The organism is Paenibacillus sp. FSL R5-0519 (assembly GCF_037974275.1).
GTDB lineage: Bacteria > Bacillota > Bacilli > Paenibacillales > Paenibacillaceae > Paenibacillus.
This window is the reverse complement of sequence record NZ_CP150234.1, coordinates 5994779-6052449: the sequence shown is the minus strand read 5'-3', so window position 1 is coordinate 6052449 and position 57671 is coordinate 5994779. Positions and strand designations below refer to the sequence as shown.

The window sequence follows — 57671 nt, the reverse complement described above, 5'->3', positions numbered from 1 at the left end:
GAACAACGGAGAAATCGGTGTAGATGTATTGAATATGACTGGAGATCAACAGATCGTTTTGCAGCAGTTGTTATTGGAAAGGCTCGCTCAAGGTCCAGTAGAGCAGGAGATTCTGCGAATTCGCCTATTATCCTGGCAAGTCTTCGGAAGTTCATACCGGTCCGTTCTGAAGACGGGAAAGTGGAGTGAACGGGTCAACACGTTGTTATATATTGAACAGTTTCATATGGTGGAGCTTCTGCCGAGGTTAGAGGATATGCTCCGTGTTACCTCCTGCACACCGCTTGAACGTTTCATCATTTTGCGCATATATGCCAGAACCGGTTATTTCCGAATTGTGAAGGAATTGATGCGTGAGCAATGTGTATGGTCCAATTCGCAGGTTCTGCAGATTCTGCTGCTGCTTACCGATTCGTCCTGGACTCGTCTGAAGGATCATTTCAAGAATGTACCTTATCAGGTCCAGTCCAATATCGTCCATGCCATTCGTATTCGGGATGACCAGACGGAGAGTGCTTTTATTTTGCTGGAGAAGCTCATTCTTGAAGAGGATGCACTGCTGCGTACCCATGCTTATCAGGCATTGGCTCAAGTGGGCAGATGCCGTGAAGATATGCTGAAGGGTCTATTGCTGGTATGGAACGAAGCTGGCGAGGAAAGACAACGTTCTGAAAGACTAACAGTGACCCGGCTTATGGGCGATATTCATGCGGATGCTTTTATTCCTCGCCTGAAGGTGATGATGGGTGATCCTTCTTTTCAGATCAGACAGGAGGCGGCGAATTCCCTCGCCCGTTACGACCAGGGACTTGAAGAACTCCGGGATACAGCTGTAAACCATCCGGATAGGTATGCAAGGCAGATAGCGGAAGAAACGCTGGAAAGGATGCAGTATGGACGAAAGATGGATTGAGATGCTGCAGAGTTTTGTTTTGGCATGTTACGAGGGGATATTTGTCTATCTGGTGCTAGCGATTGTGATGTGCAGTGTTCTGGTAGTTGCTGCCGCTCGCACAATGATCCTGAGAAGGGATCTGGACCCGCTGCAATATCATGAGATGTTGGACGAAGAATTGGCTCCGGCGGTATCTCTGCTTGTTCCGATGCGTAATAGCGAGAATACGATCGTGCAGCGAATTAACGGTCTATTGGAGATTCAATATGCACGCTATGAAGTTATTATCATTAATGACGGATCAGAGGATGGAACAATGCCGCGGTTAATGGAAACCTATGATCTGATGCCCATTCGGAGTAAAGTTCATTACTCGGGACTCGGTCAGGAGACGGCTCAGATTAAAGGTGTCTACCAATCCAGGCTGCATCATCGTCTGATTGTGATCGACAAGGCGTATGGAGGACGAATGGACTCCTTGAATGCAGGTCTGAATATCTCGCAATATCCTTATATCGCCACTGTTGGACCCCGGACATTTCTGGAACGGGATGCACTGGTGAAGATCATGAAACCCGTTATGGATGCTCTACCAGGAGAAGAGGTCGTTGCTTGTAGTGGACGAGTAGATCTTATGGTTCCTAGAAATACGGCTCATGCGGAATTGACAGATAATAGCACAACACCGACGGGCAGTACGTTGTATGTGATGCAAAGCATTGAATACGTGCGTGCTTTTTTAATTGGCGGTGTGGGACTCGTTCGTTACAATATTAATGTGCTTTTATTTACGGCTCAAGTATTCGGTGTATTCAAAAAGAACCGGGTGATGGAAGTCGGTGGTTATAGGCGCGGTGATCAGGCCGCTCACATGGAACTTGTGATGCGGTTGCAAAAACATATGAAGCGAATTCGTGAACGGGGTCGTATTATATACATTCCCGATCCGATCTGCAGGGTAGAAGTACCGGGTACATGGCGTCAGCTGTGCAGACAGCGAACCCGCTGGTATATGCAGCTTGCGAGCAGTCTATGGGCCCAGCGGAGCATGATTTTGAATCCAGCCTATGGCTGGATGGGGATGGTATCCATCCCGTATTTTATTCTGATCGAATTGCTGGGACCTGTGATGGAACTGGGAGCGTTATTGCTGTTCATCTCAGGCATAGGACTTCAGTTGGTAGATATCAACCTGTGCATCATTATTGCTCTACTGCTGATGCTCTACGGTTCACTGTTTTCCGCAGGTATGGTCATGTTCGAAATATGGTGTTCACGCAAAGCGTAGACGTCCAGAGAGGTGACGCGTCTGCTAGTATACGCTTGTTCGGAGACGTTCTGGTTCAGACCGCTGAACAATATATTTCGTATGATTGGCATCGTGCATGCTATGGGATTGAGGAAGGCAGAGGAGAAGGAGATCAGGAATGGATTGGGGTAATCTAACGGTAACTTGGGCCATACCTTGGAACAAAGCAAGGAGGAAGATGCTTCATGAAAAAAAGTTACAGGCCAGCCACGATGTGGACGCTGGCTTGTTTTACAGTGGTATCGGTGGTGCTGGTTGTCCCCTGGATTATGTGGCAATCTCAGGCCCCTGTCCCGCTGAACATCATGATTATTGACAAAAGCAGACCAGACTCGTCCTATCAGGGGCATAAGGGATTAGTCTGGCTTCTGAATCAGCAGAAGATTGTACAGCACACAGGGGAATACTACTCATACGAAGAGGATTATTACGGCTATGATATTCAGAACGGGCTTCCCCGGATGAAGCAACTGCTGCCAGATGAGGTCACTGATACGGATCTGATCTATCTGACGGCGAACCGGAGTAGTCTGTCTGCACAGAAGAAGGGACGGAAACAAGACGGAATCTATGAAGGACTAACGATATATGATACGCAGAAGATTCGCGAGGCTGCGTATAAAGGGGTAACGATTGTTGCCGAATACAGTGCAATGGCGAATACGGCTTCGAAGATGACGAGAGAGCAGCTGTATCCTATCTTGGGGGTGAACAGCAGTGGATGGCAAGGGAAATCGGTATCTAATCTGCAAAGCAAGGAAGAAGTACCTCGGTGGGTTCGTACGAACTATGAACAGCGGGAGCACAAAAAATGGCCTTATCACGGGGCAGGTATTCTGCTGGTGCATATGGATGGGCAAGTCATAGTGCTGGAGAAAGGCCCGGATGTAAAGACAGGGAATGTACAGATTGCCTTCACACAGGAAGGCAGGGATTGGTGCGGTATAACCCAGGATATTCATTACAGTGGCTGGTTTGATATCATTCTGCCGCAACAGCAAAATTCCATATTAGCCTGGTATAAGACGGATGTGACGGAGACAGGCGAGCAGAAGTTGGGGAATGCAGGAATACCTGCGGAATTTGCTGCAATTGTCCGCTATGACGACTATAATCGGTCGTATTATATGGCAGGGTCATTCGGAGAGATGAAGCATTATTCCTTCTGGCGCCGAATTCGGGGATGGGAGGTCGTCCGGTCCAAGCTTACGCCAGATCAGAAAGATATTCCTGACATGTTCTACTGGAAGGTGTATGTGCCCGTGATGAAGCATATTTTAGAGGAAGTGCAGGATGGACGGCAGCAATGGCAATAGGATGGTTGTAAAGAAAAACGTTCGGATGGGGAACAGACGGCGAAAGGCCGTTCTACCCGACTGAGGAACGGGAGATGTACATATTAGAGAAAGTGCGTATATGTAAGGCGTAAAAGTGTAGTTAGGGCGAGATGTAGATCAGGCAGAATCTTGATTGCTATGTCCGATGCGATTGGTTAGTTTGAGTACGGTTGGGACCCTTATCACCATGAAGAAGGGGAGTCGTAACAGGATTGATAAGAAGAATCATCCCACTGCAGGCGGCGTGAGCTATAGCAGAAATGGATTAAAAAAGTGGTACCACTGTGTGCATTGTGATCAGAGTAAGCTACGTATCTGGATTTGTACCAGCATAATCAATGCGAATTTCATTGCAACACATCGCGCTCGCCGCGTATGTAGAGTCCATAACACAAAGTGTGTCTCGACGTATGCCGATGTTGCATTATGATCAGCAGTACCTTACGAATACGTAGCACATTCCTAACGAACCCAGCACATCTTATTCGGCCCAATTTGGTACGTTGGTAAATGTAACGAATCACAGACACGTTAAATGGCTGAATATGCTCAATTTTTCTGTCCAACTACCAGTTTTCTGCAAAATAAGACGTGTGGAGTTCGTTAGTTTTTGTTAATTACTCTAATCGTCGTTATAGAGTGTCCTCAGTTCGTTAGATTTCAGTTACAGGGCTAGTCAGAGGCACCAATCAAGGTATCTCGCAACCGCAACGCTCTTTTTCTTTGGTATCAACAGAAATGGTAAATAACGCAATGCGATGAAAGTCGAGTCAAAGTGGGTGTTCCTGTGTTGAAAGTACTTAGCGTAATTGGCGTAACTATAACATTATGATTGTCGAATTCTATGGGGGATACCCGTAGTACACGGCAATGCAAAAAGGACTGCAGCGGATCTGCAGTCCTTTTTCATGATAAAATGCTTGCCTTGTTAGTCCTGATGAAGATGCCGGAGTCCGTGGAGGAAGGCGGATACGGTCAGACGCAGGCTTTCGTCCGGGTCAAAATTCATGCCGAAGCCGCCTTGTGCCTCAATGGAGGCAAATCCATGGCAGAGGCTGCGCAAACCACGAACGGCGTGCAATGCTTCCGCTTCGGTTAGCGGGTAGGGCTGCAAGCTGTGCAGCAGCAGCTCCAGTGTGGCTGTGCTGGCCGCGGCGAGCTGTGGCTCCTCGCGGTCCGGAGCATGAAATGAAGCTTCGTAGAGCCCGGGATGCTCGCGAACGAAGCCAATATATGCCGCAGCGATGGCCTGGATGGCATCGTCGCCTGTGCGGTCAGCCGTAGCCGTGGTTAATGCTTGGCTGAGCTGTTGTACAGACATCAGCGCCATTTCCTGGCGAAGCCCGGGAAGTCCGCTGATGTGGTTGTAGAGCGACGGCGAGCGCACATCCAAACGCTGGGCGAGTGCGGCCAGTGTCAGCGCCTGGAAGCCGTCGCTGTCAGCAAGCTGGGCGGCGGCGCTGAGCAGAGCGCCGCGATCCAGCCCTTGCCGGGGGCTCATAATTGCCCCCCGGCAAGGCCGAACCGCTGCTGAGCATCAGCGGTTGCCGCGCGCATGGCGGCCGCGGGCTGGCGCAGCATCCGTCCGTGGCCTACAGCCAGTACGGACGGTTCCAGCTCCGCCAGGCGCTTCGCGCTGGCCAGAGCCGCTTCGCGGTTCCACGTCGCCAGCGCGGGGAACGGGAAGAGCGGGCGCATGCGGCCGGATACGGCAAGGCCGCCTTGCAGCTGGTACGCGTCGCCAGCAATAAGCACACGGCTGCGCGTATCCATGAAGGACATATGCCCCGGCGTATGTCCTGGTGAGGCAATGGCCGCCAGCGAACCAATCTGGTCACCATCATCCAGCAAGTGGTCTGGCTGGGTGCGTACTGCTTTGGGCTTGGGCACGCCGCCGCGTACCGGGGTTTGAGACTCACCGGGAAGAAGGGAAGTATCTCCCTCCAATAGCCGGGCATCCCGCCTGGAGATGTAGACCTCGGCTTGGGGTAGTGCTTCTTTGAGAAGATCCAATGCACCAATATGATCGCTATGAGCATGAGTCAGAATGATCCTGGTAATGGGCTTACCAATGGACTGGGCAGTTGCCAAGATGCCCTTAAGACTGAATGGTATTCCGGCATCAATCAGGGTTAATCCATCTTCTTCTTCAACCAGGTATACGTTCACAGGGAAGAGTCTCGGAAAAAAGGTAATCTGAACGACATCAAATTCTCGGGTAATGCGCATCGAGGAATCCTCCTTAAAACTAATGATATTAGTATAATAACTAATGACATTAGTTTTGGCAATAGCCGGAGTTTACTTTGTTCAATAAAATATTTTTTAAAATAATGAGCCACTTTACAAAAAAAGCGTTTTCAAAATGAAGATTACCGATTATAATAATCACGTAAGCCCTTTCATATGTCTATCTTATTGGAGCCCTTCGCCTAGCGAAAGGCTCACTTTTTTTGTTCTTTTTGGATTAAAACGCAGATGAGAACTTGATCCTAGCTTAATGGTGTGAATGAGCTGTAAGTATTGGTATAACAGGAAAAATCATATGTGATCCCCATCCTGGGTGAAAGTTGACAAACATAACTGTTATTCATATAATGACAGTTATACTTACCTTGGGTGAAGTTCATCGGTGTTGTAAGCCGGGAAGGGAGTAAGTAATGAACAGCGAATTTACCATAGCGGTGCATTGTCTTGTTTTTCTGTCGATGAGAGATGAGTGTATGGCCAATAGTGAAGATTTGTCCCAGAGTGTGGGTACACACCCGGCCAGAGTCCGTAAGGTACTAAGTGTTCTGCGCAAGCATGGTTACCTGACGACCAAGGAAGGTGCTCATGGTGGGTACTTGCTTAGCCGTGCAAGTGAAGAGATTAAGCTTGGCGAATTGTACAGACTGGTAGCCGGCGGTTCACTCGGTCCAAGCTGGTGTTCAGGAGAGTCCGGTTCATCGTGCGTGGTATCTTCCAATATGCAGGATGTGATGGGGAACATATATAACGGGGGCGAAGAGGCGCTAAGCGCTTATTTTGACCGTATATCCATTCAGGACGTAAAAGAACGTATAGGTCGTGGCGATGCATGTGACTTATCACTAGACGGATTGTCTGTAAAAGAGAAGTCCTGACAGATTCCATAATCAAAGGTCTTTCGAGATATGGCATTGGTTTAGTCAGGCATGGTGGTAAGATTCATGTGGTCGACTGGTTATGGTATGGGCTTATGCTCCGGTGAAAGAGCCATCGATGGTTTTAAAGCGATTCCGGGCATAACGTGAACACAGATGAGGAGAGATCGTCTGCGCTGATGTTATTTTCGGAAGGCAAATACTCGGTAGAGTAGACTTCAAGATCCTTTGCGAAAGTAGAAGAAAAACACAAAAAAATAGATTCTGGGGAGTGGAACACATGTCAGGCATTGAAAAAAATGAAACACTTCGCGTCATTAGCGAACGCCATGCTGTCAAAAAGTACGAAAAAGGGTTTGTATTGCCTGAAGCTGATCTTAATGCAATTTTGACAGCAGCTGCGGAAGCACCATCTTCATGGAACCTGCAACACTGGAGATTCCTCGTCATTGAATCCGAAGCAGACAAAGCGAAATTGCTGCCAGTTGCTTACGGTCAAAGTCAAATCGTGGAAAGCTCAGTTACCATTGCTGTTCTCGGAGATTTGGAAGCGAACCGTAACACCGTAATCTACGATCAAGCTGTTGAAGCAGGCGCACTGACTGCTGAGGTTCGTGACGCATTGGTTGGACAGATCAACGGTGCTTACCAAAGCCCGCAAATCGCTCGCGATGAAGCGATCCGCAATGCATCCTTTGCTTCCCAAAATATTATGCTTGCTGCACGCTCCCTGGGTTACGATACTTGTCCAATCGGTGGATATAATCCACAAAAACTGATCGAGACCTTCAACATTCCTGCACGTTTTGTGCCAACGTTGCTGATCACTGTAGGTAAAGCAGCGCAGCCAGCTCGCCCGTCAGGACGTTTACCGTTGTCTGAGGTTGTTGTTAAAGGTTCTTTCTAAGTTAGAACTTTCTAAGTTATAAAGCTACAATCTGATGATCGCATCAGTGATATAGGTATAATACAAACAGCCGCGCTTTCCTCCTGAGGGAAGGTGCGGCTGTTTGGCATATGGAGGGTTGTGGGATGGATGCCACTCACCGGAGCTCCAATCGTGCGGATGGATTCACTACTCAAGTGAATTCGTGGTTTCCACCATGAAATGATTACTTTTCCGGTATTTCCGGGATTTGCGGTGCATGGAACGATTCCATGTATTCAATTGCGTTATACATCATCACTGCTGCTTCGGCACGAGTAATCGTTTGTTTCGGTTTGAAGTTGCCGTCGGCATCCAGTTCATTAATTTTGAGAACGAGTGAACGCTGAATGGCGCCTTGATACGCAGGGGTAAGTTCCTTTTCATCGGTAATGTCCACAGGTTTGATATTAATCATCGGCAGACCGCCTTTGGCCTCGATGCCTTGCATCAGGAACAGGGTGAATTGTTCACGAGTGAGTGGTTTGGACGGATCGATATCCTGTGACATCTGAATGCCATTATATTGGGCGCGGATAAATGCGTCACTATACCACACGCCATCTTTTACAGCAGAGAAGTAGTCACTTGGTACCGGCATTTTGATAAACCGAATCGTATCCAGATTCAGATTCAGTCCGTCCGCAATCAGTTGAATGCCCTGGGCGTTATTTAACTCCAGTTCAGGTTTGAACAAGCTGTCGCTCACACCTTTGATGAATCCATCCTGATGGAGAGATTCGATTTTGTCTGCTCCTGTGATACCTTGAATATCCGTGAATTGGGCCTGCGCAGCGTTGATCGGGCCTGCACTTAGAGACAGCGTGAGCAGAGCTCCCGCAGTTAATGTAGCCAGTATATTTTTTTTCATAATAGGTTCGCCTCACTTTTCCAGGGATGATCCCTTTATATAAAAGTTATTTGCCCCTATAGACGACCCTACTGTTCAAAAGGTTGCTGAAATTTTCCAATGGAGTAGATAAGCATTCCGAAAGATTTTAGTTGAAAGCACTTGTGAGGCATACGGCATCTATCCTTTTGATTTATTTCGATAATCCGTGGGTGAACGTCCCATCATTTTGCTGAACAGACGGGAGAAGTAGTAAGGGTCCTTGAATCCAAGCTCGGAACTGATCTGCTTCACGGTCCAATCGGTAAAATCCAGATAGCGGCAGGAATGCTGGATCTTGAGCCGCAGGAAATAATCAATGGGTGAATGCCCGGTCGCTTGCTTGAACAACTGTGAGTAATGAGGGACAGACAGCCGGGCATGTGCCGCCAGTTCCTTGAGGGTGATTCCGTTCTCCAGGTGCTCCAGCATGTATTGAACGGATTGTTCTGCCGCACGTTTGCTGCTCACAATCCCACCATCTGTTCCTGTCGTCTCCGGTCCATAAGCGAGCATACCAAGCATATAACCGATAATCTGGGAGGCATATGTCATCGTCTGCATGGAGTAACCCGTCTCTAGCGCGCCGTAACATTCATGGAACAACTCGAGCCATTTTTGGGCCTTGGCCGGTGGCATCGTAGAAATATGATGGGTTAGCAATGGTTCTATGTAGGTTAAAGCGTGTTCCCCGCGCAGATGAATCCAGAAGATACTCCATGGTTCAGCTACGTTGGCACCGTACACATGAGGAATATGTGCAGGCAATATGACAAGGTTTCCCGGACGGACATCATATGTCTTGCTGCCCTCCATCGTATACCAGCCTGTGCCTTGGGCACAGTACATCAGAATGTGTGATTCACAACCATCGGGACGGTCACGGTAATGATGTTCCGCTTCGTGAAAGTAACCGATATCGGTAACGTATAATCCGGACGTGGCCGGATAAGCTGCGGTTTCTTGCAGAAGTGAGTCTGGAAGCACCATGAGTTTTTGCATACGAAATCCGTCAGATTTACGCCGTAGGGGTGGTCTGTTGTTAGGTCTCATACTTTGTATTATGGTGAGCGGGGGTAAGGGAGTCAATGACAGATATAAGAGCGCTGAGCGGAGTTATTCTGAATATAGAAAGCCACGTTACATGAAGTGAAGCAGTTGCCCGTGAATTGGGTAAGTACATCATAGTGGGAAGAATAAGACCAGAGAATATATAGGATAAGGGAGAGATTGAGATATGGAACCAGTCACAACTCAGGAAACACTTTTCTATACAGGTACGTATGCGTCAGCGGAAGAACCAGGAATATTTTTATGTGCGTTGAATGCGGATACAGGAGAGATGCGAATCGTCAATCACATGGATGGCTTGAATAATCCGTCTTATCTGGCGCTATGCCCGGATGGCAACTGTCTGTATGTGGCGAGTGAGACGGATGAGGGAGAGGTGTTGGTGTATCGCAGAGATGCGGCTACGAGTGAACTGCACCTGATGGATCGAAAGCAGACCCGTGGAGCTTCTCCATGTTATGTGTCTGTCTCGAAGGATGGTCAGTGGGTGTTCTCATCCAACTATAGCAGCGGCAGTGTCAATGTATTTCCGGTAGGTGATCAGGGGACGCTTGGTGAGATGAGTGCATGGGTGGAGCACACGGGAAGTGGAATCAACGAGGAACGCCAGGAAGGGCCGCATGCTCACTCCATTCAGCCAGATCCGTCCGGACAGTATGCTGTCGTATGTGACCTCGGTCTGGATCAGATCATTGTGTATCGGTTGGAGGAAGGACGTCTGGTTACCCATCGTGAGATGGATCAGCCACCAGGCGCAGGGCCAAGGCATCTTGTGTTCCATCCCAACTCGAAGTGGGCATATGTCATCAATGAATTAAACAACACGGTTACGGCATTCCTATACGATGAGCGCAGAGGGGAATTCACTACGGTGCAGCACATATCCACACTTCCGGAAGGGCATAAAGGCGAGGGTACCGCTGCGGACATCCGTATATCTCCATGTGGACGTTTCCTGTATGCATCCAATCGGGGAGATGACAGCATCGTACTCTACCATATTGACCAAGAGAGCGGTGAGCTGGAAGCCGTAGAGTGGACGTCCACGATTGGGCAGACACCGCGTAACTTTAATATTTTGCCAGGTGGAATTCTGGTCGTAGCGAATCAGGACAGCAATAACCTCGTAGGTTTCCAAATCAGCGAAGAAGACGGACGTCTGACGCATAACGGGTTCAAGCTGGAACTGCCTCGTCCGGTATGTATTGCACCTGTGGTATAAGTTGTAATCCGGTGAAGTGAGAAGTGTAAGTACAATATTACATTCGGAAAGTGTTCGAGAAGCTGTGAAATCATGGAGAAACGCATGGTTTTACAGCTTTTTTTATTTTTTATGTAATATAGATGAAACTGCCATCCTTTTTAGGCAGTTGACATGAGGGAAAGTGGACGCTATTATAATAACTGATCGAACAATCAAAATAAAAAACAACCAATCAGTTCCGTGAAGGTAGATGAAAAGATGAAAAACAAGCAGTATTTAATAGCCGATGCCCGCAAGGAACAAATCATTCATGCTGCAATTGAGGTTCTCACAGAGATTGGATATTTTAGTACCAGCCTATCTAAAATAGCAAAAAGGGCTAATACGAGTACGGGACTCATCTCGTATCATTTTTCGGGCAAGGAAGATCTGATGAACAATACGTTGCTCTATTTAGTTGAACAAGAGAAAGCTTTTATGATGGAGAGAATAGAAAAACAATCATCCAATCTGGGAAAATTGATGGCTTATATAGAAGCGGGAATCACCTATCGCGCTATAAAACGTGAGAACACTACGGCATTATTGGAGATTGTTTTTAATGTCCGCACAGCAGATAATGTTCCTTATTTTCGATTAGAAATCAATCCTGAAGATGAATTAAACGTCCTTCTAGAAGAGATTCTTCATGCAGGTCAACAATCGAAAGAATTTCAAGATTTTGATCCCAAAGTTATTGCCATGATGATCAGAGGAACTGTTTCACTATCGATGTCTCTGCCTCAAAACGAGAGTATAATGAGCTTCAAAGATTATACAGAAAAGGTGACCAAGAGCGTTTTAAAAATGATTCAATAACACCAAGAGAATAGATAATTTTTTTTATTATAAATTTGATTGGTCGATCAGTATTTAAAATGAGTATTCAGTTTAAGTGTAAAGGAGGACGTTCATCCTATGTTTCATTTCATTCGTCAACGTAAACGTCGTAAGAGATTGGCACAAGTGAAAGCAGGCGATGGTCATCTTCTGAAAAAGTACCGGTTTTGGAGTATATTTACGCATTCCTTATTTCACATCGAAGTAACCAATCATAGTAGTGGGAAAACCACTTCATATACCATAAAATCTAAATATTTTTTGGAAAAACCCCGTGTTGATTTATATCGCGAAAATAGACATATTGCCTATTCTAAGCTTCCAGCAGCTTTTCCAGTCGAGAATGGCGTGATCGAAATTACAAACAATTCAACCGGGATTAATGGTATTCATTATATTGGAGCTGGCGAAGACACCTTTATCGTATCCCCGGATAGACGTTCGATAAGGGGGGTTCGAATGAGGGTGCATCGAAGATTTCCTACCCTCAGCGCATTCATTGGTATGACCGCAATCATAATCTTGTTTATCTCCATCGTTTTAAGCATCTCCCAATTCGTTGACTCCATCTCTGCTATTCCATGGGTTTCAGAAAATATTGGTGCATTTGAATCGCCCATTCAACTGTCCGTATGGACATATTTTGCGATTGGTATTGCCGCGGCAATTGCAGGAGCAGAGCGGGTCCTAATGCTTAAAAACCATTGGTTAATTGATATGGAAAGCAGACATTAGGATAATCATTGAAAATGAAGAAAGGATGGACGTTACGATGATAAAACGACTCATGGCGATATACTTGTTAATCGTAGTACTTGTAGTAGCAGGTTGTTCAAGCCCCAATCATGAACTGATCGAGAGTGAAGGGGCTAAGGGACAAGATAACGAACAGCAAATAAGTGAACCGATTCTTGATTATGAGGGAAATGGAGGATTTCTGTGGAAGGTGCTTCACGGCAAAACTACTATGTATGTGTATGGAACGATTCATTTGGGTCATCCAGACTTTTATCCGCTTGCTTCGGAAATTGAAGAAGCATATAAGGACGCAGATGTTATTCTTCCAGAGATCAATATGTTTAAAGTGGATATGAATGAAGAAAAAATAAAGGAGATGGCATTATTTGAGGATGATACCACGCTGGATGACGTGTTATCGGAGGTATCTTATGCCAAACTTTCAGAAATATTTGAAGCGAATGAAATGAACTTAACCGATTATAATCACTTCCAGCCTTGGTTTTTAGGAACCGTATTAAACCAAATCAGTAATGAAGAAAGTGAACTAGCGCCGGAGTATGGGGTTGATTTATACTTTCTTCAACGTGCGTTAGAAGACAATAAGCATATTGTTGAGTTAGAGACCGTTGAGATGCAATATGAGATGCAATCTGGTTTTAGTATGGAAACCCAAGTACAAATGTTAGAGGGTTCTATAGCCGATCATGAGGAGGCAGCGAGTTTTTTAAATCAGCTAGGATATAACTGGGTTCATGGGAATGAAGTTGCTTTTAAGAATCAGTTGACTGAAGGTTTTGAAGATATTGATGCAAAGTATCAACAGGCAATCAATGATACTCGGAATATTCATATGGCTAATAAGCTCGATGAAATTTTACAAACGGATAATGGGCAGACTTATTTTGTTTTCATCGGTGCGGCTCATGTTTTGATTAAACCCAGTGTACCAGGTGAGCTCGAGAAAAAGGGTTATGAAATTGAGCGGATTTATTAATCAGCAGAAAGAAATTAATCTATGAATCGGAAGTATAGACCTATGATTTTATGATTACACAAGAAGAAGTATGTATCATTCAGTCGAAGGAGAAATCCTTCGGCTTTTTTATATGCCATCCATTTAATTACTAAATTAGACCTATAGATGGAAGTATATGTTTAATTTAAAATAGATATATTAAAGCGCTTACACAGAAGATGGCGCTACAAGGGCAGCGGGCTTACCACTACAATTGGGGAGGCAATTGTTTATGGGAAAAGGATCATCGTTGTGGAAGCGCACATTACGTACAGCCGGAGTATCCCTGCTGAGTTCCGCGTTACTGGTCACTTCGCTAGGCATTGGCAATACGCCAGTAACACATGCAGCGGGTGCAAGACAGATGGAATATCTCGATCGCGGCGTGGTGGCTGTGAAGACCGGGACAGGTGTTTTTGTCAGTTGGCGGCTTCTGGGTACGGAAGGTTCGAATGTATCGTTTAACGTCTATCGGGACGGAACCAAGGTGAACGCTACACCCATAACGAACAGCACGAACCTTCAGGATGCAAGCGGGACAAGCAGTTCCAAATACACAGTTCGCGCTGTAGTCAGTGGAACAGAGCAGGCTGCTTCAGCGGCAGCAAACGTATGGGGCAACAACTATCTATCTGTACCGCTCAGTGTACCCGCTGGTGGGACAACACCTGATGGAGTAGCCTACACTTACAGTGCCAACGATGCCAGTGCAGGTGATCTGGATGGTGATGGTGAGTATGAATTGATCGTGAAGTGGGACCCCTCCAACTCCAAGGATAACTCCCAGAGCGGTTATACCGGGGAAGTGTTTATCGATGCCTACAAATTGAATGGAACACGCCTCTGGCGAATTGGTTTGGGAAAAAATATCCGTGCCGGCGCTCACTACACTCAGTTCATGGTGTACGATCTCGACGGTGATGGCAAAGCTGAAGTTGCGATGAAAACAGCCGATGGCACCAAGGATGGCACTGGCGTGGTCATCGGTGATGCCAGCAAGGATTACCGCAATTCCAGCGGTTATGTATTATCTGGCCCCGAATTCCTGACGGTTTTCAATGGGCAGACTGGTAAAGCACTATCCACGGTGAATTACGAACCGGCGCGTGGCAATGTATCCGACTGGGGAGACAACTACGGCAACCGGGTGGATCGATTCCTTGCTGCCATTGCTTATCTGGATGGGGAGCGGCCAAGTCTGGTCATGGCGCGTGGATATTACACCCGCACAGTACTAGTGGCCTATAATTGGCGGAATGGGCAGCTAACCAAGCAATGGACATTTGATTCCAACACATCGGGCAACTCAGGTTATGCCGGGCAGGGCAATCACAATCTGAGTGTGGCGGACGTAGACGGAGACGGGAAAGACGAGATTGTCTATGGTGCCATGGCGGTGGATGATAACGGCAAAGGATTGTATACGACAGGTCTTCATCATGGCGATGCCATGCATCTGAGTGACTTGGACCCTGACCGCCCTGGACTTGAGGTGTTTCAGGTCCATGAGACACCATCCAATGCCGGAGTGGAATTCCGTGATGCGGGTACAGGTCAGCTAATCTGGGGAGTCAAAACAACGAAGGATATTGGACGCGGCATGGCAGCAGATATTGATCCAAGATATAAAGGTGCCGAAGTGTGGGCAGACGGCAGCCTGTACACAGCCAAAGGGCAGAAACTCGGGACAACCCTGCCTTCCTCCACGAATTTTGGGATCTGGTGGGATGGCGACCTGCTCCGTGAACTGTTGGACAGCAACCGAATCGACAAGTGGAATTATACCAACAGCACAACGATGAACCTGCTCACTGCATCCGGCGTTTCTTCCAACAATGGAACCAAGTCTACACCGAATCTGCAGGCCGATCTCTTCGGGGACTGGAGAGAGGAAGTCGTGTGGAGGACCAATGACAGCTCAGCACTGCGGATCTATACCACAACAGCAGTTACCGACAAACGCATCTATACGCTGATGCATGATCCGGTATACCGTCTTGGCGTCGCTTGGCAAAATGTAGCCTACAATCAACCGCCGCATACCGGATTTTATCTGGGAGAAGGCATGAGCACACCACCGGTACCGAATATCCGGTATGCGGGCAGATGAGGAATGGACCAGGCATGGCAGTCCAATTCCATTCCTATTTACAATAGACAGCGAAGTATGGGATTCGCTGAAGGGAACAACGGACGGTGGTTCGTTGTTCCTCTTTTTTTTGCCAATGGTGCAGAAATCCGGTAAAAATCGGAAAAAACGTTTGACAGGTATATAGACTGCCTTTATTATACGTATATAACTTACTAAACAGGTAGGAATAATAAAAAATGCAACCTGAACAGAATAACGTTCTCACCGTATAGACGGAGGAACACCGCAGCGCATCCTTTCCGGATGAAAGCATACACGGCCTAGGGCCGGCATGACTTTATGGGGAGAAGTGCGCGGGGGTTCCTCCGTCTTCTTTTTTTTTTACGGGACGTTTGATCCTGTTCAGCCGGCCTGGGGTAGTCATGCAGATTGATATCGGGGGGAGTGTTTTTGATGAAAAAGAGAATTCACAAGGGTATTCTGGTTGGTCTGGCACTGGTGTTAACAGGGGTACTGGCAGCATGCGGGTCGGATAGCGGCGGGTCCAGTGAAGCAGGAACATCGGGGGGAGCGGAAGGTGGCAAGGAAGGGACTAAGGCTATCGAACTGCTGAATGTTTCCTACGATCCAACACGGGAACTCTATGAACAATATAACAAAGCGTTTGCGGCGCATTGGTTGAAAGAGAAAGGCCAGGAAGTGACCATCAAGCAATCCCACGGGGGATCGGGCAAACAGAGCCGTTCGGTTATTGACGGACTGGATGCGGATGTGGTGACACTGGCATTGGGATACGATATTGATGCGATTGAAGATAAAGGTCTGATTAATGAAGGTTGGCAGGACAAATACGAGCATAACAGCTCTCCGTATACCTCCACGATTGTATTCCTTGTACGTAAAGGCAATCCCAAAGGCATCAAGGACTGGGATGATCTGATCAAAGGGGATACCCAAGTCATCACCCCGAATCCCAAAACGTCCGGCGGAGCGCGCTGGAACTACTTGGCAGCATGGGGATATGCCCTCAAGCACAATAACAATGATGAAGAGAAAGCGAAGGAATTTGTTGGCGAATTGTTCAAACATGCGCCTGTACTGGATTCGGGTGCCCGTGGGTCTACGACGACATTTGTTGAACGTGGCATTGGGGATGTGCTGCTTGCCTGGGAGAATGAAGCTTTCTTATCGGTAAAAGAACTGGGTCCGGACAAATTCGATATTGTCGTGCCTTCGGTTAGTATCTTGGCTGAACCACCCGTTGCGATTGTGGACAAAAATGCAGACAAAAAAGGAAGTCGCGATGTGGCGGATGCCTACCTGAAATATTTGTACAGTGAAGAGGGGCAGACGATTGCCGCCGAAAATTATTACCGCCCAACGCTGGACAGCGTGGAGGAAAAATTCAAGGATCAGTTCCCAGCGCTTGAACTGTTCACGTTGAAAGATGTATTCGGTACATGGCGGGATACTCAGGCCAAACATTTCAATGACGGTGGTATCTTCGACCAGATCTATGTTCCGGGCAGCTAAGGTTGCTCTGTTCAATGAACACTCGATCAATCGCGCTGTGAGCGGCCAACCAGCCTTACCGGCTGAAGGCAGAGAGGATGAACGTGCATGAGCAAGGTGATGGTGACGCAAAGACGCACATTGCCGGGATTCGGATTAACGATGGGTTACAGTGTGCTCTACCTGAGCCTGGTTGTACTTATTCCACTGGCGGCGCTGTTATTTAACTCAACAGGGCTGACGTGGGCAACCATGATTGAGGTTGCGACCAATCCCAGGGTGCTGGCTTCCTTCCAGGTCAGCTTTCTGACCGCAGGTGCAGCGGCCCTGATTGATCTCGTGCTGGGGTTACTCCTGGCATGGGTGCTTGTTCGGTATGAGTTTCCTGGTAAAAGGCTGTTTGATGCAGTCATTGATCTGCCTTTTGCCTTGCCAACAGCGGTAGCAGGGGTTGCCCTTACGGCGATCTATGCCGGCAATGGCTGGATTGGGCAGTTTGTAGAGCCTTTGGGCATTAAGCTTGCTTATTCACAGGCCGGGATTACGCTGGCACTGATGTTTATCGGCATTCCATTCGTGGTTCGTACGGTGCAACCGGTGTTGGAGGAGCTGGAGGCTGAGGTGGAAGAAGCGGCTGCCACACTGGGCGCAGGAAGATGGCGAATATTCCGTACCATTTTGCTGCCGGATCTGATTCCGCCACTGCTGACCGGATTCGCTCTGGCCTTTGCCCGGGGGATTGGCGAATATGGCTCCGTTGTATTTATCTCAGGTAATATGCCGATGAAAACGGAGATTGCCCCCTTGCTAATCATGGCCAAGCTGGAGCAGTTCGATTATGCAGGCGCTACAGCTGTAGCTTTGCTGCTGCTTTTAGTCTCTTTCATCCTGCTGCTGATTATTAATTCCTTGCAACGTTGGAGTCGGAAGGCGGGCAGGGCATGACAATGAAGCATGATGGAATAAGGTTATTAAAAAAAGTCACTCACCCAAACCAAAGGAGGTGCAGCATATGGCGGGTTCTGTCCCACTGAGCCCTGTTCCACCCGTACGATCTGGCCGCGGAACCAACCGTGCAACAACGGAAGCTCCATGGGTCAAATGGTTGTTGATTGGACTGGCGAGCCTGGTACTTCTATGGCTGCTTATATTGCCACTGGCCATTGTGCTCATGGAGGCGTTGAAGCAGGGCTGGGGTGTATACATCGCGGCTCTTACCGAGCCGGATGCCATGTCTGCACTGAAACTCACGTTATTGGTTGCCGCGATTACCGTGCCGCTGAATACGATATTTGGTGTGGCCGCTGCCTGGGTCATTACCAAATTCCAGTTCAAGGGCAAGGGACTTATGATCACCCTGATTGATCTTCCCTTTTCGATTTCGCCAGTGGTGGGCGGCTTGATCTTTGTATTGGTCTTTGGTTCGAATGGGTGGTTTGGGCCATGGCTGTCCGAACATGATATCAAAATCATTTTTGCGCTGCCAGGCATCGTCATTGCGACGCTGTTTATTACGTTCCCCTTTGTAGCCAGGGAGTTGATTCCACTCATGGAGGACCAGGGAACCAGGGAAGAGGAAGCGGCGGTTACGCTGGGTGCTTCGGGATGGCGAATCTTCTGGAGTGTAACCTTGCCCAACATCAAATGGGGACTGTTATACGGTATCATTCTGTGTAATGCCCGTGCTATGGGCGAGTTCGGAGCGGTATCTGTGGTGTCCGGACATATCCGCGGGGAGACGAATACGCTGCCGCTGCATGTGGAGATTTTGTACAACGAGTATCAATTCTCGGCTTCATTTGCCGTGGCTTCCCTGCTCCTGATTCTGGCTCTCGCCACGTTGTTACTCAAGAGCTGGCTTGGACACAAAGCGGTTTCGGAAAAGTGATACAAAGTGGATCAATTTCATATTATGGGAAGAAGAAAATACAGATTGACAGCTACTGGAAGCCCTGCTAATGTATAAACCAAGTATATAGGTTGGATAAGAATGATTTATAAATCCGTTGGATGACAATGCATTTAGGAATATGGCGGGCAGTAGCCCGAGAAGAGGAGGCGGCTCTAATGGCTAAGCCGTTAAAAGTGGATGAGGTATGGTTGGACCGAATTGCCGGACAGCTGAATGACATGGAGTTTGGTTCTTTGCATATCGTCGTGCACGAAGGTCAGATTGTGCAGATGGAGCGGACCGAACGCAAGCGTTTTGAGAACACGCCCTCTGGCAGCGCCTCCAAAACTGGAAGCACGGCACGAAGCAATTCAGCCCGTCCACTCCGCGGATCGAATGCGAGTGCGAAGGGATAGAGAGTGCGTTGCGTCAGGGAAGCAAGGATGGTAGTGTAGTGGCTTTTTGATGTGACGCTTCCCGTACGTCCTGCCTATTGCGTGCGACTTGTTTCCTTACGCGCCTTATACCAATGATTCGCTTCAAGCAGCACCTGTTGCCCACCTGCATCCTTAAATTCTTCCACAAAAGTATCGAAATACCCCACAGGCTGATCGCCGGTAATGATGGAGATATATGCTCTGTCTCTCATGCGAATCAACTCCGATGAATATTGAATCAGGGCAGGGGTTGCAGCCTCCAGGCGATTATAGATACCATTCTTCGTCAACCCTGCAGATGCAGCCCATAGTTCACGTTTGTCCGAGGCTGCACCTGGAACCATCATGCCAATACTTGAGCCGATCATATTCGTGTAATTCTCCATTCGGTTGTATGGGCGAAGCAAGTGGAACGATTTTGAATCTGCAGCACTCCAATCCCAGTGCTTTCCTGGGAGGCCATACTCCATTTTGATCTGTTCGACCGGATCGGGGTTGGCACTTACATAATCAAGTATCTCCAAGATTTTCTCCAGTTTTCCCGGCTCGTTTGCAGCCTCAGCACCTATAGCAATAAAATTCATGAGCAGATTATTCCCTTTGGAACCGCTATGTCCATCAGGACCCTTAACCGGTGAACCGAATACAATCTTGGCGGCTGCATTCTTCTGTAGTAGCTCACTGACGTTGAACGAGGGCTCGACTGGGATTTCCTCACCATTTTCATTGAGGACACTGTAATCCCCCGCTTGATTCCAATGATAGTAATTTCCCATCGACGTCATCCCGATTTTGCCATTAATAAAAGTGTGGGACAGATGTTTATAGCCACCTTTATTCTCTCCCGTGATAAACTCAGGATCAATAATCCCATCCCGATACCATTTCTGCATATACTCCAAGGCTTGTTTCATCTCAGGCTCCAAAGCGCCGATCACGAGTTGGTTTTTTTTTTCATTAAAATAAAGCTGCTCGGTAAAAACAGATTGTCCAAAGGCACCAAATACGACATTTAAGCCTTCTCTGGATAGCCCATACGTATCCTGTTTACCATTACCGTCCGGATCATCTTTGGCAAAAGCATACATAACCGTTTCAAATTCATCTAATGTTTGCGGAACGTCCAGACCCAGCTTCTTAAGCCAGTCCTCTCGGTATACGACAGGAGTCCGATAGATGTTGGTCTGATTGATGACCGGAATTCCATAGATGCTGCCATTTATTTTTCCGTACTCCAAATAACGTGAGTCATAATCACGAATTCGCTGTACAATATTTGGGGCATATTGTTCAAGTGCTTCAGGGGAAATCTCCGCTAACACGCCTTGCATTTGATACTTAAGCAGATCATGTGGTTGCCTGATTCGGAACAGATCGGGTATTTTTCCCTGAGCCAGCTCTAGGTCCAGCAGTTCCTCGTATCGCTTGTTCTCAAGGTTCCACACCTCCAGATCGACATCAAACCGATCCTCAATATAGGCAATCATCTCTGCGTCCTCAGGAACTGGGATATTCTGATGCATGGTCCAGGATATCGTATACTCTGGAGCCGTATCCTTCTCAAGGTTTGCCAGATGGTCCTGCTGTTGCTGCCCTTGTGCTGTTTCTGTGTTTAGAATGGTACACCCACCTGTGAAGGCGAGAAGGAGAAGCAGTGCGGAGTATAGGTATAGCCTTCTTGAGAGGTTAAGGTTCATAGCAGCTCCTTTATTAATTTTAAATTCTATATAGCGATCGGAAGGTTGTTCTGTCATCGGAGTGTCCGTGTAAATATTCTTTGATTGAACCTATATAGATCCCTGTTCCATTAGACTGCGCATGAAGTTTTTTGGCGTACAGCCGTGAATTTCCTTGAACTTCTTGATGAAATAGGCAGGGGTACGATAACCGACTGTATTTGCGACCTGCTCAACCGTAATTTCACGCTGTGTCATAAGTTCCCGGGCGCGTTCCATTCGCTGATTCGTAACATATTCGGAATAGACAATCCCGGTTTCTTCTTTGAAGAGTTTACTGAGATATTTAGGGCTGATGAATACTTGCTCTGAGACATGATCCAGCGTGAGATCGCCCGACAAGTGCTCGTGAATATAGGCTTTGACCGCCGATATGGTATCCACACTCCGTACCTCGCTTCGTTTCTCCATGTGCATCACAAATTCAGTCACGAGATGGATCATCCATTCCGAATAGCGATTGATATTGTAGAACAATGAAAACTGCTTGTACAAATTCAATGAACTCGCCTCGGCAGGTTGCAGGCGCATCTGTTGAATACATTCAGCGTATATAGATACCGTTTTTAATAAGATGATACGACTGTATTCGGCTGAATAGGGGCCTTCCTTTATTGCCACTACCAATTCCTGAATGGCCTGAACCGAACCTTGCACATCCCGAGTCTGCAATTTTTTCTCGAAGTTAATGAGATATGATTCCGGAATCTCCAGACCGCTGGCTTCCCTGTTCAGCAGATCAAGATCCTGAATGGCAGACTGATCGGGAAAGAAGTAGCTGTATCGAATCAAGGCATTCGCCTGATGATAGCTTGTGTGAATCTTCGTGAAGTGCTCTACCCAGCCGCCTAACGAAAGTACAAATTCAAGACCAAATCTGCTTCTTGCCTCCGTGTGAATAAAGTTAATAATGTGATCAGAGAGAGGTTCCTCGGATTGATTGGTACAGATGATTACACCGATTTTGTGATCCTGCAATTCCTCTGCGAGCAGCTTTGTTTCTTCCATGTCTGCCATCTCAAGTTGCTGAATCATCGTGTACAACGTATGCTGCAACTGTCGTGGCTGTAGATCTTTCCACTTCTCATTGACGGGGTCAATGACGATGCAGCGGAAGCGGGAGTAATCCATTGAAATATGCACAGATTGCAGTTGCTCTGTCAGCTCTTCCGGTGTAAATCGGTTATTCAACATGTTCAGCATGATACTATGCTTAATCATCTTATGATTGGCCTGCAAGGTTTCTTCAAGGCTATCAACTTTATTGGACAGACTGTTAAACGTTGTATCGATGAACCGGTATTCGTCCTGCTTGAGGCTGGTTGGGCTATCCATCCGGCTCCTGATGTTATTCAGGATTTGTTTTAGTGGACTATAGTTGGCCCTGGTGAAGATGGACGACATCGCGATCCCAACCGCTACAGCCAATAAGCCTAGAAGAACTGAAATTTCCTTCAAGCTATCCAGCTTATAGTAGAAGCTCTCATTAGGCGTGGTCGTATAGATTCGCCATGCATTTCCTTTAAATTGATCTTGCGTAACGACAGAAGAGTCATGGTTAAATACAGGCGCGAAGTTCTCATCTGAAGAATGAAGAGAGAGCAGTGACTGAGTCAGATTCTCTTCCGTAGCACTGCCTATTAACGTTTTGTCTGCGGCAGAGATGACAGTTCCATCCTGATCGATGATTAATGTATTCGCATAGTCAGCAGGGAGCATATTTTTAATGATCAGACTGATTGCTGACTCTTTGATATCAATCGCAATCATGACCTTGCTGTCTTTTCCAGAAGATTGAAACGGGTAACTGTGGACATAGGAAATGATAGGGCTCATGTTGCTCTGTCCCCGCGATTCGATATATGCATCCTGAGGCACCATGCGAGTCTGCATCCATAAGGAGCTTTCTTCGGTTTCTTTCATCGCAGCAATCCATTCCGTCGTATGATCCGCACTTGAAGGCGTGTCCTCATAGAGCATCAGCCCATATATAGATGAGACAACGAAGTGGTTCTTAGCATCGTACACATGAATAGCTTCAATGAGATCGGAATAATTTTGCACCATATTTATGAGGGACTGTTCGATGTCCAAAATTTTGCTGTGGTTTCCTTTTAAGCTATCCAAATTGATATTTGCAGCGTTACCGAGTGCCAGGGACAGGTAGACCTGATTTACCTTCTGGATTACGGAGCTCTCAATAGTATTAACCGTGCTTTTCAGCGACAATTGATTATTGATTCGGATCTCTTTGCTGTATTGATGGGAGAAGAAGAGATAGAAAATGGAGCCGAAAAGAAGCGCAATGACAAGAACGACAGCGAGGTAGGAAAGAACCATCTTGGATCTCACAGACTGAAATGGCGTACGCATCCTTTTTCCCCCTTCAATTCCTCATTTCTAGACAACTTCATCATTATATAGCAGGCTGAGGACGAGAAATCATGTTGACCGAAATTTAACAAACGTCTTGCTCATATTTTACACCAATTTAATAAAGCGTTTACATAAAAAGATATCATAATTAACGAAAGTAGTATTTCCTCTGTTTTTTTGGGGGTGGAAATCATCGGAACGTACGATTTTGATATAAAACGGAATATGTTCTATAGATGCGAAATGCTCCCTAATGCTACATTAACGGCAGATCAGACATCTGGATAGAGACTTTCGTCCTCATATGCTGATGCAAAAGTAAAAAATGAATTTACGATTAGGGGAGCGTGTATTAGTAAGCCATGAGAAAACCACTTAAAAAGTCACTGGCACTACTTCTAATGTTGTCTATGGTAGGTCCGACGTTTGCAGAGAAGAGTTTTGCAGCCGATCAGAAGATTCAGTTCTCCGATATTAAGGGACACTGGGCAGAAGCAAATATTCAAGCATGGGGCGATGAAGGATTAATTCGGGGCTACCTGGATCGTTCATTCAAACCGAACACGTATATTACCAGAGCAGAATTTATGAATTTGGTAAATGGAGCGTTTGGATATTCCGGACAAGCTGAAATTACCTATAACGATGTGTCGGAGAGTGCGTGGTATTACGAAGCAGTTTCGATCGCAAATGCGAATGGATATATAGATGGATATGCGGATGGCACCATGAAGCCGCAAGATCCGATTACACGTCAGGAAGCAGCTAAAGTCATTGCTGGTATTCTAAATTTGGAGTCGAATGAAACAGCAGCAAATGTCTTTAGCGATTCATCTTCTATTGCGGCGTGGAGCAAGGGGGCTGTAGGTGGAACTGCTGCAGCGAAAATTATTGCCGGATATGCAGATGGAAGCTTCAAACCGCTTGATTCCATTACTCGTGCCGAAGCCGTGTCAGCACTCGTTAAGGCGGTAGAAGCAGATGCGACTACGGCTGCCAAACCAGCTAAGCCAAAAGGAACGGCAGCCGTACTGAATGTTAATCCTCCAGCAGATGAAGCCCGGTTGTCCGCCGTGAAGGACGGGGCCAATGCTGGAGACGATACCTTGAAAAATATTGCGGAAACCAATCCGTTTATTGATATTTTGGACGGATTTGATCAAGTATGGTCCATGAATCAAGCAGATTGGAGAGACGGAACAGCGGCAACCAAAATTGGGGCTGACGGGAAGAATGCAAAGTATGGAGATGGACCGTCCCCCTATTATGACGGCTTTAAGAATGATCCAACCGTAGCCGTCGCTGATCAGAAAACATATGCAAATGAAGAGATCCGAAACAAAGCGACTTGGGAAGCCAATATCAGATATGTAGAAAAGGTCACGCAAAACCGCACGGGTGAAGAGGCTTTGGCAGCCTATTATGATGACCAAAGAGATAAGATCTATAGCGTGATGGAGGGCTTGGGTCCGTTGGCTAACACGTATGTAGATATCATCAAGCCAAAGACAAACGTTGAACGAACGGTGGACGATATGAATAAGGTGTTGACCGAAGAAACCGTGGAAGATGAAAGCCAAGGTATTGGAGATTGGGATGCAAAAACGGAGCTTTCAGACCTGGTTAATTTGGTTGATCTGGTTCGATTCAAAATTCCTGCCTCATCTAATCCATCTAAATATTTTTACTCTTCCCCAAGACCGTGGAGAATGAATTCCAATGGAGAAGTGAAAGAAGTTGTGGATAGCAAAGGACTGCCTGTATGGGAAACCATGGGCGAAGGTGAGAAAAAAGAAGTATCTCTGGCTTCAGGCGGCACCAAATCAACCGGAGAAAAACATTACCAGCAATACGAAACGAACGTTAAGCTTATTCCTGCCTTAACTTATGTCAAACGAATTGCTGAGGATGGAAGAGGAAAAGATGGCGGATTCCCGAGCGGACATACCAGTGCAGCTTACTTATCCGTATTTCCTTTGGCATACGCTACGCCAGAACGATTCGCTGAATTGTTAACGAGAGCAGCTCAGTTGGGAGAGAATCGAGTCGTAACGGGGATGCACTCACCGCTTGATGTTATAGGCGGAAGAATACAATCCACAGCCATGGCTGCATATGCACTTAATCAGGCTGAGAACAAAGATGTGTTAGAGAAAGGCTATGAGAATGCAGGTGAAGTATTTGGAGCTGCAGCCAAGGAAAAAAATATGAGTCTGTATGAATATGCACACACCGTAACAGAGGATTACACGTTTAAGAGTGCTTATGATGTACACAAATGGGAAGATCATGATGCCAATAAAGCCTTCTATAGAGAGAAGATGACTTACGGTCTGCCACAAACAGGAACCAAAGGTTTGGCTCCCGTTGTACCGCAAGGAGCAGAAGCGCTGTTGGAAACACGTCAACCGTATTTAACAGATGAGCAGCGCAGACAAGTATTGTATACAACATCCATTGACTCTGGATATCCTGTACTGGATGAATCCAAGGGCTGGGGTAGAATTGATCTGGTCACGGCTGCGGATGGATACGGTGCATTCTTGAACAATGTAACTGTGGATATGGATGCTTCCAAAGGACGGTTTAATGCAGAAGACTGGTGGAGAAATGATATCACCGGCAGTGGAATGCTCACGAAAAAGGGAACAGGAACACTTACACTAACAGGAAAAAATAGCTACACAGGCGGAACCTTACTGCAAGCAGGAACACTGGTAGCTGAATCTGCAACGGCTTTTGGTACAGGTGATCTGTATGTAGAGAATGGAACAGTTGTTGTGAATGTGGATGGAGCATTAAACTTGAATCGAAACTTCACCATGGATAAGGGCACGCTGGAATTGGTTGTAGATGGTGACAACAGTCAACTGAATGTCGGCAGAAAGCTCTATATTGATGGAGGAAACTTGAAGCTGGACTTGTCCAACTATAAGATTGAAGGTTCCAAGGATATTACGTTAATCACGGCGAATGGAATTACAGGTGAATTCGACAGTGTAACGGCAGATGGTTATAACGTGAGTGTCACGTACGAAAAGGGCCGTGTCATTGCACATGTTGCAGCCAAATAAGCAAAGTAATTAGTGCTAGCGTTCAATTCTTCGCAAGACAAAATTAGTAATATAGAAAAGGGCTGAAACTACAACGTAGTTTCGGCCCTTTTTGCGTACAGACTTGCAGAATGAAGATCGTGTCTTCAAACCTACTGAAAGCCAAGGCGTACATGATCGGCTTGTTATATCGTTTTTGTCGATCGATTTTGGGAAATAACGTGTCTGATGTTCCTTACAATGTTGAAAGAGGACGCAGAGGTCAACTAAGACTTCCTGAGTTCCTTAGAAAATCGGCTGAATGCGTTAGTTATTCGTCGGTATTGGGAACTGATTTACGACGTGTATTCACTTCCATCTCCGTAGAGGTTTGCTTCGTTGGTTCCAGCTCCGTATGCCCTGCATAAGGGCGATCACTGCGAGAGCGTGTTCCGGTCAGACTGAAGCCTGAAGTGAACAAGATTAACTGTAATGCAAGAGCGTAGGGCGCAGCAACAATTCCAATCAGGTGGAGTAAGGAGCACAGCGCGATCACCAAGGAGAGTAATTTGAATACTGTACGTGCCTTATCCCGACGGGGGCTGGCCCAGAGCAGGTAACCATATATGATGGTGATCATTAGGGAAACCGCGCGAATCCATGGCAAGATGCTCTCCCATGAGTCTACAGGCACGTCCAACATCCGTTGACCTAATACCAGATCTGTAACCAGAAACCCTGTAGCCGCCAATGCGGCTGGTTCGGCTACCGGCCGAAGGAGGGTCCAGACTGCTGTGCCCCAATGATCTGCATGTGTATCCCGGCTGAGTTCATCGGATAATACGGTGCATTCTCGTTCCAGTGCTCTGTGCATGAGGCCGAGTTTGGCAGGGTCATGTTCCTTGATACAGTCACGAATCTGATCCTGTAGTTGAGGGGATAGGTAAGATGCGGCTTTGCAGGCTAACATTGCTGTGATCAGATCATTATGTTCGGGTTCCGACGGTTCATAATTCCGATTTTCCTGGATGGTAAGTTGTCCCAAGAGGGCTGTACTTATGTATAATGTATCTCGTATCCTTCGCATTCGCCTTTCGTGGCTGCGGCGAACTTCAGTGGCAGACCATATGTATATCCCCAGAAGCACAGCCATGACGCCAAGCAGCACAGCCAAAGCACCTGGGCGCGATGTTAGATCTTCAATCCAACGTTGAAACACACTTGTTCCTCCTTTGCAGCAACTTCACGTATCATGAAACACGCTTCACGTAAGCTTTCTCTCACTATTACACAGGAAGTAGATGAATTCAAGCAGAAAGGGGCACAATTCATGGATCATTTGAATATTGAACACACACCACCCGCAGCTGGGGAGTATCTTTCCCTGCGGCAGATTGCCGGCCTTAGTCCGATGAGCAGGGAAGGGGCGGAGATTGGACTACCGAATAGCCTGTTTGCCGTATGTCTGCGTGAAGAGGATATGCTGGTAGGTATGGGGCGAGTGATTGGAGATGGAGGTTGCTTTTTTCAGGTCGTCGATATTGCTGTACACCCGGATGTTCAGGGAATGGGTTATGGAAAACTGATCATGAGCGAGATCATGAATTATCTGCGTGACGTTGTGCCTGCTCGAGGTTTGGTCAGTTTGCTGGCGGATGTTCCTGCGGATCGCCTGTATGCCCAGTTTGGATTTGAGTATACTAGTCCGAAATCGGAGGGTATGTGGTGGAGACAGGGAGAATAGCGAACTAATTAAATAACCTATTCAGCGAACCTTTGGATATCCAAAGGTTTTTGCTTTACAACCATTTATTTACAGGTATAATGTAAATTATAACCAATTTACGATTTACAAATTACAAATTACAATATACAGATTCCTTGTTAAGAATGGAGGAAATGAATATGTACAATGATCAGAAAGCTCAGTTTAACCAGATGGTGGAACGATCTGTGGAGCAGGCGAACAAAAACCTTTCGGGAGCCAAGGGGGTGGTTTCCGTTCGATTAAGTCAGGAAGAGATTGATATTATTGATCAGCTTGTATTTCTTGAGTTAGCCAAAAACCGTTCTGATGCAACTGCGATGCTGATTAGGGAAGGCATACGAACACATCAGACCTTATTGAACGAGATACGCGAGTATACGGCTGAACTGGAACGGGTAAAAGCCAAGATACAACAGACCATTCGAGATTCAGGTTTAGTTACACGTCTGCATCGTAATAGTGATGATGAATCTGTTACGTACGATGGAGAGGTGCGTGAAAAAGATGAAAAGTGAGATTCGCGGCGACAGCTATCGAGCGGTTTTACGCCTTCCTTCTTTTGTAGTGCTTCTTGTCGGCAGATTGATTTCCGGCGCAGGACAGATTTTATTTTCTATGGCGACGATGTGGTATATCCTGCAATTAACGGAGTCGGCACTCGCTGCTGCGCTTATTCCGATGCTGCCTTATCTGATCTATGCATTTCTAGGTATCCCCCTGGCTACGATCAGCGATCGCCTGCCGAAGAAACAACTTTTGATCTGGACAGATATACTGCGCGCAGGGATAGCCTGTCTTCTGGCGCTTTTGTTCATGACAGGTTCCATGCTCCCTTGGCATATTTACGCAGCCAATCTGCTCATTGCGATCCTTGGATTTTTGTTTAATCCCGCTACCCAGACAGTCATCCCCGCAATTTTGCCAGAACCTACAAAACAATTAGCTCCAGCCAATGCATTGCTGAACTCTTCCTCCAAAACGATTGAATTGCTTGGATACGCCATGGGGGGGATATTGATTGCGCTCATCTCCGTTCAGTCCATCTTGTTTATCTATGCAGTTACGTTTCTGTTATCCGCCATATCCATTTTCTTTATCCGCATCCCTGTAACCAAAGTCGTGAAACAAAAAGGAGTCTCAGGTTTTGTCAAAGATAGCATGCAGGGAATTACCTTCCTGTTTTCCCGTAAAATTTTGGCCTGCTGCATTATCTTTGGAGCCATTATCAATTTTGCGGGTGCACCACTGCACATTTTCACGCCGATTTTTGCCAATATGGTGCTGCAAGCCGGACCACAAGGCTACGGTCTTCTTCAGTCAGCCTTTGCCGCTGGCAGTATTGTAGGCTCTCTGCTCAGTGGTAAATATGCCAAAAGACTCTCGCTCGCTCACTGGTTTTTGATTAGTTATCTCATCTCAGGTACAAGTTTGCTGCTCATGCCGATGTTTCCTAACCTGTATATCGCTATTGCGTGTTCTTTTTTGTTGATGTTGGGACTTGCTCTTGTGAACGTACCTTTGGTTACATCGATTCTTTTATCCACACCGGAAGAAAAAAGAGGACGTGTCATGAACAGCATGGGTGTCTTGATGAGTGGTGTTAGTAATCCGCTTGGTTTGTTACTGGGAGGATGGTTCATTGAAACGTACAACCCTTCATGGGTGTACATGGGGATTGGTACATTTGTTATTTGTATGGGCATGGCAAGCCTGTTTGTTCGACCTTTCCGTGAAGAACGGAGCAAGCGCACGAGGCAACAAACGACCTCTATGTAGTACGGAATCTGATGTCATACTGCACCTCTTTTTAGTCCGAGGAAACAAGTAATTTGACATAGTCAGGAAAAATAAATGGATTAAATGAATAATTTATGTAAAATAATTCAATTAAAAAGAAGGAAATTCAAAATTTATGTAGAATTTGGTTTATTAAGAGGGGGAGACAAATGGGAGGTAATTTATCATGGAAAACAAGGAAATTTTATCTGTACAGGATTTGATGGCACTAGAGGTTGAAGAGGATAACAACATGTTTGAGGAAACAAGCTTGTGTACAGTGTGCAGCTGGACTAGCTCACAAACAATCGTTGTTGAGAGCTAGGAACTTCTTTACACGCTCTATTCACTGAATCATTTGAAAGATAAGTCTTTGGTTTTCGCGCATTACTAAAATAATTGTACCTCCCCCTCTTACTTTATCCAAAAAGGAGTGATTCTCATTGAAATTCGCAAGTGTAACCCCCAAGAAGGACGCCTTTGAGAACGCTTTGGAACATATAATCCGGGAACTTCCCCAATCCATCCAATGGTCGAATGACGGCCATTGGATTTGTTTTAGACCGAAGGAATTAAGGCTTCCCGCGCAGGGATGGAAAATCCATATATCGGTTATTCCTGTGGAAGGAGCTGAATTGCTGCGCCGTATTGCACCTGTTCTCACAGAAAATAAAGTGCAATGGAAAGTAGTGAGCAGTGGGCTGAAACTGATTGAAACATCTAACGGTTCTATACCTCTCCCTCAGACTGGGAAGTGTGTCACCATCTACGCACGAGACGAAGAGCAGTTCTTGAAGTTACTTGAGCTCATGCATTCATGTACAGGTGATCTGGAAGGACCAGCTATTCCGACAGATCGGGCATACCTCGGCAGCCAGTGTGTATTTTACCGTTATGGTGCATTCACGGATCGTTTCTACTATGACCGTTACTCGGGTGCAAAAGTGTATGCCATCCAGAATCCTGAAGGTAAGCTGGAGGAGGATCGAAGAACACCTGGCAGGTACAAACCGGATTGGGTGAATGAACCTGAAGAGTTACTGCGCATCCAAGCCATGGAGACAAATCAGGTGACTTCTCGTCATGCCGATTCCAATAACAATGAGTTTGGTATACGAAACATTCGTGTAAGGCGTGTACTCAAGAAATCCGGCAAGGGCGGAGTATTTCTTATCTCTGGCACATCGTATGAACAGGCTGTCATGAAAGAAGCAGTCTACCGTATGCGTGTAGACGGTGGTGGGCGGTCTGCTCATGACTATCTGGATAATGAATATCGGGTGCTTGATCTGATGAAGGATACGGGGGTTACCCCACGACCGTTTGATCTGTTTAGTACTGAAAATAACCGCTACCTGATCCTGGAGTATTTTGAAAGTATCAGCTTGCGTGAATATATCCATCGCAGACATGTAGCTGTAGATTACAATCGGGCGGATATGCATCGGATGGGTGTACATATTCTGGATATGGTACAGCAATGTCACGATAAAGGGATTGTGATCAATGATCTGACGCCCAACAACATTGTTGTGCTGACGGACGGAAGTGTACGCCTGATTGATCTTGAACTGGCTTATGTTGGAAGTGATGAGAACCAGGCCGATCCATTGACCGGGCATACTCCGGGTTATGTGCCACGAGGGCGTGAGCACAGCAGGCGCTCCAGTTATGCGGATGATCTGTATGCACTGGGAGCCGTCTTTTATTACATGGCTTCATCCATCGACCCCTATCTGAAATATCGGCAATCTCATCTGGAAGCTGCACAAGCTTATCTGGATCATCAAAGTAATACACAACTTCGTGGCTTGGGAAGTCTGGGTATTGAGATCATGTCTGGCGGATATGTGAAGTTATCAGAAATTCGTGAAACGTTGGTTGCATTACTGGAGCAGCAAGAGGTCCATTCAGGAGGAAGCAGGGATGTAATAGAGAAGGATGAATGCAATATGGAGCCAGAAGAAGTGCTCCGTCAGGCGGAGCGTATGGTAAACACACTGTATACTTCTCTTGATTTCAATAGTCCCCATCAACTGTTCCCCGAAAACAGCATGAGCAAGATGTTTCACCCGGCGAACTTTAACTTTGGCTGGACAGGGATGATTTTTGGTTTTAATCAGCTTGGTCAGATTACAGAGAACAGACAATACCATCAATATGCGTATGAAGTGTTGGAATGGATTTTGACGAATCACCCCTACGTTCCAGATGAGACACCTGTAGCATTATACTTTGGATATGGCGCTGTCCCCTGGGCAATGGCAGAGACGGCTGAACAGATAAATGATCCATCGCTGCTTCAACGTGCAGAGGATCTGGCATTGGAAATCACCTTACATGATCCGGTGCAGACCAATATTAGTCATGGAGCTGCGGGTTTGGGACTGATGCTGCTTGAAATATACCGTATTGGAGGCCGCCCTGAACTTCTGACCAGAGCAGAGGAACTGGGTGTCTATATTTTGGAACAAGAAGAGCAGACAGACGAATCATTGAGTTTGTGGAAAGTAAAAGATAAATCGGACCAAAAAGGTCATCATTCCCTTGGATTCTCTCATGGTATTGCAGGCATCGGGTATTATCTACTCGCCTTGGCAAAGCGTACAGGGAAGGAAGCGTACTATTCTGCTGTGAAGCGAATTGTACATACACTTGATCGTACAAGTCATGGAGGGCAGAATGGCGTGAGTCTGTGGCCCGCATCGCCGGAAAAACCGGATACACTCTGGGTGCACTGGTGTAATGGATCGGCGGGTATTGGTCGATTTCTAATGGCAGCGGCTGATATTTTGCAAGATCCCCTCTGTACCAGACTGGGACTTCAAGCAGCAGATGCAGTGGCACAGGCGACGGTATTTGCTTCTTTTGGGCAGTGTCACGGAATTGCAGGTAACGGAGATTTTCTGCTCTTGGCCAATCGTAGGTTCCCAGGAAGGTATGAAACCAAACTAGCGGAATACACACAGAGCTTACATGTATTGCGCAGTGATCAACGGGAGGACATATGGATGTGGCCTCTGGAGGACATGGAGTCCTTCTCCCCGGATTATATGACAGGTTATATGGGGATCTATACATTCCTGCTACGCCGGTTTTATCCGTCTGTTGCATCCGAACCACTGGTTTACTCAGGTTTTGATTATGGCAGGGAGGGAAAAGTGTATGATGCTAACATCCATGTCTGAACTTCTGCCGCAATGTCAGCATGAATCGGGAAAGACGGGTGATCGCTATTATGCCGTTGAACCTGAAAATGAGGATATCCTGTCTTCGCTCATGGTAATTGATCAGGGAGAAGGGCAGTATACACTGGATTTATGGAGTGAAGCGCATTCCAATTCTTATTGGGAAGATCGAATGTCATCTATTTTGGACAAAATGACATGGTCTTCTCTCTATGCAACCACTCCTGCTTCATTTCCGTGGGAGAAGATTGGATACCGGGCAGATGTTCTGGCCCATCGATACCGGTTTTTCGGCAAGCTGAAGGACGTTCCTGTGCCGGCGGCTATGCCTAATGAAGACGCGGTTTGGATGTCTGCGGAGGGGCAGGCGGATTCTCTGGCACACTTGCTCCAGGACAGTGATCCTACCTGTCCAAGTTGGGAAGCAGCTCGTCAAGCTATCCGAGATATTGATGAGGGTGTGTATGGCAGGTTGCTGAAGGGTTCCGGCCTTGTGGAACTGGAGGGAAGGAAGATCGGGGGCTGCCTGTTAAGCGATGAGTTCGGCAGTATGCTCCTTGCTCATATCTTCACGATACCTGAAGCGAAACGTCAAGGTTGGGCCTGTTGGCTTGCTGCCTATGGCTTCCATCGGTGCAGTTCAGATCCGGATCAGCGGATTAAAGCCTCACTGGATGCAAACAACCGGGGCAGTTATCAATTGATGAAGGCACTGAATTTACAACAGGTACCTGAACTTATACACGTATGCCGGATCACGAAAGTGAGTGAGCTTTCATGATGCCTGTCCCCCTGGAAAGTACGGATTATCACGATCTGAGAAGTAAATGGTTTCGTGTGAGTCATGAACCCGGGTTGTTTGTCGTTGAAGGGGCATCGGATGCAGTGAAAGATGAAATTAAAAAATTGAGAATGCATTGGCAAGATAAAGCTATTCAAATTGCGGTAGATGATCCGTATGCTACTCTACCGCTGATCTATCAATTAAATCCGGTTAAACCCATAGATGACCTTGTAGCATGTAAAAATGCATTATTGAGATTCCAAAGATCAGGGTGGACACCTGGCAATAGGAAATGGGTTCTGGTTGAAGTATCTTCCTACCTCCACCCTGCGGATCTGGGAGCCATCCACTATATCCTGTATCGACAGAAATTAAGGGGAGTAAGTGTCGTACTTTTTTTTCATCGATATCCAACCATAGCGAGCAATCCTGAGGACATAGCCAAACTTCCGGTATCCCTTGTCAGGGATACACCTGATCAGACCCGACGTTTGTTAGAGGAACATTTACAGATGGTAAGCAATGATAAAGGGAAGGAGAAAGAGGCCGCATTGGCACTCTATAACAGGCTGGCCTGGATTTTGTTGTCCAAATCGGATAATCCGGCCCGTTACAGGTCCTGTTTTCATTTCTTTGAACATAATTCGTTATTTCAACGGTTGTCAGTGACACAGCAGGCAGTGCTCTGGTTTGAGCTGGGGCAGCTGTTGACCAAAAACGGAAAGCGTTATGCCGAAGCACGACACTGTTATTCGAAAGCTCGGGAGATCCTTGCCCATGAAGAACTAACTGAAACGTATCGTGCCGGGAAATGGGCTGCGCTTGATAATGGTGAAGCATTAATTGAGATGCAGGAGGGCAATGTAGAACGTGCAATTATGTTGGAGCGCCAGGCCGGACAGCGTATACGACAACTTCCTGAGGGACCCGATCAGCGAGTTTTTCAGATTCAGACACTACTCAATATTGCGGGGTTGCAGCTCCGGGCGGGGCACTATGCAGAGGCAGGTAAGACGTTGCTGGCTGCGGAGAAGCGATGTGTTGATACGTACGCAGATTGGCTGGGGCATGTGCTGCAATTAAAAATGGTATTACATCAACAGCTTGGTGAGCAGGAGCAGGAATATGAACTGTTGATTCAAGTGTTACGTATGAAGACAAACACGGTTCATTCCAAACTGCTTGGTCGTGCGGTGGAAATCGCCGGGGCGCTCATTACTCAGGGGTTAGAGGAACAGGCATCCCGGGTGTACCGCCTGTTGATGAAGGGGCTACCGGTTGCCAGTCTGCCACAGATCAGGTTGATTCGGGAAACGTTAGGCAGATTGGGGACAGTTACACCTATAGATGCATACACGCAAGATCAGTATATCAATCAACTGGAATTACAGTTGGAGGGATGGGGGCAGTTAAAGCACTGGAATGAGAGGAGGAAATCGGGTTGGGCGATCCATTCCTGACACGGATGAGTGTGAATAAGGAACGCACTAGTATGCTTTTGGGCTATGATGACAATACATGCGAATGGTGCAGTATTGATGATACAGGCCGCATTGATGGCAGGCAGAGCCTTACTGAACACGGGACAGCATCAGAGCAGCACACGCAGCATATGCAGTTCATTGGCAAGAATCAGGTTCTGGTGATTACACAGGACAAGGCGGGGAAATGGCTTCATATATACGAGAATGAGGAGCATGCAATTCTGGTTCAGAGCCGATATGTGAAGTTTCCATTTCCTGTGATGCAAGCTGCTCGGCAAGAGGACCAATTACTCCTGCTGTTTTCCATTAGACATCGGTCAGGCTCTGTTCGTATAGGTCTTTATGATCCGGACAAGGATGAAGCGAGATGGGTTACTCCTGATCTGGATCAGCCGCAATTTGTATTCTGGTCTGCAACCACACGAGAGGTTGGCGTAAACGTTGGTGGATTCGGAAGAGTGTATTCGTATTCTGAAGACATCCTTCCATCGTCCGAAATCCCCTATACGGAGTATGCCTACCCTGTGATGGATAAGCAGGGTGACCTCGTAGCGGTATCCATTCCTGTGGAAGATGGCTTCCAGCCCGGATGGATCAGGCAGGGAGAGGATCTGGTACATGAATGTTCAAGGGATAGCCAACCCTTTTCTGAACTGATCAGAATGCAACTCGATCCAGATCAACCGCTCGTGCTCTGTGAAGGGATAACCTCTGGCAGATGGCAATATGTTCAATATACATTGGACAGAGAGAAGAGATTTGAGCTGTGTGATTATCCGGGAATCCTGACACAGGCTGTGCTCAGCAGGGACAGGCAGGGATTGATCGGAAAATATGAATCTATCGTCCGCCCTCCAGCGCCGGGATTATACCGATTTTTAGAGCAAATCAGTACGATTACCTCTTTTCCTGTTGAGAGCGATGAGAGAATTGACAACCATCTTGACGAGGAACCAGATGTAATCTATGGAAGGATTCGTTATGGACAGGATGTGATTCCGTATATGGACATGCACCCGGAGGGTGCTGAACAGGTGGCTATCTATCTCCATGGGGGGCCTCATAATTGCCTGTTTGACAGCTTTAGTCCGGTCATCAGAGGATTATATCAGGCAGGAGTGCGTGTCATTGGGCTGAACTATCCCGGCAGTTCAGGGTTTGGCACGGATTACAAGATGCGCATTCAGAACGACTGGGGCGGCGTGGATGCAGATGTCATCCAGTTCATGCGGGAGCAGATGTTATCTTCCTATTCAAACGTCTCTCTATATGGCGTGAGCTATGGGGCTTATCTGGCATTGCTGGTAGCAGGTAAAAGTCCGGCGCTATGGAGTAATGTGGTTGCCTGTGCACCGTTCACGGATCTGGAAGGACTATACAACGGTGGCGGAGCGAAGCTGAGATCATTCTTGCAAACGGAAATTGGTGAGCTGTTGCATGATCCATCTGCTCTGCGGGATCGAAGTCCAACAGCTTATATATCCGGGCTCAGTAAGGTGGATATTCAATTTATTCATGGGCAAGAGGATCAATTGTGCCCTGTAGAGCAGACGGAAAGATTGCATCGGGACATTATGGAAAACAAGCGGTTGTCTGGAGCTGTAGGCAGGATTGAGCTTCATATTGTACAGGATATGGCACATGAGGCTTATTCGGAGCGAATCTGGGCGCAGAAGGCTGTTGATTTTCTAACCTACAGTAGAGTCTCCACGTAAGATAAATACGTGATGTTGAAGCCGCAAATGCGGCTTTTTTGGCGATGGTTAAGGTAATGATAGGGAACGGAAAAGTGGTGGGTGAAGTGTTATCCGTGGCCTGGTGCATAGTATCAGAGGTTAAATGAATAACATTAACGTTTACAAGATGTCACATCCGGTTTAAGATGGCGTGAGCCGTTTAAGGTATATAACAATGGGATTAAGTATTAAAATAACGGTAAGTTGTTGAGATAATATCTATAGAAAAGAGGGAATTGATATGAAAGTAGCCATTTTTGGAGCAACTGGCGCGATTGGCAAGACGATACTGTGGGAGCTGATGGATCGTGGACATGAAGTGACAGCGGTGGTACGTGATCCATCCAAAATTGAGATGGTGCATGAGCGTTTGCGTATAGAACAGGGAGATCTGCTTAACCCGGATCAGGTGGCTGATTTTGCAGCGGGTCAGGAAGCGGTTGTGAGTGCATATGGGCCGAAATTCGGTGGAGAAGAAGAGATGCTGGAAGTGACACGTTCGTTGATCGAGGGTGTGCGCCGGGGAAAAGCAGGACGTCTGGTTGTAGTGGGTGGAGCGGGAAGTTTGCTCACTGATTCCGGTGATATGCTGATGGATACGCCGGGATTCCCGGAAGAAGTCAAACCGCTGGCGAAAGCACATGCAGATGCATATGAACTGATTGAAGCATCGGGTATTCATTGGACTTACATGAGCCCTGCTGCGACAATCACAACAGGACGTCGGACAGGTCAGTTCCGAGTAGGGATGAACCGTGTGATCACGGATGATATCGGGGAAAGCTCAATTTCCGTTGGTGATTTTGCAGCGGCTTTGGTGGACGAACTGGACGATCCGCAGTTTATTCAGGCGCGGTTTACGGTGGGGTATTAAGCGTAGACAAACAGTCTGGGGCTGAATATTCTATGGCTCGTATACACGATCATTAGAGTTTCGGTTGATGCATGAAATGCATGGTGGCAACTGGATGAGATAAAGGGAATGTTAGCGATACACATATAGGATGCGGGTTTCAGGTGCGAAATTGTTGCTTTTAAGTATGAGATGAGCTTGCACGGGAGGGATGACCGTTGTTTATCGTAACTGCTGAACAGATGAGAGCTGTGGACGAGCATACGATTCATCAGCTTGGTATTCCAGCAGCCAGTCTGATGGAGAATGCGGGCCGCGCCATAGCCGAGGAAGTAATCAAGCTGTGCCGGGAAGGGCAGGAAGCAGGCTGGCTTGCGAATTCAGGGCAGCTTGGTTATAGCAGCAAGGAGGCAGGTGCGAGGCGGGCACACACCGGACCAGGCGATCGGGAAGGTTATGGTGGCGACATCATCGCCGATCCGGCGCTGGTGATGGAGCGCCCGGGAGATCAGCAGTGGTACCTGCTGATCGGCAAGGGCAATAATGGCGGCGATGGGCTGGTGGCCGCGCGCCATTTGGTTGAAGCAGGGCTTGGCGTGACATTGGTCTACGCCGATGCCCCTGAGGCACTGCAGGGCGAAGCCGCAGTGCAACGGGATGCCGCCGCGAAGCTCGGCATCCCTGCTCTTGTCCACGGGCGCGAAGCCGTGGACTTCAGCCGGTGCACAGGCATCGTGGATGCGCTGCTGGGCACCGGCTCGCGGGGGGCGCCGCGGGGAGCTTACGCGGCGCTGGTTAAGGCGGCGAACGACAGCGGCAAGCCGATCGTGTCCGCCGATGTGCCAAGCGGGCTGGATGCCGACACTGGAGAGGTGTACGAACCCTGCATTCAAGCCCGGGTGACGGTATGCCTCGCGCTGCTCAAGCGCGGGCTGGTGCAGTACCCGGGCGCTTCTGCCGCGGGGCGCATTGTGGTGCGCGCCATCGGCATTCCCGCGCGGCTTGCGCCAGAGCATGGCCCCTCGGTCCGTCTGCTGACGGACGAGGTGCTGCGCGGTGCGCTGCGCGTGGATACAGGCCGCCTCCGGGCACCGGACGGCCATAAGGGCACCTACGGCCACGTATTGCTGGCCGCAGGAAGTCTGCCGATGAGCGGCGCAGGCCTGCTCTCGGCCAAGGCCGCGCTGCGCGTGGGTTGCGGGCTCGCCACATGGGCGCTGCCCGCGGCACTGCTGCCGCATGTCATCGGCACTGTGCCCGAGCTCATGCTCGCTGCCGCCGCCGATGGCGACAGCGGCGAATGGAACGCGGCTTCCGCCTCCGCCGTGCTGCGTCTCGCGGAGAGCCGCGACGTGCTTGCGACCGGCCCGGGCCTTGGTCGCTTCAAGGGCGACACAGACTGGCTGCGCCGTCTGTGGCAACATACGGATCGTCCGCTCGTCATTGACGCGGACGCCCTCAACATGCTGGCAGACGCGGGCCCACATGGGCCTCGCGACTGGGGCCAGCGAAGTGCGGCGACAATCCTGACGCCGCACCCTGGCGAGATGGGTCGACTGCTGGGCATGTCGACCCAAGAGGTGCAGCGTGACCGCATTGGACACGCTGCCCAGTACGCCCGCGAGCAGGGCGTGACCCTTGTGCTCAAGGGAGCACGAACGGTCATCGCAACGCCATCTGGCGAGGCGTACATCAACACCACCGGGCACGCCGGCATGGCGACTGGCGGTGCCGGAGACGTATTGACCGGCATCATCGCCGGTCTGCTTGCCCAAGGTCTCAGCGCGGAGCAAGCCGCCGCGTTCGGCGTATATCTCCACGGACAGGCCGCCGAACGAGCAGCACTGCTGCGCGGTGATCCATCGTCCCTGCTGGCGGGAGACATCATCGACGCACTCTGAGGATGGGGGAGGTGAAGGGCAGGTTCGCTGTTTTGGATAACTAACTGTCTATGACGCTTCATTTCCAAACCGCAAGTGACCCGACGAGCCAGTGTTCCAGCACACTAAAAGTAGGCGAGTGCATATTGCTCACTGTCCATTGTTGAGTACCAGGTACTCAGTATTCAATGCTCAATCTCGAGGGTCACTTCTCCATGCCCAATGCTCATGCATCAATTCTCAAATGCTCAACATCCAACAACCAATACCCAACACAAATGATCAATGCCCAGGGTCATAATGAACCTGAGACACCTTATATCACGTTTTACATGGAGGAGCAAAAGCTAACGAACCCTATCCACGTTATTTCTGTGTATTTCAGAGAAAACACTCGAAAAACCGGGCTAAATCAGGAAATAGAGCGCCTGAGATTCGTTAGATTTTATAATCCCCAATTAATCGCCCAATAAGGCTTGCTAGGTTCGTTACACTTTTGGATCTGAAACGTTGATGTCTTGTTATCTATATAAGTTGTTGAACTAACAGACCATGCACACTGGACATTCCGAGGACAGAACAACCTTCCGATCGCTGTTAACCCTATTAACCCCAGAATTTTAGGATTCCTTTTATAAAGGGGGAAATCAGGGATAGCGTATGCTTCCGAAGTAGCTTTCTTTCAGAAAGCTCCAAGGGTAGCCTATACTTCCGAAGCAACTTTCTTTCAGAAAGCCCTTAGGCGTAGCGTACGTTTCCGATCTCGTTTTCTTACAGAAAATTTGTAGTTACGCTTCTTATTATCTTTCTGTCCTTTCGGTTTCGTGGAAATGTTTAGTACAATTGATATACTTTCTTATCGTCAAAACGAAAAAAATCTCAGATGAAACCACGATTAGCTACTAAAAAGGGGAGCCCTGTCATAATTCATGACGGAGGCTCCCCTTTATTGGTTTGTATGTTCACACTGCATGATCTAGGCTCACCTATAACCTACCTATAGCGTGCCTATAACCAGTATCTAACAGCATCTAACAGCACCTAACAGCACCTAACAGCATATAAACTACATCCAACCTACATCTGACCAGCATCCAACCTACCTCTTCACCCTTGTCATGAAGCAGGGCACTTCGGTCTGGGATGCACGCAGCCCGAATTCTTCGGCCAACTTGCTTACAGCCCGAATTATCCCGACATCCTGCCTACAGCCGGAATCGGAGCAGTTCCTGATGCATCTCCGCACTGATATCACGCAGTGACTTCACCTTGATGCTTGCATCAGCGAAGGAACGTTGTTGTTCCGACGTGGAGGCGGTGATCTCTTCACTGCTGGCCGCCGACTGCTCCGTGATGGCGCTGATATTTTCAATGGTCTGTTGCACCTGTGTACTGAGTTCATTGGAGTGCTGCATGTCCTCAGCAAGCTGGTGGATACCCGTACTAATGCGCTCCACACTTCCACGAATGGCAGAGAAGGATTCACGAGTCTGGCTGGTGGCTTGTTCCTGTTCACCGAATAGCTGCATGCTCTGTGCTACAGAGTTCTTCACCTTGTCCATGGAGGTCGTGATTTCGCCCACGGCGGCATAGATATGCTTGACTGATTGCGCAGATTGTTCGGCGAGTTTGTTCACCTCGCCGGCAACAACAGCGAAGCCACGTCCGGCTTCTCCAGCGCGAGCAGCCTCTATGGAGGCATTCAACGAGAGCATGGTCGTTTGTTTGGCAATCTCCGATACATACGCAGTCATTGTAGTGATTCGAACCGCGCTTTCTTCCAGTTCCCGCACCGTTTGTTCCACCTCGGACATCGCCAGACGATTCACTTCGGCAAGCCGGAGCTGCTCCGCTACAGCCTTATTGCCTTCCTCAACGGTAGTTAATACTTCGCGACCATCGATTACCGATTGGGAGGTGGCCTCCAGATTACTATTGAAGGTAGACTGCATTTTGTCCACAACCATCACCGTTTCACTCAGATCCTCGGCAATCTTCTGACTACCAATTGAGAGTTCCTCCGTGGTGCGGGATACTTGCTGCACGATCGCTTGGGCCGTATCGTTGCCGCGGTCAATATCTTGCGCCATCAGATCAACACGATGACCAGCTGCACCGATCGATTGAATAATACCGCGAATATTATGGGTCATGATACCGAAGGAGCGGCTCAGATCATCGAGTTCATCTTTACCCCGAGCTTCTGGCAATTGTCCGGTAAGGTCACCGTCTGCAATTTGTCCCGCGGCGTCTTTGAGTGTACGAATACGCCGGGCGATCTGCCGTGAAGTATACATATTAAACAGCATTACGGCGACGAGCAATACGATGGCTCCACCAAGAGCGATTTGCCACGTTTGCTGAATGTCATGCTCCAAATCGACGGTATATTGATCATAACGATCTCGCGTTATTTCATCCAACGAATAAATATCGTTCTGTATGCCCCGAACCCGCGTGCTGTAACGCTTGGCTTCTGCACTGTTCATCTCGGTCATTGCTTCGGTAGCTCCCTGGTTCAGAGCTTCTAATTTGGTCTGGATGGACTGAATGAGTTGTAATTGCTGATCCGTTTCCAGTAATCCGTCCGTAAGCTCCTGAATCATCATTTGACCTTCATCCAGCAAGCGCAGCACGGCGTCTTGGTTACCTGCTGTCATGGAGAAGGAATAGACATCCAGCGCCTGCTGGGTCTGAATCTGATTGGCATCCAGTTCACTAACCTTGAGCATGGCAGGTACCAGATTTTGATTTTTGGCATTCATCCCGAGCAATTCCATGATGATATAGGCTACCAGCGCAAGGCATAGAAGTAGCGAGATTAGAGCATTCAGTATCAGTTTTCCCTGTAATTTCATGTGCGTACCTCCTTGTAACCGATGGGTTATTGATCAAGCGTAATTTTGATTTGACCGGACGAGATCTGTGCTTTCAGATCTTCGAAGGTTTGCTGTTGTTCATCACTGAGCGTGATATTATGTAGAGCAGTCAGTCCCACGGCGTTCTCCGCCAGCCCTTCCACGATTTCTTTTTGAGGGAAGGTATGATTGTTTTGAATAAATGTGTTCACGGCATTATAGATGGAGACATCCACATTTTTCAGCATGGACGTTAGAATGGCTTTTTCCGCCAAAAAGAATTGATCGGTATCTACACCAATGGCGTACTTCCCTAATTTCTGAATCTCCGTCAGTGCACCCACGCCTGTGAGACCGGCAGCCACATAGATTACGTCAGCGCCCTTGTCCTGAATCATCTGTGCAGCGAGTTCTTCACCCAGATCGGCGTTACCGAAATCCCCCGCGTAGACGACATCAACGATTGCATCCGGCTTGACAGCCAGAACACCCTGCTCAAAACCCTGCTCGAAATTACGAAGGACCGGTATCTCCATGCCGCCCAGGAAACCGACATGATCTGACGTTGAAGCCATAGCGGCAATTACACCTGCCAGATAACTTCCTTCTTCCGCCCGGAATGAGATGGAGGCAATGTTAGGCAATTCGGACTGACTGTCAATCAACAGAAATTGCTGATCCGGATACTTGGCAGCGATCTTCTCCATGTCGGGCTGTACCGTATCACTTAGACCAATAATCAGATCGAATTTGGCAGCCGCCAATTCCTCGAATGCAGCTTCAAAAGATCCATTCTCACCCGGTTCACGATAGTCAAAGACAATGCTTTTCTCGTCTCTGGCCTGAACCAGCCCATCAAAAGCAGCATCATTAAAAGAACGATCACCCAGACCCACTTCCGTAAGCACGATCCCGACCTTCGTTCTTGTATCTGTTGACGTTGTTGTATTGTTGGCTGAACATGCCCCCAGGATCAGTACCGTCAGGATTATCATTATGGTGAGACCTAGACCTGCGCGTCTGCTCTTGTGTGTATTCATGTGTGGTACCCCTCATTTCTATAGTCGCTTTTTGCTCATTTCCCTTTATCTATATCGGACAGAGGGGCATTGTGATTTATGGTATGTAGTGAAAATTTACGTAAATATAAAAATATTTCATGAATTATACATTGGTTTTACATTTCTTTGGTTAAAAGGGGCTTGAATAACTACAGTCTGTTGTTTACTGATGTTAAAAACTCTAAAAAGACAAAAAGACAAAAAGACACAACAGAGATCACATGAATCATCTCTATTGTATCTTCGAAATGAACTAGCGGATATGAGAAGCGGATCGTGATATCCGTCCTTCTCCGTACAATTGAAATCTCATGAGTTTACCAAGCCGCGATCGAGCCATCCGCTCGGGTTTCCGTACCTCCGCACAATACGCCAGTGTCCGGGTTGCGCCAGATGATCTGACCGCGTCCAAACTGGGATGGATCAAGCGCCACCTGAATATCATGTCCCTTGCGGGCGAGTGCCTGTGCAATGTGCTGCGGGAAACCCGCTTCCACGAGAATCGTTTTTCCCTTCGTCCACTGCCAGCGCGGAGAATCCAGGGCAGCCTGCGGGTTCAGATGATAATCGATCGTATTCATGACTACCTGCACATGACCCTGTGGCTGCATGAAACCACCCATAACACCGAATGGCCCGACCGCTTCGTTGCCACGGGTGAGGAACCCTGGAATGATCGTGTGATAGGTTCGTTTACCCGGCTCCAGAGCGTTTGCATGATTCGGATCCAGTGAGAAATTATGTCCGCGATTCTGCAATGCAATGCCTGTCCCTGGAACGACGAGTCCAGATCCGAAGCCCATGTAGTTACTCTGGATAAAGGAAACCATGTTGCCTTCGCCATCCGCGGTAGCCAGATAGACCGTTCCACTTGCTCGTGGATCACCTGCCTCGGGTGCACGTGCGGTATCACCAATGAGTTTGCGCCGTTCTTCTGCATATGCCTCAGACAGCAGTTCCTCTACCGATACGCCCATTTTGCGTTCTTCCGTAATATATTTCTCCCCATCGGCAAATGCCAGCTTCATGGCTTCAAGCTGCTGATGATACGCCAGAACGGATTCTTTCTCGTCGAATTCGTAACCTTTCAGCAGATTAAATGCCGCCAGAGCGATCAAGCCTTGTCCATTCGGCGGAATCTCCCATACATCGTATCCACGATAGGAGACGGATATGGGATCAACCCACTCGGGCTGGAATGCCGCCAGATCTTCGCGAGTAAGATAACCGCCGTATTCTGCCATAAAGGAATGAATGCGTTCCGCCAGTTCTCCTTCGTAAAAGTCTCGCGCTTCGCTCTCGCCAATCTGGCGCAACGTCGCCGCATGATCCGGCGAGCGCCACATCTCTCCAGCTGCGGGAACACGCCCGCCTGGAGCAAATGTCTCAAACCACGCACGCCCTGCCTTCGCATCACCCTGGCGTGCATAGATCTCGGCTGCCCTTGCCCAATGGCGGGCCAGCCCAGGCGCAAGCGGATAACCTTCCTCCGCATAGCGGATGGCCGGTTCCAACGCTTCCGCCAGCGTGAGCCGCCCGAAACGGCGGCTCAGCTCAGCCCAACCCGCCGGTGCGCCAGGCACCGTCACCGGCACAACCCCAAGCTTCGGCATCTCCGTATGGCCTGCCGCTTGAAGCGCCTCAATGGATATGCCCTGAGGCGCAGGGCCGCTGGCATTCAGGCCATGCAGTTTGCCCTCGGTCCAGACGAGGGCAAAAGCATCCCCACCAATGCCATTGGACGTAGGCTCCAGCACGGTGAGTGCTGCCGCAGTTGCAATGGCGGCATCGATGGCGTTGCCGCCTTTTTTCATTACATCCAGACCGGCTTGTGCAGCCAGTGGCTGTGACGTAGCGACCATGCCTTGCTTGGCATACACGGGCACGCGGTACGAGGGGTACGGTTGGTAGAGTGGGTCGAAGTTCATCAGGTTGTTCAGCTCCTTGTCGCAAGATGTCAGGTTCCGGTCTTTACCGGGATCATACTCCTAACCCTCTTCGCAACCGGACAACCGATATCCTGCCACACCTACCAAATCCAACCTGACATCAGCAGCACATGTTCAAAAATACGGTCCATCCCGACCTGGCTAATCATCTGTACGTTTCTACCAAGTGGAGTGACATCGGTTAACGATATCACCCACATTCCACACTAGCCTATGTCGTCACCATATCGCCGCCATTGACATGAATGCATTCACCTGTGACGTAGGATGAATCGCGGGAGGCGAGATAGACGTAAGCTGCCGCCAATTCGTATGGCTGACCAGCCCGACCCATGGGTGTCTCCGTTCCAAATACCTGTACATCCTCCGCGGAGAAGCTGGCAGGGATGAGCGGTGTCCAGATGGGGCCAGGGGCAACAGAATTCACGCGGATTCCCTGTGCTGCGAGGGATTGGGAAAGTACACGAGTGAGCGACACAACAGCTCCTTTGGTGGAGGAATAGTCGATCAGTTGGGTGTTGCCTTTATATGCCGTAATGGAAGCCGTATTGATGATGGAGGCACCTTTGCACAGATGGGGGAGCGCAGCCTGGATCAGAAAAAAATAAGCGAACACGTTCGTCTGAAAGGTATGGTACAGCTGCTCTTCCGTTATATCAACAATGCTTGGTTGCACATACTGCACGCCATGGTTGTTGACCAGAATGTCGATCTTCCCATAGGTTTCCATTGTCGAGCGGATGACGGCTTCACAGTTTTTCTTTAAGCGCAGGTCAATCTCGATTAAGAGACAGCGCTGTCCCAGCTCTTCGATCCGTTCACGAGTCCTTTCGGCATCTGTTCGTTCATATAGATAAGCGATGACGATATCCGCACCTTCCTTGGCAAAAGCGATGGCTGCTGCCCGGCCAATTCCGCTATCACCACCCGTAATAATGGCAACTTTGCCTTCGAGTTTGCAGCTGCCGATATATGCAGGATCTTCACTAATCGGTTCAGGTACCATCAGGGTTTCCAGACCGGGTTGCTGGTCCTGATGCTGGGGTGGAAATGCCAGCTTTTGCTCCTTGCACACCGTTTTCTCACCATAAAAAGGATAGACAGGATTCATTCGCTTTACATCCTCCTCGAACGTTCATTGATACGGATAACCTATGCATCCGCCCAGAAGAAGGTGCGAGAGGAGCCAGTCAGCCTGTTGTTTTTTGCGCAGAATATACCATAATAAGGATAGGTCCTTAAATTGATGGAGGTGTCAGGAGCCACATGAATATTCAGGGAATTAATCATTTGTGCTTTTCCGTGTCCAATCTGGAGCGGGCCATTACCTTTTATGAACAGGCTCTCGGTGCCCGGATTCAGGTGAAAGGACGCAAACTGGCGTATTTCGAACTTGCCGGTCTGTGGATCGCTCTGAATCAGGAGGATGTGATTCGCAATTATACGGAACGAACCTATACCCATATTGCATTTACCGTTACAGAAGAGGAGTTCGATGCGTCCGTGCAGCAGCTGCGAGCAGCCGGGGCCGACATTCTTCCCGGAAGGCCAAGAGATCCGCGGGATGCATTATCTGTATATTTTACCGATCCGGACGGTCATCTGTTTGAACTGCATACAGGTACGATGAAACAACGACTGGATTATTATCGGGAAGACAAAGCTCATATGACTTTTTATCCATGAGTTTGAGGGAAAATGGAGAGAATCGGAATTATAACTCACATATCTATTGTCTAAACATTGGCATTACCTATAATATGGACAAATGGTACCTTAATTTACCAATGTTAAATTCATTGGTTCAATTCCAAGGAGGTTTGTCATGATTCAGTTCCCTAAACCGGATGTTGAGCAATATTTTCAGACGTACCGCATTTCGCATTTTGCCGTATCGGCAGACGAGAAACGTTTGTTCATGGACAGCAATCTGAACGGTCAGCCGAATATTTGGGCGATGGATTTGCCTGGAGGATATCCGTATCCTTTAACGTACTTGAATCAGAGCAGTCAATTTATCAAAGCAGACCCGCAAGGACGGCATCTTCTTACCGCGTTTGATCGGGATGGAGATGAGAACTATCATCTGTATGCACTCCCACCCGAGGGTGGGGTTCCATTGCCTGTGGTTCCGGCGGAGCCGAATGATCGCTGTTATTTCTCAGAGTTGTCCGAGGATGGACAACGTCTCTATTATGTCACCAGCGCGGGTAATCCGAACTATCTGAATTCACGGCGCATCGATCTGGAGACAGGGGAAGATGAACTGTTGTACAGTGGAGAAGAGGTTACGAGCAGCCTGGTTGCTGTAAGTCCTGACGAGAAGAGTTATGTCATTCTCAAAATGTACTCGAATACGTATCAGACGGCACATCTGTATCGTAACAATGAAGAAATGGTAATTTTGCCATCCTCAGAACGTCATAGTCAGGTATCCGATCTGATTTTTGCAGATGACAATCGCCTTCTGTTCATTACCAATGATGGCTCGGCATATTCCTATGTGGCTGAATATCGCATCGATACCCGTGAATTCCGTCTAGTGTGCCATATCGAAGGGGAAGATGTGGAGTTTATTCGCTGGCATCAGGCTTCCGAGACCTTATATTTCTGGACACTTACAGGGCCGGAGAATCGTATGTACGTATTAGACAAAAATGCCGATGAGCCTCGGCGCGTAGATATGCCGCTGGATACGATAGAGCAGGTGAACGTGACGAAGGCTGGCAATGTGTATATCCTCGGACGTGGAGCAATCCAGCCGCATAACATATATCGCAAAATGGCAGGTGCTGATTCATGGGAGCCGCTGACGGCCAATCGGGTAACGGGACTTGACCCAAGTGATCTCGTGTACCCAGACGTTATTCGTTATAACTCCTATGACGGACTGGAGATTGAAGCTCTCTTGTTCAAAGCAAAGCCAGAGCAGGCCAATGGATACACTGTATTTTGGCCTCATGGTGGGCCGCAAGCCTCCGAAGCGAAGTTCTTCCGGCCAATGTTCCAGATGATGCTCGCTCAAGGCTATCATATCTTTGCACCGAATTTCCGGGGCAGTACCGGATATGGTGCGGAGTTCGTCAAATTGGTTGAACGAGATTGGGGCGAAGGGCCAAGATTGGACTGTGTTGCCGGGATCAACTGGCTGTTTGATCAGGGAATTACCTCGCCAGAGCGGTTGTTTGTGGTAGGTGGAAGCTATGGGGGATATATGACCCTGTTATTGGCGGGTCGCCATCCGGAGCTGTTCCGGGCTGCGGTCGATATTTTTGGGCCAAGTAACCTGTTCACATTTCTGGAATCCGTACCGGAAGACTGGAAGCCGATGATGGATAACTGGCTCGGTGATCCGGTCCGTGACCGCGAACGTTTAACGAAGGATTCACCGATTACGTATCTCGATCAGATGGTTAATCCAATGCTCGTCATTCAGGGGGCCAATGATCCAAGGGTCGTGAAGGCCGAATCCGATCAGATCGTGGCTGCGCTCCAGTCGAAGGGACTTGATGTGGAATACATCGTTCTCGATGATGAGGGACACGGTTTCTCCAGAAAGGCAAACGAGATTCTCGTGTATCGCCGGATGTTGGAGTTTTTGCAGAAACATCAGGAGTCACCCGTCGCACAGGCTTAAGTTGAGCGGGGGTTCATCGTTGATCGAAATATATCGTGGTATGACGAAAACCGCCAGAGATCATTCTAGATCTTTGGCGGTTATATTCGTGCGTCCAGATGTTGGGCGGCATATATGGAGTGATACATACGTTAGTTTGGAAGGCTGCTATCCTTGAGCAATCTGTCCCAATTTACTCATCCAGCAATGCGAGAATTGAATCGATGGACTGCTGAGCCCACTGTGCAAAAGGTAGGTCGGCCGACCACGTCACTTGTCCTGTCGCTTTGGCTTCGCCCCACCACAAGATACGTTGATAGAGCAGATGCATGCTAAGACGTGAACGGAAGTGTTGGCATTTCTCCTCATCTCCTGCACAGATCAGATCCCGGTAGCAGCGAAGGAACTTTGCAGCCAGCTCTGGTTGACCCTCACGAACATACCTGGTGGATATTTTGGTTAGGTCGGCTGTGCCGTCTCCGAAATAGGCGGTTGTAAAATCGAACAGGCCACTAATCTGCCAACCTGAAGAACGGTCGTCCACATTTTGAATCAGTATATTCTCGACTTTGAAGTCTCCCATGACAAAACCCGGAACAGCTTTGGAACGAAAGGCAGGTTCAGCATTCTTGAATTGCTCGTCCACCCACTGGACATCTTCATCCGTAATCACCGAGTACTGTTCGGCATCATGTAGCCAGTGGCGAATGGTTCCGTACAACCAGTCCAGGTAATCTCCTGCAAAGGAAACAATCTGCTGCGCTACAGGATCATATTCCCCGGCATCAGGCACCTTCCAACGGTGCAGCTCAGCCAAAGTATGGGCAAGCATACAGGCAATCTCTTCCTGATCCTGCTGTGACAGTGAAGCCTGGAATGCCGGATCACACAGGTGATTTCCGGGCAGGCGCGGCATGATGGCATAACTCCAGCCCAGAAGTTCGGTATCTTCCTGTAATAAATAGGGGTTAGGGACAGGAATGGACGTATGTTTCGCCAGTTGTTCTACAAAGAACTTTTCTTCCTGTAACTGTCCTGTATATAAAGGATTGCCTTTCAGAATATACTCTCCACGGGAAGTTCGAATGAGCAAGGTCTGCCCCATAACCCCTTTATCCGTTCGTTGATAGTCTTCAAGGGTTCCCAGTTCAAGTTCATTCAGCGCGTCCTGCAATGAAATGGCAGCCACTTCGCCAAGTTGATTGGAACCAAAATAGATACGGGTTGTCATATGGCCGGACCCTCCTGAAGTTTAGTCCTCATTCTCTTCGTCAGACAGGTCATACCAATCCTCATCGACCAATCCACGGATGAAAGCTTCAAAATTCGGCGCAAGATATGTAATCTCATAATCATTTTCCTGATCCACATGAACGACACAGGGTTCGCCTTCAGGACCACAGAAGCGATAATCCAACATAACGACATCATGGCCAGCGGATGGACAATCACAGATCACAATCCCCAGGTCAGGGTATCCCCAATCTTCGATCATGAACCGACTCCCAAACTCTCCTCCAAGGGAATACATCTTGTCCCGGCCGATCCCCAAAATACTTGAAATCTCAATATGGTCCACAGCCCAGGAGGTTGCTTCTTCGGTTGGGAACACCGTTCGTGTAGGGATTCCACCATTTTGGGTATGCATAAGCTGAATATAGGAGGCAGGGAGCTTGTAACCAAATTCGTGTTCAAGCGATACAATCATGTCTTCGTCAAAGGGGGCCGACACATGGTTGTCCCGTGCATAATCACTCTGCTTCCAGAATGTCACTGGGTCGTACGTTCCTGAAGCAGCACGAAGATGGTTCAACGTGCCACGCTGCTCCCATTCTCTCACTTGTTCTTCATGGCGTTGTCGATCCCGTCGCATCTTCTCGGTGAAAGGTCGAATCTGACTTAGAAATTCAAGGGTTGATTCATCATGTGGCTGAAGTTCGTTAGCTCTCTCAAACGCCAATAGTGCTTGTTCATAGTTTGCGATATAACAATACGCGTACCCTAAGCGATAATGCCACAGCGGGTCGTTTACTCCTTGCTCCTCGACAGACAACAGTTGTTGAATGGCTTCGCGGTAACGTGCGTCATTGTTATAGGCTCTGGCGAGTTGACCAATCAGATCATAATCCCGTTCTGAGACGGGGATACGCTCGATACGTTCAATAATGAGACTGAATTGGTCCTGCTCATGCCACAAGTTGATTTGTTCCAGCAGTTCTCTTTCCATGAATAGGCCTCATTTCGTTAGGAGGGTTGTGAGTCTTTTACAAACTATCTTACAGGGTTAAGAGACAAAAAAACACTCCCGCATGCAGATAGCCATGAAGGCATTCTATCAAAGGGAGTGCTTTAATGTGTGCTTATTTATATCGGGATACTTGATCAGAAGATTTTACAAATCGTCAAATCCGTTATCGTCACCAACTTTACCGTAGTTACGGGATTTGGCTTCGAAGAAGTCGGTTTTGGTTGCATTCAGTGCTTCATCGGAGAATGGTTTGATCCAAGGCATGCAGTTTACATCCACACCTTCATATGCTTTTTCCATACCCATCAGACGCAGACGTTTGTTGGCGATGTACTTGATGTAATCTTCCAACTCGTTCAGATCAATGCCGCGTACGTTGCTGAGTGTGTAATGTGCCCAGTTGGTTTCAAGCTCAACCGCACGATTAATGGTTGTGTATACATATTCCATGTTCTCAGGTGTGTTCAGTTCAGGGAAGTCCACCAGCAATTGTTTATACACTTCAGCGAAGAAGTAACAGTGTTGGTTTTCATCCCGTTGGATATATGAGATCATCTGGCTGGTTGCCATCATTTTCTGGTCACGGGCCAGGTTGTAGAAGAAGGCAAACGTACTATAGAAGAAGATTCCTTCGAGTACCAGATCGGCTACCATGGCTTGGAAGAACGTCTGTGGAGACGGCTCGTCCCGGAAGTTCTGATAGATATCAGCAATGAAACGGTTGCGGTCGAGCAGTACCGGATCATGTTTCCAGTATTCAAAAATTTCCTTTTGCTCCCGATCAGATACGATGGAAGAGAGGACGTAGGAATACGATTGGTTATGAACAACTTCCTGCTGTCCAATAATGGCCGAGATCGCTTCGAGTGAAGAATCGGTAAAGTAACGTTTTACGTCACCCACAAACATCGTCTGCATGGAATCAAGTACCGCGAGCAGGGAGATGTTGATTTTGAATGTACGTTGTTCTTCCTCATCCAGTTGAGCAAACTGGGAAGCATCTTTGGACATGGGAATCTCGTCTGCAATCCAGTGGTTGAGTAGCAGTACTTTGTACAATTTGTACATATGTGGCATGCGAATGTCGTTCCAGTTCAGGATACCGGAGCATTCACCTTCAATAATACGGGTGGATTGGTTAGGGGCTTCGGTGTTAAAAATTTTCTGTACTTGCATCGTCCGTTCACTCCTTGAATGAATTTACACTTTATAACTACGATGATAGAACAACCTTACGATCGCTGTTATCCCCTGATTTTTTTGATTCCCTCTTTCAAAGGGAAAATCCGGTAATAAAGGCGAAGTGTATGCTTCCGAAGTAGCTTTCTTTCAGAAAGCTTTTAGCTCCGCTTCTTCAGCTTTGTTCTATCCTCTTCGTTATCGTGTAATCATTAATTCTTATATATATTAGGGTGGCATCTATATCAACATCTTGCGATGCTGTGATCGTGTTTTAGGCAAAAAAGAACCAGGGCAACGCCATTTTGCAATCAAAACAGGATGCCCTGGTGGTCATCGTGAATCTAGTCAATCTGCTCTATCAAGGATAAAACTTAGCTTGCGCAAGAATCGCATTCTTCAATGGTTAATGCCCGGCTACGAACGTAATACGTCGATTTCATGCCGGCTCTCCAGGCGTGCAAGTGCAGTTCCAGGAATTCCGTTGCTTTGATATCCGGACGAACATACAGGTTGAAGCTCTGTCCCTGATCGACGTGGCGTTGACGAGCAGCAGCCATATTAATGGAAGCATGTTGATCGACCATGAATGCTGTTTTGTAGTACCAGATCGTTTTTTCGGACAGATCAGGTGCCGGATTGGCAATCTTGTATGTCGTTTTCTCTTCATAGGACAACAGTTCGTAAAGTGGATCAATGCTGGCTGTTGAACCTGCAATGATGGACGTTGAACCATTTGGTGCAATGGCGAACATCCAAGCGTTACGGACACCGTTTTGCTGAACCTCTGCTTGCAGTTCTTTCCATTGTTCTGTTGTAACGAATTCGCCCACGCGCTCACCAGTTGTGTATTCCCGTTGGTCGAAGTATTTGCCTGTTTGCCAATCGGAACCTTGGAATTTCGGATAATGTCCTTTTTCCTTTGAAAGTTCCATGCTGGCTTTCACAAGCAGATAGTTAATTTTTTCATAGAGATTATCGTTATATGTGACAGCTTCTTCCGATTCCCAACGAATGCCTTCAAGAGCAAGCAGATGATGAAGTCCGAAGGTTCCCAGACCAACCGCACGGTATTGACTGTTGGTGTATTGGGCTTGCAGCACTTCAATGTTGTTGATATCGATAACGTTGTCCAGCATACGAACCTGAATCGGTACCAGACGTTCCAATACATCATGAGGTACAGCACGTGCCAAGTGAATCGAGTTTAGGTTGCAGACTACGAAATCGCCAGGTACTTTGGAAATCACGATGCGGGTTTGTCCATCCTTGGTTACGAGCTCTTCCTTTTCAACTACAGTCGCAGATTGGTTCTGCATGATTTCGGTACAAAGGTTGGAAGAGTATACCATGCCGTGTGCACTGTTCGGGTTCGAACGGTTAACGGTATCCCGGTAGAACATGTACGGCGTACCTGTTTCCAGTTGGGATTTCATCACACGTTTCATAATATCAATCGCCTGAACCGTGATACGGGACAACAGCGGGTGGTTGACCGCTTCCTCATATTTCTCACGGAACGCGCCTGCGCCTACAGTTTCATCATAGAAATCTTCCAGTCCGAGTGCACGACCGTTCTCATCTTTCCAGCCCATCACTTTTTTCGTTTCGTGCGGGCAGAACAGACTCCACTCACCGCGGCTGGCTACTCGCTCCATGAACAGGTCAGGCAGACAGATCCCGTGGAATACGTCATGTGCACGCATCCGTTCGTCACCGTTGTTCAGCTTCAGATCAAGGAAGGCCAGAATGTCTTTGTGGAAGACGTCCAGATATACGGCAATGGCACCTTTACGTGTACCAAGCTGGTCTACGCTGACCGCTGTATTGTTCAGTTGGCGAATCCAAGGGATTACACCGGAACTTGTGTTTTTGTGTCCACGGATATCTGATCCACGAGCTCTGACTTTACCAAGGTAAACGCCGATGCCGCCGCCCATTTTGCTCAGACGGGCTACATCTGTATTGGAATCGAAGATACCTTCAAGTGAGTCGTCCACAGTATCAATGAAGCAACTGGAGAGTTGTCCAGCCACTTTTTTGCCCGCATTGGACATCGTAGGTGTAGCTGCTGTCATATACATGTTGCTCATCGCCCAGTAAGCTTCCTTGACGAGATCCATACGTTTCTCAGCAGGTTCCTGATGCATCAGGTACATCGCAATAACCATGTAACGCTCTTGAGGCAACTCCATTACTTTTCCGTCAAAATCGTGAGCAAGGTAACGTTCTGCCAGTGTGAGCAAGCCGATATAATCGAAGAGCAGGTCGTTGCGATAGTCAATGCACTCCGCAAGTTCATCGATCTGTTCTTTGGTGTAACATTCCAGCAATTCTTCACGGTAGATGCCTTTTTTCACGAGATCTACAAGAAGAGGGTGAAATGCCCCATAAGGCTCGTCCGGGTATGACTTGTATCTGCGGTTGGTAGCCGCTTTTTTGTACAGGGAAGTGAGCAGGGAGCGTGCCGCTGCAAATTTCCAGTTAGGCTCCTCTTTGGTTACCAGTTCCAGTGCGCTCATCATAAAAGCGTTGCTGATCTCGTCTCCGGTAACTTCATCACGGCGGAGCTTGCTGTTTACCCCGCGTACCAGACGTTCCTTGTCGAGCATGTCCAGTCCTTCCAGAATACGGTCGGCATATACCGAGATACGCATATCATCAAAGGCAAGCTGGCGGTTGTTCGGCTTGGTCACAACTTGTGGCATGAATATTCCTCGCTTTCGCATGTTTAAGAGATAAATTGGAGAAATTCTTTATATAAAGAATTGAGTGTCTTTCTTACGGTGAGAAAAAGAAATAGGGTTACGTTTTGCGGACTGAAACGGCGGCGACAAATCATGTCTTAGATCGCTCAACTTGAGCGCACAAAGCAGCACAATGCAGAACATGCTCATATAAAAAGCATTCTCCCGCCTCGCGGCTGAAAATGCCCATGGATGCTCTGGCTTCCTTGCTGTCTTGAAGGTTCAGGATATCGACAGAGAAGGGTGCTTATGTAAACTTTTGTCTATATGCAGATGTGCCTGTAGTTTGAGGATACCGGATGCAGTCCAAACAGCCCCGTTAACCTCCGTGTCAACTCTGTTTCGAGAAAGCGATTTACACCTACAGGGACGTGCCTTTGGAGGTGATTTCATCCTGTTTTTCGCGAGAATGCAGAAGGTGACTATTAGAAGCGGAGAAATCTAGCGTTACTACATTTTGTAGCTGTCAACATACTGTAACCCAACATATTGTGTTTGTAAAGTGGGCGGAACCAGTAAAACGTAATTCCGAGTATACCATTTAAGCGAGGAATCCGCAAAGGAAAAGGACTGGAAGATTTGAAGATTTATCAAAAAAAAATTTTGAACATTTTGAATGACGTGTTCACGTCAGTTTGAATTGTAACGCATTCAACTGGTAGAATAAAAGTAGTCAAATTTCGACTAAAATAAGCGGCAGCGGTTGTTCACGGGGCCCAGAGGAGGCGGAGCAAAATGGCAATAGCAGAAGTGACTGTCATTCCAATCGGAACGGGTACAACGAGTCTAAGCAGTTATGTGGCGGACATGCAAAAGGTATTGGAACATCAGCGGGGCATTACATATCAGTTGACTTCCATGAGTACCATTATTGAGGGACCGCTTAACGAGATCTTTACAGCAATTGCGGCTCTGCATGAAGCACCGTTTCTGTCAGGAGCCCAGCGTGTGTCCACATCCGTCAAAATTGACGACCGTCGTGACAAACCGGATGCCTCAAGTATACAGAAGTTACAATCGGTACAGGATAAACTGACGTCACTTCAGGCAAGACCTAATTAATTCCTAATATATATATGGTTGGTTGTTCGTTATGTAAATACGCCACATTCTTTAATCGAATGTCCAAAAGACCAGTCTCTCCAAGAGCTGGCCTTTTTGTATGCTCATTTAACAGTTTAATCGGCAACTACCAATGAAGCTCCAAGCAAAGTGACGTTGATGTATCCACCGCTAATTTGTTTGAAATCTTCATCGTAATTCGTAACATTTTTATTCAAATGTTTGGTGTACATACATACGGTCGATATACCGGTGAGATTTATTTATGACTTAAACGTATTTGAGCATAACTGACGGACTTTGATAACAACTAATCCTGTATGTATGTTCAGAGAATAATTTGTGAAAAGAACAGCCCATTTTCGACCTGAGCCCGGTCCCATGTGTGATTGGTGCATATAGTGAACTGTACCTCAAATCAAAGGAGGGGTTTACATGAGTGGAGTAGTAGGTGGATACGGCGGCGCATGGACATCGACTGGCGCGATCTTGGTTCTCTTTATCTTGTTGGTCATTATTTCTAAAGCATTCCTGATCTAATAACCGGATTGGACCCTAATATATTCGTAAAGGAGGGTTCTGCATGAGCAATGTAGTTGAAGGCGTAGGCTATGGCGGCTGGACATCAACCGGAGCAATCCTGGTTCTGTTCATTCTTCTTGTAATCATCACTAAATCATTCTGGGTATAATATGGCGAGCTCTGCCGGGCAACCGGTGGGGTTTTTTTCTAGAGGACAAGCATGGTGGAAAGCAGGGAGAGGAGATAGCTTATGGTGAACGGAAGAATTGAATGGGATTTACGAGTGCGCAAGACGGATTATTCTTTCGAAAAAAGAGATGGTTACTTAACGGCTAAACGCCCATTTTGTCGGAAGTAGGGCGATAGCCCGGTCCAGAGGTAGGCTGAATACATAGCTTAGGGGTGTAGGCAAATGTTAAGGAGGAATGAACAATGAGCGAAGTAAAACCGAATTCACCGAACGGACAGGGGCATGTATACGGACATATGGGAGG

Annotated in this window: 46 protein-coding genes (2 of these 46 running past the window's edge); 31 read left to right on the top strand and 15 right to left on the bottom strand. The window is 47.8% G+C overall.

Going from position 1 to position 57671, the window contains the following annotated elements:
- The 3 genes from MKY73_RS27115 to MKY73_RS27105 all read left to right on the top strand — a co-directional run.
- Nucleotides 1-913, top strand: the 3' portion of a protein-coding gene (locus MKY73_RS27115) for a HEAT repeat domain-containing protein (protein WP_339304463.1). The gene continues 242 nt to the left of window position 1, outside the view; 913 of the gene's 1155 nt are visible here — the last part of the coding sequence; its start codon lies beyond the left edge, outside the window; it ends in the stop codon at nt 911-913.
- Nucleotides 894-2183: a glycosyltransferase family 2 protein gene (locus tag MKY73_RS27110; protein WP_339304461.1), complete on the top strand. Its 1290-nt coding sequence runs from the start codon at nt 894-896 to the stop codon at nt 2181-2183. Before MKY73_RS27115 ends, MKY73_RS27110 begins: the two co-directional genes overlap by 20 nt.
- Before the next feature lie 206 nt (nt 2184-2389).
- Entirely contained in the window at nt 2390-3520 is a 1131-nt protein-coding gene (locus MKY73_RS27105; RefSeq protein WP_339304459.1) for a hypothetical protein, read from the top strand.
- 949 nt (nt 3521-4469) lie between these two features.
- Here MKY73_RS27105 and MKY73_RS27100 read toward each other — a convergent pair.
- The gene (locus MKY73_RS27100) at nt 4470-5042 is read right to left on the bottom strand and encodes a TetR-like C-terminal domain-containing protein (RefSeq protein ID WP_339304457.1); all 573 of its coding nucleotides are present in this window, start codon (nt 5040-5042) and stop codon (nt 4470-4472) included.
- The gene (locus MKY73_RS27095; RefSeq protein ID WP_339304454.1) at nt 5039-5770 is read right to left on the bottom strand and encodes an MBL fold metallo-hydrolase; all 732 of its coding nucleotides are present in this window, start codon (nt 5768-5770) and stop codon (nt 5039-5041) included. Before MKY73_RS27095 ends, MKY73_RS27100 begins: the two co-directional genes overlap by 4 nt.
- Before the next feature lie 431 nt (nt 5771-6201).
- Between MKY73_RS27095 and MKY73_RS27090 the strand changes: the two genes are divergently transcribed.
- Both MKY73_RS27090 and MKY73_RS27085 read left to right on the top strand, forming a co-directional pair.
- Complete coding sequence (locus MKY73_RS27090; RefSeq protein ID WP_339239288.1) at nt 6202-6666, top strand: Rrf2 family transcriptional regulator; 465 nt, start codon at nt 6202-6204, stop codon at nt 6664-6666.
- Between the two features lie 280 nt (nt 6667-6946).
- Entirely contained in the window at nt 6947-7573 is a 627-nt protein-coding gene (locus tag MKY73_RS27085; protein ID WP_339239289.1) for a nitroreductase family protein, read from the top strand.
- 205 nt (nt 7574-7778) lie between these two features.
- Here the strand turns inward: MKY73_RS27085 and MKY73_RS27080 are convergent, their stop codons facing one another.
- The gene (locus MKY73_RS27080; RefSeq protein WP_339239290.1) at nt 7779-8462 is read right to left on the bottom strand and encodes an S-layer homology domain-containing protein; all 684 of its coding nucleotides are present in this window, start codon (nt 8460-8462) and stop codon (nt 7779-7781) included.
- Between the two features lie 159 nt (nt 8463-8621).
- Nucleotides 8622-9482 (bottom strand): AraC family transcriptional regulator, encoded by an 861-nt coding sequence (locus MKY73_RS27075; protein WP_339304452.1) that lies wholly within the window; start codon nt 9480-9482, stop codon nt 8622-8624.
- Nucleotides 9483-9717: 235 nt separating this feature from the next.
- On the opposite strand from MKY73_RS27075, the gene MKY73_RS27070 reads away from it, so the two are divergent.
- From MKY73_RS27070 to MKY73_RS27030, 9 genes are all read left to right on the top strand, one after another.
- On the top strand, nt 9718-10773 hold the full coding sequence (locus MKY73_RS27070; RefSeq protein ID WP_339304450.1) for a lactonase family protein: 1056 nt from the start codon (nt 9718-9720) through the stop codon (nt 10771-10773).
- Nucleotides 10774-11013: 240 nt separating this feature from the next.
- A complete protein-coding gene (locus MKY73_RS27065) occupies nt 11014-11613 on the top strand; it encodes a TetR family transcriptional regulator (protein ID WP_339304448.1) in 600 nt (199 codons plus the stop codon).
- A gap of 99 nt (nt 11614-11712) precedes the next feature.
- Nucleotides 11713-12369, top strand: coding sequence for a hypothetical protein (locus MKY73_RS27060; RefSeq protein WP_339304447.1), 657 nt, complete (start codon nt 11713-11715; stop codon nt 12367-12369).
- A gap of 37 nt (nt 12370-12406) precedes the next feature.
- Nucleotides 12407-13369 carry a TraB/GumN family protein gene (locus MKY73_RS27055; RefSeq protein ID WP_339304445.1) on the top strand — a complete coding sequence of 321 codons (963 nt, stop codon included), beginning with the start codon at nt 12407-12409 and terminating at the stop codon, nt 13367-13369.
- Nucleotides 13370-13622: 253 nt separating this feature from the next.
- On the top strand, nt 13623-15500 hold the full coding sequence (locus MKY73_RS27050; RefSeq protein WP_339304443.1) for a rhamnogalacturonan lyase: 1878 nt from the start codon (nt 13623-13625) through the stop codon (nt 15498-15500).
- 435 nt (nt 15501-15935) lie between these two features.
- Nucleotides 15936-17015 (top strand): sulfate ABC transporter substrate-binding protein, encoded by a 1080-nt coding sequence (locus MKY73_RS27045; protein WP_339304441.1) that lies wholly within the window; start codon nt 15936-15938, stop codon nt 17013-17015.
- Between the two features lie 87 nt (nt 17016-17102).
- Nucleotides 17103-17939 carry a sulfate ABC transporter permease subunit CysT gene (gene cysT / locus MKY73_RS27040; protein WP_091018517.1) on the top strand — a complete coding sequence of 279 codons (837 nt, stop codon included), beginning with the start codon at nt 17103-17105 and terminating at the stop codon, nt 17937-17939.
- Nucleotides 17940-18006: 67 nt separating this feature from the next.
- Nucleotides 18007-18882: a sulfate ABC transporter permease subunit CysW gene (cysW, locus tag MKY73_RS27035; RefSeq protein WP_339304438.1), complete on the top strand. Its 876-nt coding sequence runs from the start codon at nt 18007-18009 to the stop codon at nt 18880-18882.
- 179 nt (nt 18883-19061) lie between these two features.
- Nucleotides 19062-19301 (top strand): YezD family protein, encoded by a 240-nt coding sequence (locus MKY73_RS27030; protein ID WP_339239298.1) that lies wholly within the window; start codon nt 19062-19064, stop codon nt 19299-19301.
- Between the two features lie 74 nt (nt 19302-19375).
- Here the strand turns inward: MKY73_RS27030 and MKY73_RS27025 are convergent, their stop codons facing one another.
- Nucleotides 19376-21019 (bottom strand): extracellular solute-binding protein, encoded by a 1644-nt coding sequence (locus MKY73_RS27025; RefSeq protein ID WP_339304435.1) that lies wholly within the window; start codon nt 21017-21019, stop codon nt 19376-19378.
- Between the two features lie 90 nt (nt 21020-21109).
- Nucleotides 21110-23431, bottom strand: a complete 2322-nt coding sequence (locus tag MKY73_RS27020) for a helix-turn-helix domain-containing protein (protein WP_339304433.1) — start codon at nt 23429-23431, stop codon at nt 21110-21112.
- A gap of 365 nt (nt 23432-23796) precedes the next feature.
- On the opposite strand from MKY73_RS27020, the gene MKY73_RS27015 reads away from it, so the two are divergent.
- Nucleotides 23797-26508 (top strand): S-layer homology domain-containing protein, encoded by a 2712-nt coding sequence (locus MKY73_RS27015; protein WP_339304431.1) that lies wholly within the window; start codon nt 23797-23799, stop codon nt 26506-26508.
- 289 nt (nt 26509-26797) lie between these two features.
- Here the strand turns inward: MKY73_RS27015 and MKY73_RS27010 are convergent, their stop codons facing one another.
- The gene (locus MKY73_RS27010) at nt 26798-27685 is read right to left on the bottom strand and encodes a hypothetical protein (protein WP_339304429.1); all 888 of its coding nucleotides are present in this window, start codon (nt 27683-27685) and stop codon (nt 26798-26800) included.
- Nucleotides 27686-27796: 111 nt separating this feature from the next.
- Between MKY73_RS27010 and MKY73_RS27005 the strand changes: the two genes are divergently transcribed.
- The 10 genes from MKY73_RS27005 to MKY73_RS26960 all read left to right on the top strand — a co-directional run bounded on the left by MKY73_RS27005 (nt 27797) and on the right by MKY73_RS26960 (nt 39956).
- Entirely contained in the window at nt 27797-28210 is a 414-nt protein-coding gene (locus MKY73_RS27005; protein ID WP_339304427.1) for a GNAT family N-acetyltransferase, read from the top strand.
- 161 nt (nt 28211-28371) lie between these two features.
- Nucleotides 28372-28749, top strand: coding sequence for a hypothetical protein (locus tag MKY73_RS27000; protein WP_124117895.1), 378 nt, complete (start codon nt 28372-28374; stop codon nt 28747-28749).
- A complete protein-coding gene (locus tag MKY73_RS26995; protein ID WP_339308770.1) occupies nt 28739-30010 on the top strand; it encodes an MFS transporter in 1272 nt (423 codons plus the stop codon). The genes MKY73_RS27000 and MKY73_RS26995 overlap by 11 nt, the downstream gene beginning before the upstream one ends.
- A 187-nt stretch (nt 30011-30197) precedes the next feature.
- Nucleotides 30198-30335 carry a hypothetical protein gene (locus MKY73_RS26990; RefSeq protein WP_161799395.1) on the top strand — a complete coding sequence of 46 codons (138 nt, stop codon included), beginning with the start codon at nt 30198-30200 and terminating at the stop codon, nt 30333-30335.
- Between the two features lie 118 nt (nt 30336-30453).
- The gene (locus MKY73_RS26985; protein WP_339304424.1) at nt 30454-33198 is read left to right on the top strand and encodes a lanthionine synthetase LanC family protein; all 2745 of its coding nucleotides are present in this window, start codon (nt 30454-30456) and stop codon (nt 33196-33198) included.
- On the top strand, nt 33176-33979 hold the full coding sequence (locus tag MKY73_RS26980; protein WP_339304422.1) for a hypothetical protein: 804 nt from the start codon (nt 33176-33178) through the stop codon (nt 33977-33979). The genes MKY73_RS26985 and MKY73_RS26980 overlap by 23 nt, the downstream gene beginning before the upstream one ends.
- Nucleotides 33976-35442: a hypothetical protein gene (locus tag MKY73_RS26975; protein ID WP_339304420.1), complete on the top strand. Its 1467-nt coding sequence runs from the start codon at nt 33976-33978 to the stop codon at nt 35440-35442. Before MKY73_RS26980 ends, MKY73_RS26975 begins: the two co-directional genes overlap by 4 nt.
- Nucleotides 35424-37181, top strand: a complete 1758-nt coding sequence (locus tag MKY73_RS26970; RefSeq protein WP_339304418.1) for a prolyl oligopeptidase family serine peptidase — start codon at nt 35424-35426, stop codon at nt 37179-37181. The genes MKY73_RS26975 and MKY73_RS26970 overlap by 19 nt, the downstream gene beginning before the upstream one ends.
- A gap of 262 nt (nt 37182-37443) precedes the next feature.
- The gene (locus tag MKY73_RS26965) at nt 37444-38076 is read left to right on the top strand and encodes an NAD(P)H-binding protein (RefSeq protein WP_339304416.1); all 633 of its coding nucleotides are present in this window, start codon (nt 37444-37446) and stop codon (nt 38074-38076) included.
- A 197-nt stretch (nt 38077-38273) separates the two neighbouring features.
- On the top strand, nt 38274-39956 hold the full coding sequence (locus MKY73_RS26960; RefSeq protein WP_339304414.1) for an NAD(P)H-hydrate dehydratase: 1683 nt from the start codon (nt 38274-38276) through the stop codon (nt 39954-39956).
- 1184 nt (nt 39957-41140) lie between these two features.
- Here MKY73_RS26960 and MKY73_RS26955 read toward each other — a convergent pair.
- The 4 genes from MKY73_RS26955 to MKY73_RS26940 form a co-directional block, all read right to left on the bottom strand.
- Entirely contained in the window at nt 41141-42793 is a 1653-nt protein-coding gene (locus MKY73_RS26955; protein ID WP_339304412.1) for a methyl-accepting chemotaxis protein, read from the bottom strand.
- Nucleotides 42794-42819: 26 nt separating this feature from the next.
- Nucleotides 42820-43833 (bottom strand): BMP family ABC transporter substrate-binding protein, encoded by a 1014-nt coding sequence (locus MKY73_RS26950; protein WP_339304410.1) that lies wholly within the window; start codon nt 43831-43833, stop codon nt 42820-42822.
- A 338-nt stretch (nt 43834-44171) separates the two neighbouring features.
- A complete protein-coding gene (locus MKY73_RS26945) occupies nt 44172-45782 on the bottom strand; it encodes a gamma-glutamyltransferase family protein (protein ID WP_339304408.1) in 1611 nt (536 codons plus the stop codon).
- A 232-nt stretch (nt 45783-46014) separates the two neighbouring features.
- Entirely contained in the window at nt 46015-46914 is a 900-nt protein-coding gene (locus MKY73_RS26940; RefSeq protein ID WP_339304406.1) for an SDR family oxidoreductase, read from the bottom strand.
- Between the two features lie 155 nt (nt 46915-47069).
- On the opposite strand from MKY73_RS26940, the gene fosB reads away from it, so the two are divergent.
- Nucleotides 47070-47489, top strand: a complete 420-nt coding sequence (gene fosB / locus MKY73_RS26935; RefSeq protein ID WP_307415181.1) for a metallothiol transferase FosB — start codon at nt 47070-47072, stop codon at nt 47487-47489.
- A 139-nt stretch (nt 47490-47628) separates the two neighbouring features.
- Nucleotides 47629-49440 carry a S9 family peptidase gene (locus MKY73_RS26930; RefSeq protein WP_339304404.1) on the top strand — a complete coding sequence of 604 codons (1812 nt, stop codon included), beginning with the start codon at nt 47629-47631 and terminating at the stop codon, nt 49438-49440.
- Nucleotides 49441-49612: 172 nt separating this feature from the next.
- Here MKY73_RS26930 and MKY73_RS26925 read toward each other — a convergent pair whose 3' ends face one another.
- The 4 genes from MKY73_RS26925 to MKY73_RS26910 all read right to left on the bottom strand — a co-directional run bounded on the left by MKY73_RS26925 (nt 49613) and on the right by MKY73_RS26910 (nt 55554).
- Nucleotides 49613-50650 (bottom strand): aminoglycoside phosphotransferase family protein, encoded by a 1038-nt coding sequence (locus tag MKY73_RS26925; protein WP_339304402.1) that lies wholly within the window; start codon nt 50648-50650, stop codon nt 49613-49615.
- Nucleotides 50651-50671: 21 nt separating this feature from the next.
- A complete protein-coding gene (locus MKY73_RS26920) occupies nt 50672-51646 on the bottom strand; it encodes an SMI1/KNR4 family protein (RefSeq protein ID WP_339304400.1) in 975 nt (324 codons plus the stop codon).
- Nucleotides 51647-51811: 165 nt separating this feature from the next.
- Nucleotides 51812-52843, bottom strand: coding sequence for a ribonucleotide-diphosphate reductase subunit beta (locus MKY73_RS26915; protein ID WP_105601435.1), 1032 nt, complete (start codon nt 52841-52843; stop codon nt 51812-51814).
- A 377-nt stretch (nt 52844-53220) separates the two neighbouring features.
- Nucleotides 53221-55554, bottom strand: a complete 2334-nt coding sequence (locus tag MKY73_RS26910) for a ribonucleoside-diphosphate reductase subunit alpha (protein ID WP_339304398.1) — start codon at nt 55552-55554, stop codon at nt 53221-53223.
- Nucleotides 55555-56328: 774 nt separating this feature from the next.
- Between MKY73_RS26910 and MKY73_RS26905 the strand changes: the two genes are divergently transcribed.
- From MKY73_RS26905 to MKY73_RS26890, 4 genes are all read left to right on the top strand, one after another.
- Nucleotides 56329-56655 (top strand): MTH1187 family thiamine-binding protein, encoded by a 327-nt coding sequence (locus tag MKY73_RS26905; protein WP_017690882.1) that lies wholly within the window; start codon nt 56329-56331, stop codon nt 56653-56655.
- 435 nt (nt 56656-57090) lie between these two features.
- Entirely contained in the window at nt 57091-57195 is a 105-nt protein-coding gene (locus tag MKY73_RS26900) for a hypothetical protein (RefSeq protein ID WP_017690880.1), read from the top strand.
- A gap of 43 nt (nt 57196-57238) precedes the next feature.
- Nucleotides 57239-57346 (top strand): hypothetical protein, encoded by a 108-nt coding sequence (locus tag MKY73_RS26895; protein WP_017690879.1) that lies wholly within the window; start codon nt 57239-57241, stop codon nt 57344-57346.
- 263 nt (nt 57347-57609) lie between these two features.
- Nucleotides 57610-57671: the beginning of a hypothetical protein gene (locus tag MKY73_RS26890; protein WP_017690878.1), read on the top strand. It continues 250 nt past the right edge of the window; 62 of the gene's 312 nt are visible here — the first part of the coding sequence; it begins with the start codon at nt 57610-57612; the stop codon falls past the right edge of the window.

What these genes read in the sequence shown, in the direction of transcription:
- MKY73_RS27045 (WP_339304441.1), top strand. Translation starts at nt 15,936, where the DNA reads ATGAAAAAGAGAATTCACAAGGGTATTCTGGTTGGTCTGGCACTGGTG.
- MKY73_RS26920 (WP_339304400.1), bottom strand. Translation starts at nt 51,646, where the DNA reads ATGGAAAGAGAACTGCTGGAACAAATCAACTTGTGGCATGAGCAGGAC.
- MKY73_RS27090 (WP_339239288.1), top strand. Translation starts at nt 6,202, where the DNA reads ATGAACAGCGAATTTACCATAGCGGTGCATTGTCTTGTTTTTCTGTCG.
- MKY73_RS26955 (WP_339304412.1), bottom strand. Translation starts at nt 42,793, where the DNA reads ATGAAATTACAGGGAAAACTGATACTGAATGCTCTAATCTCGCTACTT.
- cysT (WP_091018517.1), top strand. Translation starts at nt 17,103, where the DNA reads ATGAGCAAGGTGATGGTGACGCAAAGACGCACATTGCCGGGATTCGGA.
- MKY73_RS27020 (WP_339304433.1), bottom strand. Translation starts at nt 23,431, where the DNA reads ATGCGTACGCCATTTCAGTCTGTGAGATCCAAGATGGTTCTTTCCTAC.
- MKY73_RS26940 (WP_339304406.1), bottom strand. Translation starts at nt 46,914, where the DNA reads ATGAATCCTGTCTATCCTTTTTATGGTGAGAAAACGGTGTGCAAGGAG.
- MKY73_RS26930 (WP_339304404.1), top strand. Translation starts at nt 47,629, where the DNA reads ATGATTCAGTTCCCTAAACCGGATGTTGAGCAATATTTTCAGACGTAC.
- MKY73_RS27000 (WP_124117895.1), top strand. Translation starts at nt 28,372, where the DNA reads ATGTACAATGATCAGAAAGCTCAGTTTAACCAGATGGTGGAACGATCT.
- MKY73_RS27110 (WP_339304461.1), top strand. Translation starts at nt 894, where the DNA reads ATGGACGAAAGATGGATTGAGATGCTGCAGAGTTTTGTTTTGGCATGT.
- MKY73_RS26925 (WP_339304402.1), bottom strand. Translation starts at nt 50,650, where the DNA reads ATGACAACCCGTATCTATTTTGGTTCCAATCAACTTGGCGAAGTGGCT.
- MKY73_RS27055 (WP_339304445.1), top strand. Translation starts at nt 12,407, where the DNA reads ATGATAAAACGACTCATGGCGATATACTTGTTAATCGTAGTACTTGTA.
- MKY73_RS26990 (WP_161799395.1), top strand. Translation starts at nt 30,198, where the DNA reads ATGGAAAACAAGGAAATTTTATCTGTACAGGATTTGATGGCACTAGAG.
- MKY73_RS27075 (WP_339304452.1), bottom strand. Translation starts at nt 9,482, where the DNA reads ATGCAAAAACTCATGGTGCTTCCAGACTCACTTCTGCAAGAAACCGCA.
- cysW (WP_339304438.1), top strand. Translation starts at nt 18,007, where the DNA reads ATGGCGGGTTCTGTCCCACTGAGCCCTGTTCCACCCGTACGATCTGGC.
- MKY73_RS27080 (WP_339239290.1), bottom strand. Translation starts at nt 8,462, where the DNA reads ATGAAAAAAAATATACTGGCTACATTAACTGCGGGAGCTCTGCTCACG.
- MKY73_RS26950 (WP_339304410.1), bottom strand. Translation starts at nt 43,833, where the DNA reads ATGAATACACACAAGAGCAGACGCGCAGGTCTAGGTCTCACCATAATG.
- MKY73_RS27100 (WP_339304457.1), bottom strand. Translation starts at nt 5,042, where the DNA reads ATGAGCCCCCGGCAAGGGCTGGATCGCGGCGCTCTGCTCAGCGCCGCC.
- MKY73_RS26915 (WP_105601435.1), bottom strand. Translation starts at nt 52,843, where the DNA reads ATGCAAGTACAGAAAATTTTTAACACCGAAGCCCCTAACCAATCCACC.
- MKY73_RS26900 (WP_017690880.1), top strand. Translation starts at nt 57,091, where the DNA reads ATGAGTGGAGTAGTAGGTGGATACGGCGGCGCATGGACATCGACTGGC.
- MKY73_RS27030 (WP_339239298.1), top strand. Translation starts at nt 19,062, where the DNA reads ATGGCTAAGCCGTTAAAAGTGGATGAGGTATGGTTGGACCGAATTGCC.
- MKY73_RS26980 (WP_339304422.1), top strand. Translation starts at nt 33,176, where the DNA reads ATGATGCTAACATCCATGTCTGAACTTCTGCCGCAATGTCAGCATGAA.
- MKY73_RS27060 (WP_339304447.1), top strand. Translation starts at nt 11,713, where the DNA reads ATGTTTCATTTCATTCGTCAACGTAAACGTCGTAAGAGATTGGCACAA.
- MKY73_RS27065 (WP_339304448.1), top strand. Translation starts at nt 11,014, where the DNA reads ATGAAAAACAAGCAGTATTTAATAGCCGATGCCCGCAAGGAACAAATC.
- MKY73_RS26945 (WP_339304408.1), bottom strand. Translation starts at nt 45,782, where the DNA reads ATGAACTTCGACCCACTCTACCAACCGTACCCCTCGTACCGCGTGCCC.
- MKY73_RS26910 (WP_339304398.1), bottom strand. Translation starts at nt 55,554, where the DNA reads ATGCCACAAGTTGTGACCAAGCCGAACAACCGCCAGCTTGCCTTTGAT.
- MKY73_RS27105 (WP_339304459.1), top strand. Translation starts at nt 2,390, where the DNA reads ATGAAAAAAAGTTACAGGCCAGCCACGATGTGGACGCTGGCTTGTTTT.
- MKY73_RS27095 (WP_339304454.1), bottom strand. Translation starts at nt 5,770, where the DNA reads ATGCGCATTACCCGAGAATTTGATGTCGTTCAGATTACCTTTTTTCCG.
- MKY73_RS26905 (WP_017690882.1), top strand. Translation starts at nt 56,329, where the DNA reads ATGGCAATAGCAGAAGTGACTGTCATTCCAATCGGAACGGGTACAACG.
- fosB (WP_307415181.1), top strand. Translation starts at nt 47,070, where the DNA reads ATGAATATTCAGGGAATTAATCATTTGTGCTTTTCCGTGTCCAATCTG.
- MKY73_RS27070 (WP_339304450.1), top strand. Translation starts at nt 9,718, where the DNA reads ATGGAACCAGTCACAACTCAGGAAACACTTTTCTATACAGGTACGTAT.
- MKY73_RS27005 (WP_339304427.1), top strand. Translation starts at nt 27,797, where the DNA reads ATGGATCATTTGAATATTGAACACACACCACCCGCAGCTGGGGAGTAT.
- MKY73_RS27015 (WP_339304431.1), top strand. Translation starts at nt 23,797, where the DNA reads ATGAGAAAACCACTTAAAAAGTCACTGGCACTACTTCTAATGTTGTCT.
- MKY73_RS27050 (WP_339304443.1), top strand. Translation starts at nt 13,623, where the DNA reads ATGGGAAAAGGATCATCGTTGTGGAAGCGCACATTACGTACAGCCGGA.
- MKY73_RS26895 (WP_017690879.1), top strand. Translation starts at nt 57,239, where the DNA reads ATGAGCAATGTAGTTGAAGGCGTAGGCTATGGCGGCTGGACATCAACC.
- MKY73_RS26965 (WP_339304416.1), top strand. Translation starts at nt 37,444, where the DNA reads ATGAAAGTAGCCATTTTTGGAGCAACTGGCGCGATTGGCAAGACGATA.
- MKY73_RS26995 (WP_339308770.1), top strand. Translation starts at nt 28,739, where the DNA reads ATGAAAAGTGAGATTCGCGGCGACAGCTATCGAGCGGTTTTACGCCTT.
- MKY73_RS26975 (WP_339304420.1), top strand. Translation starts at nt 33,976, where the DNA reads ATGATGCCTGTCCCCCTGGAAAGTACGGATTATCACGATCTGAGAAGT.
- MKY73_RS27025 (WP_339304435.1), bottom strand. Translation starts at nt 21,019, where the DNA reads ATGAACCTTAACCTCTCAAGAAGGCTATACCTATACTCCGCACTGCTT.
- MKY73_RS27085 (WP_339239289.1), top strand. Translation starts at nt 6,947, where the DNA reads ATGTCAGGCATTGAAAAAAATGAAACACTTCGCGTCATTAGCGAACGC.